General features: G+C 68.1%; 53 protein-coding genes and 2 pseudogenes (2 of these 55 running past the window's edge). 33 read left to right on the top strand and 22 right to left on the bottom strand.

Features of this window, described 5'->3' with window-relative positions; all coding sequences use genetic code 11:
• Together ADE01S_RS05065 and ADE01S_RS05070 are read right to left on the bottom strand one after the other, a co-directional pair.
• Window positions 1-153, bottom strand: partial view of an MFS transporter gene (locus tag ADE01S_RS05065; protein WP_062680382.1) — the 5' end (the start) only. The gene continues 1,119 nt to the left of window position 1, outside the view; the window shows 153 of its 1,272 coding nt (coding positions 1-153); its start codon is at window positions 151-153; its stop codon lies beyond the left edge, outside the window.
• Between the two features lie 8 nt (window positions 154-161).
• Window positions 162-1,586 carry an amidase gene (locus ADE01S_RS05070; protein ID WP_062680383.1) on the bottom strand — a complete coding sequence of 475 codons (1,425 nt, stop codon included), beginning with the start codon at window positions 1,584-1,586 and terminating at the stop codon, window positions 162-164.
• A gap of 124 nt (window positions 1,587-1,710) precedes the next feature.
• Between ADE01S_RS05070 and ADE01S_RS05075 the strand changes: the two genes are divergently transcribed.
• Window positions 1,711-2,607: a LysR substrate-binding domain-containing protein gene (locus ADE01S_RS05075; RefSeq protein ID WP_062680510.1), complete on the top strand. Its 897-nt coding sequence runs from the start codon at window positions 1,711-1,713 to the stop codon at window positions 2,605-2,607.
• A 4-nt stretch (window positions 2,608-2,611) separates the two neighbouring features.
• Here the strand turns inward: ADE01S_RS05075 and ADE01S_RS05080 are convergent, their stop codons facing one another.
• Complete coding sequence (locus ADE01S_RS05080; RefSeq protein WP_062680384.1) at window positions 2,612-3,055, bottom strand: NUDIX hydrolase; 444 nt, start codon at window positions 3,053-3,055, stop codon at window positions 2,612-2,614.
• A 145-nt stretch (window positions 3,056-3,200) separates the two neighbouring features.
• Between ADE01S_RS05080 and ADE01S_RS05085 the strand changes: the two genes are divergently transcribed.
• The 4 genes from ADE01S_RS05085 to ADE01S_RS05100 all read left to right on the top strand — a co-directional run bounded on the left by ADE01S_RS05085 (window position 3,201) and on the right by ADE01S_RS05100 (window position 6,979).
• A complete protein-coding gene (locus tag ADE01S_RS05085) occupies window positions 3,201-4,076 on the top strand; it encodes a LysR family transcriptional regulator (protein WP_062680385.1) in 876 nt (291 codons plus the stop codon).
• 144 nt (window positions 4,077-4,220) lie between these two features.
• Entirely contained in the window at window positions 4,221-5,006 is a 786-nt protein-coding gene (locus ADE01S_RS05090) for an aldolase (RefSeq protein ID WP_062680386.1), read from the top strand.
• Between the two features lie 45 nt (window positions 5,007-5,051).
• Window positions 5,052-6,389, top strand: coding sequence for an MFS transporter (locus ADE01S_RS05095; RefSeq protein WP_082775715.1), 1,338 nt, complete (start codon window positions 5,052-5,054; stop codon window positions 6,387-6,389).
• Complete coding sequence (locus tag ADE01S_RS05100) at window positions 6,386-6,979, top strand: 2-hydroxychromene-2-carboxylate isomerase (protein WP_062680388.1); 594 nt, start codon at window positions 6,386-6,388, stop codon at window positions 6,977-6,979. The genes ADE01S_RS05095 and ADE01S_RS05100 overlap by 4 nt, the downstream gene beginning before the upstream one ends.
• A 41-nt stretch (window positions 6,980-7,020) precedes the next feature.
• Here the strand turns inward: ADE01S_RS05100 and ADE01S_RS05105 are convergent, their stop codons facing one another.
• From ADE01S_RS05105 to ADE01S_RS05120, 4 genes are all read right to left on the bottom strand, one after another.
• A complete protein-coding gene (locus ADE01S_RS05105; protein WP_242663456.1) occupies window positions 7,021-8,241 on the bottom strand; it encodes an ABC transporter substrate-binding protein in 1,221 nt (406 codons plus the stop codon).
• A gap of 128 nt (window positions 8,242-8,369) precedes the next feature.
• Window positions 8,370-9,113, bottom strand: a complete 744-nt coding sequence (locus tag ADE01S_RS05110) for a GntR family transcriptional regulator (RefSeq protein WP_062680390.1) — start codon at window positions 9,111-9,113, stop codon at window positions 8,370-8,372.
• Window positions 9,114-9,115: 2 nt separating this feature from the next.
• Window positions 9,116-10,726 carry an AMP-binding protein gene (locus tag ADE01S_RS05115; protein WP_062680391.1) on the bottom strand — a complete coding sequence of 537 codons (1,611 nt, stop codon included), beginning with the start codon at window positions 10,724-10,726 and terminating at the stop codon, window positions 9,116-9,118.
• Between the two features lie 3 nt (window positions 10,727-10,729).
• The gene (locus ADE01S_RS05120; protein ID WP_062680392.1) at window positions 10,730-11,767 is read right to left on the bottom strand and encodes a cyclase family protein; all 1,038 of its coding nucleotides are present in this window, start codon (window positions 11,765-11,767) and stop codon (window positions 10,730-10,732) included.
• A gap of 123 nt (window positions 11,768-11,890) precedes the next feature.
• Here ADE01S_RS05120 and ADE01S_RS05125 point away from each other — a divergent pair, with 123 nt between their 5' ends.
• The gene (locus ADE01S_RS05125; RefSeq protein WP_062680393.1) at window positions 11,891-12,886 is read left to right on the top strand and encodes a Bug family tripartite tricarboxylate transporter substrate binding protein; all 996 of its coding nucleotides are present in this window, start codon (window positions 11,891-11,893) and stop codon (window positions 12,884-12,886) included.
• On the top strand, window positions 12,883-13,605 hold the full coding sequence (locus tag ADE01S_RS05130; RefSeq protein ID WP_062680394.1) for an SDR family oxidoreductase: 723 nt from the start codon (window positions 12,883-12,885) through the stop codon (window positions 13,603-13,605). Before ADE01S_RS05125 ends, ADE01S_RS05130 begins: the two co-directional genes overlap by 4 nt.
• 16 nt (window positions 13,606-13,621) lie before the next feature.
• On the opposite strand, the gene ADE01S_RS05135 is transcribed toward ADE01S_RS05130, so the two are convergent.
• Window positions 13,622-14,512, bottom strand: a complete 891-nt coding sequence (locus tag ADE01S_RS05135; RefSeq protein WP_062680511.1) for a GlxA family transcriptional regulator — start codon at window positions 14,510-14,512, stop codon at window positions 13,622-13,624.
• A 90-nt stretch (window positions 14,513-14,602) separates the two neighbouring features.
• On the opposite strand from ADE01S_RS05135, the gene ADE01S_RS05140 reads away from it, so the two are divergent.
• The gene (locus tag ADE01S_RS05140; protein WP_062680395.1) at window positions 14,603-15,280 is read left to right on the top strand and encodes a DJ-1/PfpI family protein; all 678 of its coding nucleotides are present in this window, start codon (window positions 14,603-14,605) and stop codon (window positions 15,278-15,280) included.
• Between the two features lie 6 nt (window positions 15,281-15,286).
• Here the strand turns inward: ADE01S_RS05140 and ADE01S_RS05145 are convergent, their stop codons facing one another.
• The gene (locus ADE01S_RS05145) at window positions 15,287-15,769 is read right to left on the bottom strand and encodes an Lrp/AsnC family transcriptional regulator (RefSeq protein WP_062680396.1); all 483 of its coding nucleotides are present in this window, start codon (window positions 15,767-15,769) and stop codon (window positions 15,287-15,289) included.
• 144 nt (window positions 15,770-15,913) lie between these two features.
• Between ADE01S_RS05145 and ADE01S_RS05150 the strand changes: the two genes are divergently transcribed.
• Window positions 15,914-16,537, top strand: coding sequence for a LysE family translocator (locus ADE01S_RS05150; RefSeq protein ID WP_232482014.1), 624 nt, complete (start codon window positions 15,914-15,916; stop codon window positions 16,535-16,537).
• 30 nt (window positions 16,538-16,567) lie between these two features.
• Here the strand turns inward: ADE01S_RS05150 and ADE01S_RS05155 are convergent, their stop codons facing one another.
• The 4 genes from ADE01S_RS05155 to ADE01S_RS05170 all read right to left on the bottom strand — a co-directional run bounded on the left by ADE01S_RS05155 (window position 16,568) and on the right by ADE01S_RS05170 (window position 22,498).
• On the bottom strand, window positions 16,568-18,454 hold the full coding sequence (locus tag ADE01S_RS05155; protein ID WP_062680398.1) for an ABC transporter ATP-binding protein: 1,887 nt from the start codon (window positions 18,452-18,454) through the stop codon (window positions 16,568-16,570).
• Window positions 18,455-18,803: 349 nt separating this feature from the next.
• Window positions 18,804-19,520, bottom strand: a complete 717-nt coding sequence (locus ADE01S_RS05160; RefSeq protein WP_062680399.1) for a GntR family transcriptional regulator — start codon at window positions 19,518-19,520, stop codon at window positions 18,804-18,806.
• Window positions 19,521-19,595: 75 nt separating this feature from the next.
• Window positions 19,596-21,476: a TRAP transporter large permease gene (locus ADE01S_RS05165; protein ID WP_373281393.1), complete on the bottom strand. Its 1,881-nt coding sequence runs from the start codon at window positions 21,474-21,476 to the stop codon at window positions 19,596-19,598.
• 8 nt (window positions 21,477-21,484) lie between these two features.
• Complete coding sequence (locus ADE01S_RS05170) at window positions 21,485-22,498, bottom strand: TRAP transporter substrate-binding protein (protein ID WP_062680401.1); 1,014 nt, start codon at window positions 22,496-22,498, stop codon at window positions 21,485-21,487.
• A gap of 238 nt (window positions 22,499-22,736) precedes the next feature.
• Between ADE01S_RS05170 and ADE01S_RS05175 the strand changes: the two genes are divergently transcribed.
• The 18 genes and pseudogenes from ADE01S_RS05175 to cyoE all read left to right on the top strand — a co-directional run bounded on the left by ADE01S_RS05175 (window position 22,737) and on the right by cyoE (window position 38,499).
• A complete protein-coding gene (locus tag ADE01S_RS05175; protein WP_228468220.1) occupies window positions 22,737-23,564 on the top strand; it encodes an IclR family transcriptional regulator in 828 nt (275 codons plus the stop codon).
• Window positions 23,565-23,607: 43 nt separating this feature from the next.
• Complete coding sequence (locus ADE01S_RS05180; RefSeq protein ID WP_062680403.1) at window positions 23,608-24,780, top strand: acetyl-CoA acetyltransferase; 1,173 nt, start codon at window positions 23,608-23,610, stop codon at window positions 24,778-24,780.
• A complete protein-coding gene (locus tag ADE01S_RS05185; protein WP_062680404.1) occupies window positions 24,777-26,450 on the top strand; it encodes an acyl-CoA synthetase in 1,674 nt (557 codons plus the stop codon). Before ADE01S_RS05180 ends, ADE01S_RS05185 begins: the two co-directional genes overlap by 4 nt.
• A 31-nt stretch (window positions 26,451-26,481) precedes the next feature.
• Window positions 26,482-27,246, top strand: coding sequence for an SDR family NAD(P)-dependent oxidoreductase (locus ADE01S_RS05190; protein WP_062680405.1), 765 nt, complete (start codon window positions 26,482-26,484; stop codon window positions 27,244-27,246).
• Between the two features lie 76 nt (window positions 27,247-27,322).
• Window positions 27,323-27,904: a PPC domain-containing DNA-binding protein gene (locus ADE01S_RS05195; protein ID WP_062680406.1), complete on the top strand. Its 582-nt coding sequence runs from the start codon at window positions 27,323-27,325 to the stop codon at window positions 27,902-27,904.
• Window positions 27,891-28,286, top strand: coding sequence for a PPC domain-containing DNA-binding protein (locus ADE01S_RS05200; RefSeq protein ID WP_198317961.1), 396 nt, complete (start codon window positions 27,891-27,893; stop codon window positions 28,284-28,286). Before ADE01S_RS05195 ends, ADE01S_RS05200 begins: the two co-directional genes overlap by 14 nt.
• 184 nt (window positions 28,287-28,470) lie before the next feature.
• Window positions 28,471-29,334, top strand: coding sequence for a VOC family protein (locus tag ADE01S_RS05205; protein ID WP_062680407.1), 864 nt, complete (start codon window positions 28,471-28,473; stop codon window positions 29,332-29,334).
• A complete protein-coding gene (locus ADE01S_RS05210) occupies window positions 29,331-30,053 on the top strand; it encodes a class II aldolase/adducin family protein (protein WP_062680408.1) in 723 nt (240 codons plus the stop codon). The genes ADE01S_RS05205 and ADE01S_RS05210 overlap by 4 nt, the downstream gene beginning before the upstream one ends.
• On the top strand, window positions 30,050-31,504 hold the full coding sequence (locus ADE01S_RS05215) for a 2-hydroxymuconic semialdehyde dehydrogenase (RefSeq protein ID WP_062680409.1): 1,455 nt from the start codon (window positions 30,050-30,052) through the stop codon (window positions 31,502-31,504). The genes ADE01S_RS05210 and ADE01S_RS05215 overlap by 4 nt, the downstream gene beginning before the upstream one ends.
• A 62-nt stretch (window positions 31,505-31,566) precedes the next feature.
• Entirely contained in the window at window positions 31,567-32,742 is a 1,176-nt protein-coding gene (locus tag ADE01S_RS05220) for an ABC transporter substrate-binding protein (RefSeq protein WP_062680410.1), read from the top strand.
• 15 nt (window positions 32,743-32,757) lie between these two features.
• Complete coding sequence (locus tag ADE01S_RS05225) at window positions 32,758-33,678, top strand: branched-chain amino acid ABC transporter permease (RefSeq protein ID WP_062680411.1); 921 nt, start codon at window positions 32,758-32,760, stop codon at window positions 33,676-33,678.
• Window positions 33,679-33,722: 44 nt separating this feature from the next.
• Window positions 33,723-34,745, top strand: a complete 1,023-nt coding sequence (locus tag ADE01S_RS05230) for a branched-chain amino acid ABC transporter permease (protein WP_062680412.1) — start codon at window positions 33,723-33,725, stop codon at window positions 34,743-34,745.
• 59 nt (window positions 34,746-34,804) lie between these two features.
• Window positions 34,805-35,236, top strand: a pseudogene (locus ADE01S_RS32325) (ATP-binding cassette domain-containing protein); the annotation flags it as partial.
• A gap of 147 nt (window positions 35,237-35,383) precedes the next feature.
• Window positions 35,384-35,521, top strand: a complete 138-nt coding sequence (locus tag ADE01S_RS32330) for an ABC transporter ATP-binding protein C-terminal domain-containing protein (RefSeq protein WP_420867779.1) — start codon at window positions 35,384-35,386, stop codon at window positions 35,519-35,521.
• A gap of 8 nt (window positions 35,522-35,529) precedes the next feature.
• Window positions 35,530-36,228 carry an ABC transporter ATP-binding protein gene (locus ADE01S_RS05240; protein ID WP_062680414.1) on the top strand — a complete coding sequence of 233 codons (699 nt, stop codon included), beginning with the start codon at window positions 35,530-35,532 and terminating at the stop codon, window positions 36,226-36,228.
• A gap of 1 nt (window position 36,229) precedes the next feature.
• Complete coding sequence (locus ADE01S_RS05245; protein ID WP_062680415.1) at window positions 36,230-37,000, top strand: SDR family NAD(P)-dependent oxidoreductase; 771 nt, start codon at window positions 36,230-36,232, stop codon at window positions 36,998-37,000.
• A 115-nt stretch (window positions 37,001-37,115) separates the two neighbouring features.
• Window positions 37,116-37,358: a hypothetical protein gene (locus ADE01S_RS05250; protein ID WP_062680416.1), complete on the top strand. Its 243-nt coding sequence runs from the start codon at window positions 37,116-37,118 to the stop codon at window positions 37,356-37,358.
• A gap of 289 nt (window positions 37,359-37,647) precedes the next feature.
• Window positions 37,648-38,499: a heme o synthase gene (gene cyoE, locus ADE01S_RS05255; RefSeq protein WP_062680417.1), complete on the top strand. Its 852-nt coding sequence runs from the start codon at window positions 37,648-37,650 to the stop codon at window positions 38,497-38,499.
• 5 nt (window positions 38,500-38,504) lie between these two features.
• Here cyoE and ADE01S_RS05260 read toward each other — a convergent pair whose 3' ends face one another.
• Genes ADE01S_RS05260 through ADE01S_RS05275 form a run of 4 tightly spaced genes read right to left on the bottom strand, consistent with a single transcriptional unit; the run spans window position 38,505 to window position 45,397 of the window.
• Window positions 38,505-39,452 (bottom strand): LysR family transcriptional regulator, encoded by a 948-nt coding sequence (locus tag ADE01S_RS05260; protein ID WP_082775705.1) that lies wholly within the window; start codon window positions 39,450-39,452, stop codon window positions 38,505-38,507.
• A 57-nt stretch (window positions 39,453-39,509) separates the two neighbouring features.
• Entirely contained in the window at window positions 39,510-40,943 is a 1,434-nt protein-coding gene (locus ADE01S_RS05265) for an efflux transporter outer membrane subunit (RefSeq protein ID WP_062680418.1), read from the bottom strand.
• The gene (locus ADE01S_RS05270) at window positions 40,943-44,122 is read right to left on the bottom strand and encodes an efflux RND transporter permease subunit (protein ID WP_062680419.1); all 3,180 of its coding nucleotides are present in this window, start codon (window positions 44,120-44,122) and stop codon (window positions 40,943-40,945) included. The genes ADE01S_RS05265 and ADE01S_RS05270 overlap by 1 nt, the downstream gene beginning before the upstream one ends.
• Window positions 44,123-44,158: 36 nt before the next feature.
• Window positions 44,159-45,397 carry an efflux RND transporter periplasmic adaptor subunit gene (locus ADE01S_RS05275; protein ID WP_062680420.1) on the bottom strand — a complete coding sequence of 413 codons (1,239 nt, stop codon included), beginning with the start codon at window positions 45,395-45,397 and terminating at the stop codon, window positions 44,159-44,161.
• Window positions 45,398-45,952: 555 nt separating this feature from the next.
• Here ADE01S_RS05275 and ADE01S_RS05280 point away from each other — a divergent pair.
• Window positions 45,953-46,951: a GlxA family transcriptional regulator gene (locus ADE01S_RS05280; RefSeq protein WP_062680421.1), complete on the top strand. Its 999-nt coding sequence runs from the start codon at window positions 45,953-45,955 to the stop codon at window positions 46,949-46,951.
• A 29-nt stretch (window positions 46,952-46,980) separates the two neighbouring features.
• On the opposite strand, the gene ADE01S_RS05285 is transcribed toward ADE01S_RS05280, so the two are convergent.
• Window positions 46,981-47,739: an SDR family NAD(P)-dependent oxidoreductase gene (locus ADE01S_RS05285; RefSeq protein WP_062680422.1), complete on the bottom strand. Its 759-nt coding sequence runs from the start codon at window positions 47,737-47,739 to the stop codon at window positions 46,981-46,983.
• Between the two features lie 205 nt (window positions 47,740-47,944).
• Here ADE01S_RS05285 and ADE01S_RS32030 point away from each other — a divergent pair.
• Window positions 47,945-48,019 (top strand): annotated as a pseudogene (locus tag ADE01S_RS32030) (cytochrome c); the annotation flags it as partial.
• Between the two features lie 7 nt (window positions 48,020-48,026).
• Here ADE01S_RS32030 and ADE01S_RS05290 read toward each other — a convergent pair.
• From ADE01S_RS05290 to ADE01S_RS05305, 4 genes are all read right to left on the bottom strand, one after another.
• Complete coding sequence (locus ADE01S_RS05290) at window positions 48,027-48,953, bottom strand: DMT family transporter (RefSeq protein WP_062680423.1); 927 nt, start codon at window positions 48,951-48,953, stop codon at window positions 48,027-48,029.
• Between the two features lie 248 nt (window positions 48,954-49,201).
• Window positions 49,202-50,257: an RNA methyltransferase gene (locus ADE01S_RS05295; RefSeq protein WP_062680424.1), complete on the bottom strand. Its 1,056-nt coding sequence runs from the start codon at window positions 50,255-50,257 to the stop codon at window positions 49,202-49,204.
• Between the two features lie 47 nt (window positions 50,258-50,304).
• Window positions 50,305-50,595, bottom strand: coding sequence for a hypothetical protein (locus tag ADE01S_RS05300; protein WP_062680425.1), 291 nt, complete (start codon window positions 50,593-50,595; stop codon window positions 50,305-50,307).
• 168 nt (window positions 50,596-50,763) lie between these two features.
• Window positions 50,764-51,990, bottom strand: coding sequence for a calcium:cation antiporter (locus tag ADE01S_RS05305; protein ID WP_082775706.1), 1,227 nt, complete (start codon window positions 51,988-51,990; stop codon window positions 50,764-50,766).
• 268 nt (window positions 51,991-52,258) lie between these two features.
• Between ADE01S_RS05305 and ADE01S_RS05310 the strand changes: the two genes are divergently transcribed.
• The 4 genes from ADE01S_RS05310 to ADE01S_RS05325 all read left to right on the top strand — a co-directional run.
• Window positions 52,259-53,467: a GGDEF domain-containing protein gene (locus ADE01S_RS05310; RefSeq protein ID WP_172853126.1), complete on the top strand. Its 1,209-nt coding sequence runs from the start codon at window positions 52,259-52,261 to the stop codon at window positions 53,465-53,467.
• Window positions 53,468-53,544: 77 nt separating this feature from the next.
• Window positions 53,545-54,282: an SDR family oxidoreductase gene (locus tag ADE01S_RS05315; RefSeq protein WP_062680426.1), complete on the top strand. Its 738-nt coding sequence runs from the start codon at window positions 53,545-53,547 to the stop codon at window positions 54,280-54,282.
• 100 nt (window positions 54,283-54,382) lie between these two features.
• The gene (locus ADE01S_RS05320) at window positions 54,383-54,700 is read left to right on the top strand and encodes a DMT family transporter (protein WP_062680516.1); all 318 of its coding nucleotides are present in this window, start codon (window positions 54,383-54,385) and stop codon (window positions 54,698-54,700) included.
• On the top strand, window positions 54,697-54,876 hold the start of the coding sequence (locus tag ADE01S_RS05325) for a TetR/AcrR family transcriptional regulator (RefSeq protein ID WP_062680427.1). 450 nt of this gene lie beyond the right edge of the window; 180 of the gene's 630 nt are visible here — the first part of the coding sequence; it begins with the start codon at window positions 54,697-54,699; its stop codon lies off the right edge, out of view. The genes ADE01S_RS05320 and ADE01S_RS05325 overlap by 4 nt, the downstream gene beginning before the upstream one ends.

Raw genomic sequence — 54,876 nt, forward strand, 5'->3', positions numbered from 1 at the left:
GTCGCGCTGCAGGGCGTCGACGAATGCGCTGAATGAATAGGCGCTGCCAAATCCCAGCAAGGTGACGGCGAAGGCAGCGGCTACCACCCGCCAGCCGTGGAAGATCCGGCTGGCGGTGGGCTGGGCGGCGCCGGTTGGTGCATGCATCTTCATCGTCGACCTCACAACGCCGGCCGGCGCAGGTGCCAGCTTGTCGCCGCCTGGAAGGCGGCGCCCAGCCTGAACAGCACAGGCTCGCCCAACTGGGCCGCCGCCAGTTGCAGGCCCATCGGCATGCCGGCTTCGCACTGGCCGGCGGGCAGCGTCAGGCAGGGATGACCCGTCATGTCGAACACGCAGGTATAGCGTTGCAAGGCTTCGACCAGCCCCGGCTGCGCGCCCAGCACGCTGATGGCGTCCAGGGTGAGTGGCGGCATGGGCTGTACCGGCATCAGCAGCGCGTCGACGTGGGCGAATACGGCGTCGATCCGGCCGCGCATGGCCAGGCGGCGCAACAGGATGTCTTGGTAGGCCTGGCCCGGCAGCGCGCGACCTTTTTCGATCACGCTGGCCAGCACCGGTCCGTATTCCTGCTTGCGGGAGGGATAGGTGGATGCGTGCGCAACCGCGGCTTCCACCGCGCAGAGCGGTGCCCAGTCACGCACTGCCTGCGCCGCTTCCTCGGACGGGAAGCGCAGCGGCACCAGGGTCGCGCCCAGCTGTTCGAAGACCCGCATCGCGGCCTCCATCATGCGCCGAGTTTGCGGATCCACGTCCCTGGCGTTCCAGTCCGGATCCACGCCGACCCGCAGGCCGCCAACCGGGGCTTCGGTCTGCGCGGTGTAGCGCGGAACCGGCGCCTGCAGCGCGGTCGGATCCTTCGCGTCGGCTCCGGCGATCGTTTCGAGCAGCGCCGCAGCGTCGGCCGCGCTGCGCGCCATCACGCCGACATGATCCAGCGAGGCCGCCAGTTCGAATACGCCGTGGCGGCTGACGCGGCCCCAGGTTGGCTTGATGCCGGTCAGCCCGGTGGCGGCGCAGGGCCAGCGGATGGAGCCGCCGGTGTCCGAGGCGGTCGCGCCGAAGCACAGGCCGGCGGCCGTCGCCACCGCCGCTCCGCTGGATGAGATGCCGGTCCAGTAATCCGCGTTCCAGGGGTTAAGCGGCGGCGCGACGTCGGGGTGATGATCGGAGTATGCGCCCTCGGTCATCTGCAGTTGCCCGAGCAGCACGGCGCCCGCATCGCGCAGGCGGCCGACTACCGTGGCGTCGTGGTCGGCGGGCGTGCCGCGGTGGATCGCGGTGCCGGCGGCCATCGGCACGCCCTTGCGCCGGAACAGGTCCTTCAGCGCGATGGGGACGCCATGCACGGGGCCCCGGTAGCAACCCTGGCGTATCTCCCTTTCCGCGGTCTGCGCTTCCTGCAGCGCGGAGGCCGCGGTCACATGAGCATAGCTGCGTAGGTCTCCGTCCAGGGTCGCGATGCGCCGCAGTTGCGCGCGCGTGATCTCCACCGGCGAGACCTGGCCCGACCGGATCAGGGCGGCGAGCGCAAGCAGGTCGAGTTGGAGGAGGCCGGCGGCCTTGATATCTTCCGTATAGTTCATCTATTCTTTATTCATCATGATTTCGTCACAGACCCATTCAAATTAATATCTATGCGGCGTGCGGACAAACCATGATTTCTATTTAATTTGAATTAGAAAAACTAAATCATCAAGCGCTATGGACATGACCAGCCCGCGACTGCCGCCGCTCAACGCGCTGCGTGCCTTCGAGGCCGCGGCCCGCCATTTGTCCGTGAAAGATGCAGCGCGGGAACTGTGCGTGACACCCGGCGCGGTCAGCCAGATGATCAAGTCGCTGGAGCAGCACCTGGGCGTGGCGCTGTTCCTGCGCGTGAACCGCGGCATCCAGCTGACGGACGCCGGGCGCGATTTCCTGCCGCCGGTGCGCAGCGCCTTCCGCCAGATCCTGGCCGCATCCGCCCGCATCGCCCTGCCGCCTGAGAGCCGCGTGCTCACGGTCAGCACCACCGCGTTCTTCGCGTCGGCCTGGCTGATCCCCAGGCTGTATGACTTCCATGCCCGCCATCCGGAGATCGACCTGCAGGTCGTCACCGGCAACGCGCTGGCGGCCTTCGGCCCGGGCGGCGCGGACGTCGCGATCCGCCACGGATTGGGCCGCTACGCCGGACTGCAAAGCGAACACCTGCTAACCGTGGAAGTCGTGCCGGTGGCATCGGCCGCTCTCGCGGCGAAGCTGGGCATGCCGGCCGGCGCGCGGGACTTGTTGCGCTGGCCGCGCGTGCATGACGAAGCGCGCAACGGCTGGCAACTGTGGTTCGCGGCGCAGGGCGTGGATGACGCGGGCATGCCGCGAGGGCCCGCCTTTGATGACGGCAGCCTGCTGCTACAGGCCGTGGCCGCGGGTCAGGGCGCCGGCCTGCTGCCCGTGGCGATGGTGCAGGACGAAGTGGCGGCCGGACGCCTGGTCCGGCTGGCCGGCGACGCCAGGCTGGAGGAGTTCGCCTATTACCTGGTATGGCCGGGCAGGGGCGCCTTGCCGGAGAAGGCGCGGGTGTTCCGGGATTGGCTGCTGGAAAGCAGCTTGGGGGCGCCTGCCTGAAGCGCTAGGGCGCGGCGATCGATAGCGAGGCCGCCTTGCGAGCCAGCTCCGCCACGCCGAAGCTCGTGGCCAGCGCATGTCCCTCCAGCTCGGCCAGCGGCACCCAGCGGGCGTCGCTGGCGTCGTCGCCCGCGACCGGCTCGCCGGATTGCCAGCGGCACAGCACCGCGATCAGGATGAAATGGCGGCGCAGGGCGCCGGCCGCGTCGCGGTCGAAGACGTCCACCGCGTCGAATACCCGCAGCGGCTCGGCGCGCACGCCCGTTTCTTCGAGCAGTTCGCGCGCGACGGCGGCTTCGAGACGCTCGCCCGCCTCGATCTTGCCGCCGGGAAACGCCCAGCAGCCCGCGTCCGGCGGGTTGGCGCGGCGCACCAGCAGCACACGGCCGTCGCGCACCACGGCGGCGATCGTGGCGGGGAGGGGGCGCTGCGGCGGGGAATCGGTCATGCGGGGCTCTTTGGGATGGGGACAGGCCCTAGCGTACGCCAGCCGCGCCTTAGCGCAAATCCCCGTAGTGCCGCGTCCCGTCCCTGGTGCACACTGTCGCCTCGCGCCGACACGAGCGCATGGGATTGAAATCAGGGGTTGCAGCATGGACACACCGGACCGGCAGTTGCGCTATTTCTTGCGGATCGCCGAATTGAAATCGCTGTCGCGGGCCGCCGAGGACCTGGACCAGACGCAGTCCGGATTGAGCCGGCAGCTGGCCGCGCTGGAAGCGCACGTGGGCAAGCCGCTGTTCACCCGCACCGGCCGCGGGGTCGAGCTGACCGAGGCCGGCGCGCGGCTGCTGGACGGTATCCTGCCGGCCTACCGCAGCATCGACCGCGCGCTGGAGGCCGTGCGCCAGCGCGAGGGCGTGACCCAGGGCACCGTCAGGCTGGCGACCGTGCATACGCTGAGCTATTACTTCATGGCGGAGGTGGTGGCCAGCTTCGTCAGCAGCCATGAACACGTGAACCTCTCCGTCATGGGCCGCAGCTCGCCGGAAGTGGTGGCGCTGGTGGAGGCGGGCAAGGCGGACGTGGGCTTCGTCTACGATTCGGCGGTGGCCTCCGACAACCTGGCCTCGACCACGCTGTTCGACGACGATATGTGCCTCATCGTGCTGGCCGACCAGCCCCTGATGGACAACGTCGACCTGGCCGCCATGAACTTGCGGCTGGTGGGGTTCCCGCCGCACTACGCGCTGCGCAAGATGATCCACAGCGCGGGGCTGGAGCCCGAATTCGTGGCCGAAGCCGAGACCATCGACGCCATGCTGAAGCTGGTGTCCTCGGGCGTGGGCGCCTGTATCCTGCCGTCGCGTATCCCCGACAAGCTGCTCAACGAGTACGGCCTGCGCAAGATCCGCGTCCACAGCCCGATCCTGCGGCGGCGCGTGGTCGCGATCACCCTGGCGAACCGCCAGCCGCTGCCGCTGGTGAGCGAATTGCTGGCCAGCGCGCACCGCATCGCTCGGCATTAACCCTTAGTCCCCCCAGGGCGGGGCCCGCTGAATAGCAGCTATGAGCCTGGCTGCATGGCTCTTGGGCGCCGCGGTTTCCATACTGTGCGGACTTCGCGCGGCGCCCGTCGGCGCCGAACGCGCAAGCACAACCAAGGGGAAGCCATGAGCACCGCATTACGAGAGAAATCCTATTTCGACAGCCGCGCCACGCAGGAAATGGCGCGGCACCTGCAGGCCGTGCCGCGCAGCATCCAGGAGACCATGGCCTATGCCTGTCGCATCCTGGCGATGACCGAGCAGGAGGCCGGGCTGGCCGGGCAGATCAGCATGCGTTCGGCGCGTCCGGGCGCGTACTGGACGCTGCGCTTCGGCCTGGGCTTCGACGAGGCCACCCCGGCGGACTTCATCGAGGTGGACCGCGACCTGAACACGCTCACGGGCGAGGGCATGGCCAACCCGGCCACGCGCTTTCACCTGTGGGTCTACGAGGCGCGCCCCGACGTGCAATCCATCATCCACACGCACTCGCCCTGGGCCTCGGCGCTGGCCGCCGCGCGCCAGCCGCTGGTGATCTCGCAGATGGACATGACGCCGCTGCACGACGACTGCGCCTTCCTGGGCGAATGGCCGGGCGTGCCCATCGCCGACCAGGAGGGCGTCATCATCTCCGGCGCCCTGGGCAGCAAGCGGGCCATCATCCTGGCCCACCACGGCTACCTGACGGCCGGCAAGTCCTGCGAAGAGGCGACCTACCTGTCGGTCTACCTGGAACGCGCGGCCCGCATGCAGATCCGCGCGCAGGCGTTCGGGCCGCTCACGCCCGTGGACGACGAGCTGGCGCGCGAGGCGCACGACTATCTGCTCAAGCCCTCGATCGTCAACGCGACGTTCAACTACTGGGCGCGGCAGACGCACGGCGTCGCGCCCCTGCCGCTACCCGCCGCCTGACGCCGCGCAGCGGCCTTCCTCCAGACACTTTTTCGGGGAGTCATGATGATGACGACCAAGCCTGCGGCTGCGCGCTCGCGCCGCGAATACGTGACGGCCGGACTGGCCAGCATGATGGGCACCACCATCGAGTGGTACGACTTTTTCCTCTACGGCACCGCCGCCGCGCTGATCTTCAACAAGATCTTCTTTCCGTCCTTCGATCCGCTGACGGGCACGCTGGCCGCGTTCGCCACCTATTCGGTGGGCTTTTTCGCGCGTCCGCTGGGCGGCGTGATCTTCGGCCATTACGGCGACAAGATCGGGCGCAAATCCATGCTGCTGATCACGCTGCTGCTGATGGGCGTGCCCACTATCCTGATCGGATTGATCCCGTCGTATGAGCAGATCGGCTACTGGGCCGCCGTGCTCCTCGTGCTGATGCGCTTCCTGCAAGGCATCGCGGTGGGCGGCGAATGGGGCGGCGCGGTGCTGATGGCGGTGGAGCACGCGCCGGACGGCAAGAAGGGCTTTTTCGGCAGCCTGCCGCAGGCCGGCGTGGCGCCGGGCCTGATCCTGTCGTCTCTGGCGATGGGGGCGGTCGCCAGCTTGCCCGAAGCCGACATGCTGGCCTGGGGCTGGCGCCTGCCGTTCCTGGCCAGCGTGGTGCTGCTGCTGGTGGGCTGGTTCATCCGCGTCAAGGTGGCCGAGTCGCCCGACTTCGAGCAGATGAAGGAGAAGGGCGCCAAGGTCGAGGTGCCGGTGGCCGAGGTGCTGAAGCATCATCGCCGCGCCCTGCTGGTGGTGGTGGGCGCCAGGCTGGCGGAGGTGACCTGGTTCTACACCGTCGTGACCTTCTCGCTGGCCTACGCCACGGGCACCCTGGGCATCGCGCGCTCGGTGATGCTGGACGCCACGATCTGGGGCGCGGCCGTCGCCTTGTTCACCATGCCGGTATTCGGCATGCTGGGCGACAAGATCGGCCATAAATGGGTGTTCATGGCGGGCACGGTGGGCATCCTGGCCTGCGCGCCGATGTTCTTCCATCTGCTGGGCACGCGCGACACCGGCTGGATCATCCTGGCGGTCTGCCTCGCGGTCGGCCTGGTCTACGCTTGCCTGTACGGGCCGGAAGGCACGCTGTTCTCCAGCCAGTTCCCGGCCGAAGTGCGCTACACGGGCATCTCGCTGGCGGTGCAGGTATCCGGCGCCATCGGCGGCGGCCTCGCGCCCATCGTGGCGACCTGGCTGCTGGCGAAGGGCGGCGGCGATCCCCGGTACGTGGTGTGGTACCTGAGCATCCTGGGAGTGATCGCCTTGTTCAGCGCGTGGCTGATGCGCAGCGAGGCCCCCGCGGCCGTCGCCCTGCGCGTGCCCGCGAGCGCCAAACTGAGGACGCCATGAAAACGATCGACTATTACTTCTGGATGAATTCCGACTGGGCCTACCTGGGCGCCGACCGCCTGGAGGCGCTGGCACGGCGCCAGGGCGCGGCGATCCGCTACCTGCCGGTGGACCTGCCCGAGGTCTACGCCCGCACCGGCGGAATCCTGCTGGGCCAGCGTTCGCCCGAGCGTCAGGCCTACCGGGTGGCGGAACTGGCGCGCTGGTGCCGCAAGCTGGGGATCCACGTCAATCCGCAGCCGGCCCATATGTGTCCCGACGCGGGCCTGGCCTCGCGCATCGTCATCGCCGCGGGCCAGGCCGGCCTGCCGGTGGCGGCGCTGTACAAGGCCATCCTGAAGGCCGAGTGGTGCGACGAGCGGGACATCTCCGACGAGGCCACGCTGCGCGCCATCCTGCGTGAGCAGGGGCTGGACGACGTCGCGCTGCTGGCGGCGGCGGCCCGGCCGGACGCCGAGGCCGCCTATCGAGGCAACACCGACGCGGCGGTGGCGGCCGGCGTGTTCGGCTCGCCCGCGTATGTCTACCGGGGCGAGCTCTTCTGGGGCCAGGACCGGCTGGACATGCTGGAGGAGGCGGTGGCGGCGTAGGCCGCGCGCCGGGCGGGCCCGGCGCCCGCCCGGGCCCCGTCCTACTTCTTCACCAGCGGGCAGGTGGACTTGGACAGCGGCATGAAGGCCTGGTCTCCCGGCAGGGTGGCCACCAGCTTGTAGTAGTCCCAGGGTCCCTTGGATTGCGCGGGCTGCTTCACTTCGAAGAGGTACATGTCGTGCACCATGCGGCCGTCCTCGCGGATGCGGCCGTTGGCCGCGAAGAAATCGTTGATCGGCATGGCCTTCATCTGCTTCATGACCGCGGCGGGCTCGTCGGTGCCGGCGGCCTGCACGGCCTTCAGATAGTGCATCACCGAGGAATAGGTGCCGGCCTGGCTCATGTTCGGCATCTTCTTGAGCTTGTCGTAATAGCGCTGCGACCAGGCGCGGGTCTGGTCGTTCATGTCCCAGTAGAAGGCCTCGGTCAGCGTCAGGCCGGCCGCGGCCTCCAGCCCGATGGCGTGGATGTCGTTGATGTACAGCAGCAGCCCCGCCATCTTCTGGCCGCCCTTGGTCAGCCCGAATTCGCTGGCGGCCTTGATGGCGTTGACCGTGTCGCCGCCGGCGTTGGCCAGGCCCACGATCTGCGCGCGGCTGGCCTGGGCCTGCAGCAGGTAGGAGGCGAAGTCGCTGGAGCCCAGCGGATGGCGCGACGCGCCCAGCACCGTGCCGCCGTTGGCTTTCACGACTTCGGTGGCGGACGCCTGCAGCGTGTGGCCGAACGCGTAGTCGGCCGTCAGGAAGTACCAGCTCTTGCCGCCTTGTTCGACGGTGGCGCGCGCCGTGGTGTTGGCCAGCGACCAGGTGTCGTAGGTGTAGTGCACGGAATAGGGCGAGCACAGGTCGTTGGTGATGCGCTCGGTGCCGGGCCCGCTGAAGACCACGATCTTCTTTTTTTCGCGGGCCACTTCCAGCACCGCCAGGGCGGGCGCGGAACCCGCCACGTCCATGATGGCATCCACCTTCTGGACGTCGTACCACTCGCGCGCCTTGGCCGCGGCGATGTCGGCCTTGTTCTGGTGGTCCACCACCATCAGGTCGATCTTCTTGCCCAGCACCGTGCCGCCGAAGTCGGCGACGGCCATTTCCGCCGCGGTGGCGCTGCCCTTGCCGGTCACGTCGGCATAGATGCCGCTCATGTCCAGGATCAAGCCCAGGCGGACCACGTCGTCGGAGACCGCCGCGGGTTGCGCGTGTGCGGTGCTGGCGGCGAAGGCGGCGGAAAACAGGGCAAGCGTGCTGCGCAACTGCAGGGACATCCGGGGTGTTCCGGGGCATTTCATGGTTGGTCTCCTTGGTGCCGGATCTTTTCGGATACTGCGGGAGGCGCCTCGGAGTGTGCTGCGGCGCTCTGTTTTGGGGAAGGCGGTTGCGGGCGGGCCGGGCCTCAGCGGTCGGTCAGCAGGTCGAACTCCATCCGCACCTTGCGGAACGGGAACTCCAGCCGGGCGAAATACACGACCCGGCCGTCTATGCAGGCGTAGCGGCGCAGCTCGGCGACCGGCGAGGACACCGGAATCTGCAGGGATTCTGCGGATTCCTGGCCGGCTTCGATCACGTTGAGCACCTGGCGGGCTTCGCTGATGCGCGCGCCGTAGAATTGGTCCAGCACCGGCGCCACCGTGCTTTTCTGGATGCGGGCGCGATGCTTGCGGAACAGCCCGCTGTCCAGGAAGACTTCGCTGTAGCAGAAGGGGCCGGCGTCCGTGGTGTGCACCCGGCGCAGGTACTGGAAGCTGCCGCTGCGGTCGGCGCCGCAAGGCATGCCCAGGGTATCGGGCAGCGGCGAATCGGCGCTGGATTCCACCAGCGACACCGTGCCCAGCTGGTTGCTCAGTTCCACGGTCTCGGCCCAGGTCTTGGGGATGAGCAGCGTGGGCGTCTCGGGCAGTTCGGCGTTGACGAAGGTGCCCGACCCGCGCGAACGCCGGATCAGGCCGTCTTCTTCCAGCAGGCCGAAGGCCTGGCGGATGGTTGCCCGCGAGATGCCGTAGGTTTCCATCAGGGATTCCAGCGGCGGGATCTGCTGGCCGGGCCGCCAGGTGCGGTTCTGGATGTGGCTGCGAAACAGCGCCGCCGCCTGCAGATAGAGCGGCTGGGGGCTGTGCGAGAAAAGCTTGCGGGCGGGCATGGTCAGGGCAAGGGCGGAGTGGACGGTTGCGCGAGCAGGGCATCGGCCATCTCGCGCAGCCGGTGTTTCTGGATCTTCACCGAATTGGCGCTTTCCACCGAGGGGAAGGCGTCCAGCACGGTGAAGCCCGCCGGCGCCTTGAAGCCGGCCATCGCCGCCTTGCAGGCGGCGGTCCAGCCGGCGGGATCGGCCTGCGCGCCGTCCTGCAGCAGCACGAAGGCGTAGGGCACGGTCTTGCCCGCCTGGCTGGCGCCCACGACCTGGCAGGCGCGCACGCCGGGCAGCGTCTCCACCAGCTGCTCGATCTCCACCGGATTGACCAGGAAGCCCGAGAGGCGCAGCGAATCGCCCATGCGGGTCTGGAACACGAACTGGCGCGGGGTCAGCGTGTACCCCAGGTCGCCCGTTTTGAAGTAGCCATCGGCGGTGAGGGCCGAGCGGGTGGCGTCGGGATTGTCCAGGTAACCCTGCATCAGGCTGGGCGACAGGATCTCGATCTCTCCCGATTGGCCGTGGGGCAGGACCTGGCCAGTGGCCGGATCGCGCGCCCGCACGCGGGCCTCGGGATAGATCAGGGTGCCGCCGGGCTGGTGGCGGGCCGACACGTCGCCTTCGGCCGGATCGCGCGGCTGGCCGGCCACCAGCGCCACCAGTTCGCTGGAGCCGTACAGGCCGGTCAGCGGCACGCCGGCTTCGCGGGCCAGGTCGAGCATGCGGTCCAGCGCCGGCGTGAAGCTGGCGAAGCCGAACAGCCGGACCGAGGCGAAGTCGCCCGGCGAGGCGGCCTCCATCATGCCGACGAGGGCTTCGTTGTTGGCATAGGTGTGGGTTACCGCGTGGCGGCGCACGGCGGCGGCCGATTCGGCGGCATTGAACACCGGCGCGCAGACGACCGGCGCGCCTTGCGCCAGGCCGCCCACCAGGGTGGCGAAGCCGAAGGCGCCGCAGAACGGCGCGCTGGCCAGCACGCAGCTGCGCGCGTCATAGCCATAGGCCGCGGCCACCGCCTCGCCGTGGCGCAGCAGGGTGCGCTGGTCGTGCAGCACGAACTTCGGCTTGGAGGTGGTGCCTGAAGTGGTGAAGCACAGCACGCCGGCGTTGTCCCGCGCCGGGGGGACGGGATCGGACGACGCCAGCAGGTCGGCGTAGCGGTGCGCCGGCTTGCCGCCGGCCTTGGGCGATTCGCCGGCCTCGCCCAGCGCGATCAGGCCTTGCAGCCGCGCCAGGTGCTCGGGCGCGACGTCCTCCAGGATGCCCTGGAAGTCGATGCCCTTGAAACCCGGCCAGTACACCAGCCAGTCGGCATGCCCGCGGCCGAGGATGTCGGCCACTTCCAGCGCCCGGAAGCGCGTGTTGACCGCCAGCACCAGGGCGCCCAGGTGCGCGCAGGCCAGGAACGATTCCACCCACGCCGCGCAATTGGGCAGCCAGACCGCGACGCGTTGCCCCGGCCGCACGCCGAGGCGCGCAAGGCCGGCGGCCAGCGCGCGGCTTCGCGCGCGCAGCGCCTGGGCGCTGATCGGCTGGTCCTGGTCGATCAGGAGCGGGGCGTCGGGCTGGCGCGCGGCGAGCGCGTCCAGGTGCGCGGAGAACGTCGAGTACGGGAAGGACATGGCTTACACCGTGGCGATCGGCGTCACCGGGGAACCCACCGCGCCGGGCATGCGCAGGGGCGGGGCGGTCAGCAGGAAGCGGTTGCGGCCCTGTTCGTGCAGCCAGTCGGCCAGGTCCTTCAGGTACCAGAGTTCGGCCAGCGGCACGCCCAGCTTGAAGAGGCAATGGTGATGCAGCGGCAGGATGGAGTGGCCGGGGCCGGCGGTGCGCGCCGGATAGGCCTCGACGGCGTAGTTGTCGGCGCAGAGGGCGGCGATGCCGGACTGCGTGATCCAGTCCAGCAGCGCCGGATCGGAGCCGTCGAGCACGGCGCCCGTGCGCTCCAGTTCGTGCGGATCGGGCTGGCCGCCCATGGCCACGATGGCCTCGGCGAAGCCGGTGCGCAGCACCAGCATGTCGCCGCTTTCCACGGCGACGTCCTGCGCCCGCATGGCGGCCTGCAGTTCGGCGTGGCCCACGAGCGTGCGCCCCGGGCCGAACGCCCGCGCCAGGTCCACCAGCACGCCCCGGCCCTGCATGCCTTTCTCGGCATAGCGGTTGATGCCCAGCTTGCGCGCGTAGGAGCCGCCCGGCGGGCAGCAGGCGTCGTCGGCGGAGGCGTCGGCGCCGCCGAACACGTCCACGCCGGCCGCGTAGCCGTTGTAGTAGACGCGGCGCGGCTCGCCGTCGCCCTGGATGTCGAACATCGCGCCCACGTGGCACAGGCCGTCCCATTGCGTGGAGTACTGCATGGACAGCGTGACCTGGTCGTCCGACAGCACGTCGACCGCGTCGGGCTGCACCTGCGACATCTGGAAGTTGAGGTAAGGCGTGCCTTCGCGGAAGGTGGGCTTGAGCGTGGGCGCGTGGCGGCGCGGATTGAGCACGTTGCCGCCGGGCAGGTCCAGCGGCAGGGACAGGCAGAACACCTTGCCCGCGCGCACTTCGCGCACGCCCTGCAGCACTTTTTCCTCGGTGAGCAGGTTCAGGCGGCCGATCTCGTCGTCCGCGCCGAAGTCGCCCCAGGTGGATCCTTCCGGGCGTCGGGTCCAGCGTTTCATCTGCTTGTCTCCTGTCGGTTTTCTATGTTCTTATTAATATAGTACGTATTTACGTACTTTATAAAAATATCCGAAAAAACCCAGAGAAATCCGCATTCAGCGGGTTCGAGAGGAGACAAAGCCATGACGCAATTCCTGCATCCGCGCACCGGATGGCGCGGCGCCGCCTTCGCCGCCCTGGCCTTGCTGGCGCTGCCGGCGGCGCATGCCGCGGGCTACCCCGACCATCCCGTCACCGTGGTCGTGCCGTATCCGCCGGGCGGCGGCGCGGACCTCTTCGGCCGCGCCATCGCCCACGCGCTGGAGCCGGGCCTGAAGCAGACGGTGCTGGTGGAGAACAAGCCCGGCGCGGGCGGCAACATCGGCATGGCCTACGTGGCCCGCGCCAAGGCCGACGGCTATACGCTGGGCCTGGGCACGATCGGCACCCAGACCATCAACCAGTTCCTGTACAGCAACATGGCGTTCGATCCCGAGCGCGACCTGGTGCCCATTGCGCTGGTGTCCACCACGCCGAACGTCATCGCGGTGAGCGCCAAGTCGCCCTACAAGACGGTGGCCGACGTGATCAAGGCGGCCAAGCAGTCCAAGGACAAGAAGCTGACCTACGCCTCGCCCGGCGTCGGATCCTCGGTGCACCTGACCGGCGCCTACTTCGAAGCCATGGCGGGCGTGACCATGCTGCATGTGCCGTTCAAGGGCACCTCGGCGTCCTTGCCGGCAGTGGCGGGCGGCCAGGTCGACCTGTTGTTCGACAACCTGCCGGGCGCGCTCGCGCAGATCAAGGACGGCAACCTGGTGCGCGGCGTGGCCGTGACCTCGGCCGCGCGCGACGCCTCGGTGCCCGACCTACCCACCGTCGCGGAATCCGGCCTGCCGGGCTTCGACGTCACGGCGTGGTTCGCGCTGTATGCCCCGCGCAATACGCCGGAGCCCGTGGTCAAGCAGTTGATCGAAGCGGCCCGCAGCGGCTTGCAGAACCCCGCCATCGCCCGGAACTTCGCGGGCATGGGCGCCAAGCCCGGCACGCTCTTCGGCGCGGACCTGGCGGCCTTCGAAAGCGAGGAACGCAAGAAATGGGGCGGACTCATCAAGGACAAGGGGATCACCGCGCAATGAACACACCCATCGCACTGGTCACCGGCGGCAGCCGGGGCATCGGCCGCGCCATCGTCGCGCGGCTGATCGAGGACGGCTACCAGGTCGTCAATTTCAGCCGCGGCGCGCCCGAAGCGCTGCTGCCCGGCGAGACCTTCCGTTCGGTCGACCTGGGCGACGCGGCGGCGACCACCGCCGCCGCGCGGGAACTGGCGGCCGAGCGCCCCGTGCTGCACCTGGTCAACAACGCCGGGATGATCCAGGTCGCCGACATCGAGGACGTGACGCAGGAGCAGATGGCCCGCATGATGGCGCTCAACCTCACCGCGCCGCTCCTGTTGCTGCAGGCGCTGCTGCCCGGCATGCGGGCGGCGAAGTACGGGCGCGTCGTGAACATCGGCAGCCGTGCGGGCCTGGGCAAGGGAGGGCGCTCGGTCTACGGCGCTTCCAAGGCGGGCCTGGCGGGCATGACGCGGACCTGGGCGCTGGAGCTGGCGGCCGATGGCATCACGGTCAATACCGTGGCGCCGGGTCCGGTCGCCACCGAACTCTTCAACCAGTCGAACCCGCCGGGCGCGCCGAAGACCGTGGCGCTGGAAGCGTCGATCCCGGTGGGCCGGGTGGGCCGGCCGGACGAGGTGGCCCACGCGGTCGCCATGCTGCTGGATCCGCGCGCGGGCTTCACCACGGGACAGCTGCTGTATGTGTGCGGAGGGATGTCGGTGGGCCTGGCGGGTTAGGGCCTGTTAACAGGCCCTAGGCGGACCGCCGCGGCCCCGGCCGCAGCGCGAACTGCCGCGCCAGTTCCTTGCGCGACACCTTGCCGCTGGCGTCGAGCGCCGCCGCGCGCTCTTCGCGCAGGCGCCGGAGCACCTCGGTGGGCGCCACGCCGAAATGCGCGACGAACTTGCGCTGGAAAGTGCGGCGCGACATATGGCAGGCGTCGGCCATGTCGTCCACCGACCAGCGCGCCGACAGCTGCGCTTCCATTTTCTCGACCAGGTCGCGGAAAGGCGCCGCCACCCGGTCCTGAAGGCGCAGGGTCTGGCTGTACTGGCGCTGATCGCCGTTGCGCCGCATGAAGACCACCAGCCGGCGGGCCACCTGTTGCGACAGGTCCGGCCCGAAATCGCGCTCGATCAGCGCCAGCGCCAGATCGATGCCGGCGGTAACGCCGGCGGAGGTCCAGTATTTACCGCTCTCGATGAAGATGCGGTCGTCCTGCACGCGCAGGGCGGGATAGCGGGATTGCAGGCGGGTGGCCGAGCGCCAGTGGGTGGTGACGGCCCGGCCGTCGAGCAGGCCGGTGGCCGCCAGCACGAAGGCGCCGGTGCACACGCTGCTCGTGCGCCGGGTATCCGGGTCGCGGCGGCGCAGCCAGGCCTGCGTTTCGCGGTGGGCGCTGGCGAGGTCGGCGCCCGGCCCGCCGGGGACGAGCAGGGTGTCGATGGGCGCGTCCGCGTCGTCCGCGAAGGTGCCGTCCACCTGCATGCGCAGGCCTTGTTCCCAGGTGGCGACCACGGGCGTGGCGGCGATGGTGTGCAGGCGGTAGAGCGGGCGGCCGGCTTCTTCGTTGGCCGAGCTGAACGCCTGCCACGGCCCGGCCAGGTCCAGCGGCTGGAAACCGTCGTACAGCACGAACACGATGCGCAATGGCGCATCCGGGGCCGCATTTGGCGCAGCCGGCCGGGCGCGTCCGCCTATGCTGGGGGCTGGCGTTTCTGAGGGAGCATCGTCATGCATGTGAATTTTCTCTTGTTCGAGGGACTGACCCAGCTGGATATGACCGGGCCTTACGAGGTGCTGGCGAACGCGCCGGGCTTTACCGTGGATTTTGTCGCAAAAACGCTCGATCCGGTACGGTGCGACCGCGGACTGCGGTTCGTGCCCACCCAGACACTGGCTTCCGCGCCGCCCTGCGATCTGCTGGTGGTGCCGGGCGGGCCGGGCACGGATGATGCCATCGTCGACCCCGATTGGGTGGATTTCACGCGCCGGCAGGGGAGCGAGGCACAGTATGTGTTCGGCATTTGCACCGGCTCGCTGCTGCTGGGCGCGGCGGGGCTGCTGCGTGGCAAGCGCGCTTCCAGCCATTGGCGCGCGCGGGAATTGCTTTCGCGGTTCGGCGCCCGGCCCAGCGACGAGCGGCTGTGCATCGACGGCACGCTGTTCACGGCGGGCGGGGTGACGTCCGGCATCGACATGGCGCTGAAAGTAGTGGCCGAGCTGTGCGGCGAAGATGCGGCCAAGCTGATCCAGCTGCAGATCGAGTACGACCCCAAGCCGCCGTTTCCCGGCGGCACGCCCAAGACCTCGGAGCCGGCCGTGGTGGAGCGCTACCTGGCGATGTCGCAGGCGCGCTTTGAACGGCGTGCGCTGGCGGTGGACCGCGCCGCGGCGGCGATGGCGCCCTGAGCGCGCCTAGCGGGCCAGGTGGTCCAGCGGCAGCGGGCTTTGCGGCTTGACGGTCTGGATGGCGAAGTTGCTGCGGATGTCTTTCACGCCGGGCAGTTTGAGCAGGGTATCGAGCAGGAAGCGCTCGTAGCCGCGCAGGTCCGGCACCACCACCTGCAGCAGGAAGTCGGATTCGCCCGACACCAGATGGGCCGCGATGACCTCGGGCAGCGCGCTGACTTCCTTGCGGAATTCGGCGGCGTCGCGCTCGTGGTGGCGTTCCACCTTGATGCCGACGAAGACGGTCAGGCCCAGGCCGACTTCGTCCGGCGCGAGCCTGGCCTCGTAGCCCTGGATGACGCCGGCCTCCTCCAGCAACCGCACGCGGCGCAGGCAGGGGGAGGGCGACAGGCCGATCTGCTCGGCCAGCTCGACGTTGGTCAGCCGGCCGTTGTGCTGCAGGGCCTCCAGGATGCGGCGATCATAGCCGTCGAGTTCGCGTTTTGGCATGAAATTATTATTCCGGCTAGCGAATTGGTTCAGTATGCCAATCATGATAGATCGGATGGCAGGAATAGCAAGCACATGCCAGCCCGTTTTTTCTAGAATGATCGCCTTCTCAATGGCGACGGGCGGGAGCGGGCGATGGCGGATATGGCGATGTTTCTGGGGGCGCTGCTGATCGTCTACGTGGTGCCGGGGCCCGACATGATCCTGCTGCTGGAAACCGGCCTGCTGCGCGGGCGCGGGCAGGCGCTGGCCGTGGCGGCGGGGTTGGCGATCGCCCGGGCCGCCCACGTGACCCTGGCCGCGCTGGGGTTGGCGGCGCTTTTCAAGACCCACCCCTGGGCCTTCGATGCCGCGCGCGCGGTGGGCGGTTGCTATCTGGTCTGGCTGGGCGTGCGCCTGCTGCGCGCGGGCCCGGTGTCGTACGAGGCCGCGAGCGGCGCGGCGCCGAGCCAGGCGGGCTGGGGGCCGGCGCTCCTGAGCGGGGTGCTGACCAACGTGCTCAACCCCAAGGCCCTGCTGTTCTGCTCGGTGCTGCTGCCGCAGTTCGTGTCGCCGGACCAGGGGCCGATCGGCCGCCAGTTCGCCGTGCTGGGCGTGATCCTGGTCGGCCTGGGCCTGGCGTTCGACGTCATGTGCGCCCTGGCGGGCGGGGCGGTGGGGCGCTGGATGTCGGCCAGCCCGCGCGCGCAGAAGATCCAGAGCCGGGTGTTCGGCGTGGCCCTGATCGCCTTCGGCCTGCGCCTGACGATCGCGCAGCGCCCGGCCTGAGGCCCGGCGCTCCCGCGGCGCGCCAGAACCTCATTTGGCGAAGGCGTACGAGGATTCGTCCGTTTCCTCGGTGCGCGTCGCCGGAGCAACGGCGCCGTCCTCCAGCAGTTCTTCCGGCCGCAGGCCCTTGGTCAGTTCCAGGGCCTGGCGTTCGAACAGGCGGCGGTACAGGCCGTTCTTCAGGCGGATCAGCGCCTCGTGGCTGCCTTCCTCGATGACGCGGCCGTGGTCCATCACCAGCAGGCGGTCCAGCGCGCGCACGGTGGACAGGCGGTGCGCCACCACCAGCGTCGTGCGGCCCTCCATCAGGCGGTCCATCGCCTGCTGGATCAGCACCTCGCTTTCGCTGTCCAGGCTGGACGTGGCTTCGTCCAGGATGAGGATGGGCGCGTCGGCCAGGAAGGCCCGCGCGATGGCCACGCGCTGGCGTTCGCCGCCAGACAGCTTCACCCCGCGCTCGCCCACCAGCGTGGCGTAGCCCTTGGGCAGCGCCATGATGAAGTCATGGGCGCTGGCCAGGCGCGCGGCCTGCTCGATCTCGGCCTGCGTGGCGCCGGGGCGCGCATAGGCGATGTTCTCCGCCAGGGTGCGGTGGAACAGCACCGGCTCCTGCTGGACGATCGCGATCTGGCCCCGCAGGGACGACTGCTTCGCCTGGGCGATGTCCTGCCCGTCGATGGTGATGCGGCCGCCGTTCACGTCATACAGGCGCTGGATCAGCTTGATGAAGGTCGTCTTGCCCGACCCGGAGTGCCCCACCAGCCCGATGCGTTCGCCCGGCGCGATGCGCACGGAGAAGTTCTCGTACAGCGCCGTGTCGTGCTGGCCGTAGCGGAAGGTCACGTCCTCGAAGCGGATCTCGCCGGCCATAACGCGGATCTCGCCCGCGCCGGGCCGGTCTTCCACGCCCAGCGGCTGCTTTTCCAGCGCGACCAGTTCTTCCATGTCGTTGACCGAACGCTGCAGGTTGCGGATGTGCATGCCCACGTCGCGCAGGTGGCCCTGCAGCATGAAGAACATCGTCAGGGCGAAGGTGATGTCGCCCACGCTGGCCTCGTTGCGCGACCACAGCAGCAGCGACACGCCCAGGATGCCGGCCTGCATGGCCACCAGCATGGCGCCCTGGAGGCCGCCGTTCAGCGTGCCGCGCACCCAGGTGCGGCGGGTGCGGTTGCGCCATTTGTCGACGACGCGAGCCAGCCGGGCCTCTTCGCGCGTTTCCGCGCCAAAGGCCTTGACCACGGCATTGCAGCTTACGGAGTCGGCCAGCGCGCCGCCCATGCGCGTGTCCCAGGCGTTGCCCAGGCGCGCGGCCGGAGCGACGTAGCCCAGCGACATGGCGACGGTGACGGCGATATACAGCACCGAGCCCGCGCCCACCACCAGCCCCATCATGGGCCAGTGCACGCCCAGCAGCGCGGTGGCGCCGACCAGCATGACGACCGAGGGCAGCAGCGCCACCAGCAGCGTGTCGTTCAGCAGGTCGACCGCCCACATGCCGCGCGTGACCTTGCGCACCGTCGAGCCGGCGAAGCTGTTGGCATGCCAGTCCGTGGAGAAGCGCTGCACCCGGTAGAAGGCGTTGGACACGATTTCATTCATCATCTTCAAGGTGAAGACGATGATGTTCTGGAACACGGCCTGGCGCAGCAGGGTGCTGCCGACGCCGAGCGCGATCAGCAGCCAGAACGAGGTGAGGGCGGCGCTCCAGACGATGTCATCGCTTGCGGCGCCCGAGGCCACGGCGTCGATCAGCCGGCCCGCGTACAGCGGGGTCAGCACGTCGGCCATCGCGGACGAGAGGGCGAGCGCGACGATCAGCGCCGTGCGCCACGGTTGTTCGCGCCAATAGCGGAAGGTAAAGCCCAGGACGTCCCTGAAGGTCTGTCCTCGTAGATCGAGTTTTTGTCTAGCCATTGCAATGGCCCGGCGGCGCGATGACGCCAGGATTCCTTGTGTGTAAGGAGGACGGAACGGCCCGCGCGGCAGCGCAGGCATTGCGTTTAAGGGTTTGGGGCGGGCGCGGGGGACCAGTCGCTAAATACGGATTTAGCGATGGGTCCGCGCGGGCGACGACTTAATGGCGTCGCGGGGACACGCGCGGGAAAGCGGTTTGCGGATACATCATCTCGCGCCTCCCAGTGGTGTGTGGAATGAAGAAAAGGAATGGGCAAAGGCCCGAATTGAAGATTCTATAGAAGTGGTGTAGCGGAATCAACGGTATCGCACGCGCTGTGGGGTTTTTTCAACTCGCGGCGCGCGGCCCTCAGGCCGATGGGGTGAACAGTTCCGCGGGCAACTTGGCGACGGCGTCGTAGGTGAGGCGGATGTGGCTGGCGAGCAGCGCGCAGGCGCGGTCGGCGTCGCGGGCGAGCGTGGCGTCGAGAATGCCCTGGTGCTCATCGTGCAGGTCGCGGGCGATGGGCCGGCGGGTGACGGTCAGGCGGCGGTAGCGCTCGGCCTGCTGGTACAGGATGCCCAGGAAATGGTGCATCCACCGCGACGGACAGGCGCGGATCAGTTCGCGGTGGAACTCGCGGTTGCGCTGCTCCCATTCTTCGAAGCGGGCGTCGGGATCGGCGGCCAGGCGCTGCTCGGCTTTGCTCAGGCGATGGAAGGCGGCGAGCACGGCGCTTTCCCAGTCGTCGTCGCCGACGGCGATGGACTGGCGCAAGGCCTCGGTTTCGAGCAGCACGCGGTTTTCGGTGATGTCGCGGAAATCTTCCAGCGAGATGGGCGTGACGTGGAAGCCGCGCTGGCCGTGGGCGACGACGAGCGCATCGGACACGAGCAGGGCGAGGGCTTCGCGCAGCGTGCCGGCGCCCACGCCGTAGTCGTCCTTCAGGTGTTCGACCCGCAGGCGCGAGCCGGGCGGAAGCCTGCCCTGGATGATGTCGTGGCGCAGCTTGACGTAGGCGGCGCCGACCAGCGTGTTGGCCGGACCGGCGTGCGAAAGGGAGGGTAGCGGGGTGCCGTCAGACATGCGAGTACTTTAGCACCGCGCGGCAGGAATCTCGATAAATTAGATCGGACCCGAGATTCCTGCCGCGAGAGCGGGCTATTTGAGAAAGCCCGTGGACAGCCAGGGCACGGCCGCGATAACGACGATGCCGACGGCAAGCGAACTCAGGTAGCCCATGATGGGCCGGATGCCCGCCTCGGGCGCGACACGGCCGATGGCGCAGGCGGCGTAATAGCCCACGCCGAACGGCGGCGCGAACAGGCCCAAGCCCATGGACAGGATGACCACCATGGCGTAGTGCACCTCGTGGATGCCCATCTGGTGAGCGATCGGGAACAGCAGCGGACCGAACAGCACGATGGCGGGTATGCCTTCCAGCACGCTGCCCAGGATGACGAAGGCGACGATGGACACGGCCATGAAGGTCGCGGCGCCGCCGGGCAGCCCCGCCATGGTCGTGGCGAGCTGGGTGGAGAAGCCAGATTGCGTCAGCGCCCAGGCCATGCCGGTGGCGGTGCCGATGATGAGCAGGATGGCGCCGGACAGGCAGGCCGTGTCCACCAGCATGGGCTTGAGCCGCTTGGGGTCGAAGCAGCGGTAGACCAGCAGCCCGACGAGCGTGGCGTAGACGATGCCGATGGTGGATACCTCGGTCGCCGTGGCCACGCCCTCGACCACGGCAGCCCGGATGACGAAGGGCAGGGCCAGCGCCGGCAGCGCCACCAGCAGCGCTCGGCCGATCTGGCGGCCGCTCGCCTTGCGCACCGTGCTCAGGTCTTCGCGGCGGTTGCGCCACCAGACGACCAGGCAGAGCATCACGCCCAGCACCAGCCCCGGCAACAGGCCGCCAGTGAAGAGCGCGGTGATCGACACGCCCGTGACGGAGCCTATGGTGATGAGCACGAGGCTGGGCGGCACCGTTTCGGTCTGCGCGCCCGTGGCGGACAGCAGCGCGACCAGGTCGCCTTCGTCGGCGCCCCGTTCGCGCATTTCCGGAAACAGCACCGGGGCCACCGCTGCCATGTCCGCCGCCTTGGCGCCGGAAATGCCCGACACGACGTACATGGCGCCGATCAGCACGTAGGACAGGCCGCCCCGCACGTGTCCAAGCAGGCTGGCCAGGAAGGCGACCATGCGCTTGGCCATGCCGGTCATTTCGATGAGAACGCCCAGGAACACGAACAACGGCACCGCGAGCAGGATCAGGTGGGACATGCCTTCGTCCATGCGCCCGACCACCACCATCATCGGCACGTCGGTGGTCAGCGACAGGTAGCCGAACGTGGCCAGTCCGAACGAAAACGCGATCGGCACGCCCGCGAGTACCGTCGCCGCCACGATGCCGACGAAGAAGATCAGCAGGTTCAGGTTGCCCAGGCTGGCGAACACGGGCTGCAGCGCCGCCATGGCCGCGACCACGCCGCCGACCAGCAGCAGCGCCAGCCCGGCAGTGCGCCATTGCGTGCGCTCGACCAGCCGCAGCAGGGCGATCAACGCCATCAAGGCGGTGCCGACGGGCAGGGCCGCCGCGCGCCAGACGTTGGGGATCTCCAGCGCGGCGGTCGTGACGTAGCGCTCTTCCGAGGCGTATTCGAACCCCGGCGCCTGCAGCATGAGGAGGAAGGCCAGCGCGGCCGCCACCGCCACCATGTCCAGCACGGCGCGGGCCGCGGGCGAGGCGCGGTTGACCAGCGCGCCCATGCGCATGTGCTCGCCGCGCCGGAAGGCGACGACCGCGCCCAGCATCGCCAGCCAGAGGAACAGGATCGAGGCCAGTTCGTCGGACCACACCAGCGGTTCGTGCAGCGCATAGCGCGCCACGATGCCCGAGAACAGGATGACGATCTCCGCGACCACCAGGATGGCCGCGGGGATCTCCACCAGGTGTCCCAGGGCGTTGTCCGCGGCGACGGCCCAGGGACGCCTGGCGCCCGGCGGCGCCTCCGCGCCGGCCAGCACGTCCGCGGGGTGGGTCATCGCCGCCCTCATGAGAGCCTCCCTACGGATTGTTCGAGCAGGCTCCAGGCCTTCTCGCCGTACTTCTCCTTCCAGCCTTCATAGAAGCCCGCCTTGCGCAGGGATTCGCGGATGGGAGCGGCGTCGGGCGTGTTGAAAGCCAGGCCCTCTTCGGCCAGCTTGGTCTGCAACTGGTTGTTCAGCGCCAGCACGTCCGCGCGTTCGGCCATGCCGGCCGCGTCGATGTGCTTGGCGACGACCTCGCGGATGTCGGCCGGCAGCTTTTCCCAGGCGCGGCGGTTGCCCAGGAACCAGAAGCCATCCCACATATGGTTGGTCATGGAGCAGTACTTTTGCACTTCGTAGAACTTGGCGGTCTGGATGATGGCCAGGGGGTTTTCCTGCGCGTCGACCACGCGGGTCTGCAGCGAGGAGTAGGTTTCGTTGAAATTGATGCTGGCGGGCGACGAGCCGAGCGCCTTGAACATCGACGTCCAGAGCGGGCTGACGGGCACGCGGATCTTCAGGTCGCGGAAATCGTCCGGGCCGGCGATGGCGCGCGAACTGGTGGTGACCTGGCGAAAGCCGTTGTCCCAGATGCGATCCATGACGAACAGCCCCTTGCCGTTGATTTCGCGGCGGATGTGCGCGCCGAGTTCGCCATCCATGGCCTTCCAGACTGCGTCGTAGTCGGGAAACGCGAAGCCGATGCCGCTGATGGACGCGGCGGGAACCAGGGTGGACAGGATCAGGCCCGACAGGGTGAAGAACTCGACGGCGCCGGCGCGCAACTGGCTGAGCGTGTCGGTGTCGGATCCCAGTTGGCTGCTGGGGAACACGGCAAGCTCGAAGCGGCCCCCGGTGTCGCGCAGGATATTTTGCGCCGCTTCGTTGGCGCGCAGATTCATGGGATGCGCCGGGGGCAGGTTGTTGGCGTACTTGTACCGGTATTGCGGCGCCGCCAGCGTCCGCTGGAACGGCGCCATGGCCAGAAGCGCGCCGCCTCCCGCGGCGCTCATGAGTTTGCGTCGAGTCGTGTTCATGCTGTCTCCTTGGTTATGAGATCCGGCCTTCTTCGAGGGAGACCGGATAAAGCGCCTTGCGAGGCTTCTTGCTTTATCTTTGCATGCGGTCCATTATATGGACCTACGTAATACCCTTAAATTTATTTAATCACATTGATTCTCTAGCGTAAATCACAAAAACTGGTGCAGAATGAAAAAACAGGATGAACATAGTGGTCCACAAAATGGACCACTGAAAAAATCAGGCGGAGACAACGTGACGGATACCTCATCCCAGGTCGGCGGCGCCCAGGCGATTTCCCGGGCCATGCTGGTGCTGCGCGGCGTATCGCGCATGCGCGGCGAGGGCGCGGGTCTGTTGGCGCTGACCCGCGACACGGGCATGAGCAAGCCGACCGTGCACCGCATCCTGGCGGCGCTGGCGGCCGAAGGCATGGTCGAGCAGGATCCCGCCACCCGCCGCTATTTCCTCGGCCCCGAATGCCATGTGCTGGGCAACATCGCCAGCGAGCGCTTCGGCATCAACCGGCTGGCCGCGCCCGTGGTGGCGCGGCTGGCGCACGAGTGCGGCGATTCCGCCTTCTTTTCGCTGCGGCGCGACGTGTTCGCGGTCTGCGTGCTGCGCGAGGACGGCGACTACCCGCTCAAGACGCACGTGCTGCTGCCGGGCGACCGCCACCCGCTGGGCATCGGCGCCGGCAGCCTGGCGATCCTGGCGGCGCTGCCCGACGATGAGGTCGAGGCCTGCCTGCAGGCCAATGCGGCCTTGATCGCGGCGCGTTATCCGCACTATTCGGTGCCGCTCATCCGAACCCTGGTGGACGAAGTCCGAGAACAGGGCTACGCCGTGAACCGCGGCCTGGTGGTGCCGGGCTCGTGGGGCATCGGCGTGCCGTTGCGCGACGAACAGGGGCAGGTGCTGGGCGCGCTGAGCATTGCCGCGGTCGAGTCGCGCATGGATGAGGAGAGACAGTTCCAGTTGGCCAAGCTGTTGTCCCGCGAGGCCAAACGCCTGCTCGCGCAGGCCAATCCCGGGGGCCGCGAGGCGCGGACACGTCCGCCGGCCCCCAAGCCCAAGCCCTGATCCGCCTTGCGGGCGGACCGGGGCGCCACTTGAGGAGACAGCAATGAGCAAGCGCGCCGTCATCGTGGGGTGGTCGCACATCCCATTCGGCAAACTGGAGGACCCCGACACCGAGAGCCTCATGGCTCGCGTATCCGGCGCAGCCCTGGACCATGCGGGCATCGCGCCCGAGGACGTGGACGGCATTTATGCCGGCGTCATGAACAGCGGCTTCCAGAAGCAGGACTTCCAGGGCGCGCTGGTGGCCCTGGCGCAGCCGGCGCTGGCGCAGGTGCCGGCCGCAAGGCTGGAGAACGCATGCGCGACGGGCTCGGCGGCGTTGTACGCGGCGATGGATTTCATCGAGGCGGGGCGGGGGCGCGTCGCGCTGGTCGTCGGCGCCGAGAAAATGACCTCGCGTCCCACGGCCGAGATCGGCGACATTCTGCTCAATGCGAGCTACCGCAAGGAAGAGGCGGATATCGCCGGCGGCTTCGCCGGCGTCTTCGGCCAAATCGCCGCCGCCTATTTCGAGCGCCACGGGGACCAGGGCGAGGCGTTGGCGCAGATTGCCGCGAAGAACCACAAGAACGGCGTGGACAATCCCTACGCGCAGATCCGCAAGGACCTGGGTTTCGATTTCTGCAACACCGTTTCGGAGAAGAACCCCTATGTCGCCGCGCCGCTGCGCCGCACCGACTGCTCGCTGATCTCGGACGGCGCGGCCGCGCTGGTGCTGGCCGACGAAGCGACGGCGGCGGGCCTGCGCCGCGCCATCGCTTTCCGGGCGCGGCGCCAGGCCAACGACATCCTGCCGCTCAGCCGGCGCGACCCCATCGCTTTCGAGGGCGCGGCGCGCGCATGGCGCGAGGCGCTGGCCGATGCCGGCGCCACGCTGGACGACCTGAGCCTGGTGGAGACGCACGATTGCTTCACCATCGCGGAACTGATCGAGTACGAGGCCATGGGCCTGACGCCGCGCGGGCAGGGCGCCAGGGCGCTGCGGGAAGGATGGGTCCAGAAGGGCGGACGCCTGCCGGTGAATCCGTCGGGCGGTCTCAAGGCCAAGGGGCATCCGGTGGGCGCCACGGGCGTGTCCATGCACGTCATGGCCTGCCTGCAACTGGCCGGAGAGGCGCAGGGCATGCAAGTGCCGGGCGCCGCATTGGCGGGCGTGTTCAACATGGGCGGCGCGGCCGTGGCCAACTACGTCAGCATCCTGGAGCGCGTCAAATGAGCGGCGGTCCCGAATTCGCGGCCGCGACGGACGCGGCAGCCGGCGCCGCGGCGCCCCGGGGAGGGGTGGCCCCCGCGTCGCGTCGCGCGATGAACCTGGCGCATTTCCTGGTCCAGGCGGCGCGCCGCCATCCCGCCCGCCTGGCGCTGCGGTGCGGCAGGCTCAGCCGTAGCTGGAGCGAGTTGGACGCGCGCACCGCCGCGCTGGCGCAGGCGCTGGGGGAGCGCGGAGTGGGCAAGGGCGACCGGGTGCTGGTGCATTCCCGCAACAGCTTCGAATTCGTCGAAACCCTGTTCGCCGTGCTGCGCCTGGGCGCGGTCTGGGTGCCGACCAACTTCCGCATTTCCGCGGACGAGGCCGTCTATCTGGCCCAGGCCGCGGGCGCCAAGGCCTTCCTCTGCGAAGGGCAGTCGCCGGAACATGCGGCGGCCGTGGCCCGCGCCATGCCCGGCCTGGCGCTGCTGGCGCGGCTGGGGCCGGGAAGCTTCGGCGAGGCCGACACCGCCACGCTGATCGAGGCGCGGCTGGAGACCGCGCCGCGGGCTTGCGCGGACGTGGATTACGACGATCCATGCTGGTTCTTCTTCACGTCCGGCACCACCGGGCATCCGAAGGCCGCGGTGCTGACGCATGGACAGATGGCTTTCGTGGTCACGAACCACCTGTGCGACCTGATGCCGGGCACGACCGAGGACGACGTCAGTCTGGCCGTCGCGCCTTTGTCGCACGGCGCGGGCATCCACTTCTTGACGCAGGTGGCGCGCGCGGCATGCACGGTGCTGCCGGAGGGCGCGCGCTTCGATGCCGGCGAACTGTGGGGCCTGGTCGAGCGCCATGGCGTAACCAACATGTTCGCCGTGCCCACCATCGTGAAGATGCTGGTAGAGCATCCCGCGGTGGACGAGCGCGACCATCGCAGTCTGCGCTATGTGGTCTACGCCGGCGCGCCCATGTACCGCGAAGACCAGAAGCGCGCCCTCGAAAAACTGGGCAGCGTGCTGGTGCAGTACTTCGGGCTGGGCGAGGTGACCGGCAACATCACGGTGCTGCCGCCTTCGCAGCACCGCGCCGCGGACGCGCCAGACGCGCGCGCGGGCACTTGCGGATACGAGCGCACCGGCATGCAGGTCAGCATCCAGGACGAAGCGGGCCGGCCGCTGCCCGCGGGGCAGACCGGCGAGATCTGCGTCTGCGGCCCGGCCGTGTTCGCGGGCTACTACGCCAATCCGCAGGCCAATGCCAAGGCGTTCCGCGACGGCTGGTTCCGCACGGGCGACCTGGGCTATCAGGACGAACAGGGCTACCTCTACATCACCGGCCGGCAGTCCGATATGTACATCTCGGGCGGGTCCAACATCTATCCGCGCGAGGTCGAGGAAAAAGTGCTGGCCCACCCCGCCGTGGCGGAAGCCGCGGTGCTGGGCGTGCCCGATCCGACCTGGGGCGAAGTGGGGGTGATGGTCTGCGTGCTGCGTCCCGGCCATGCGCTGGAGGCGGAGGCGCTGCTGGACTGGCTGGCGCCGCGCATCGCGCGCTACAAGCTGCCGCGCCAGGTGTTTTTCTGGGAGTCGCTGCCGCGCTCGGGCTACGGCAAGATCACCAAGAAACTGGTGCGTGACGCCCTGCACGAGCGCGGCTGCCTGGCGCTGGCTGCGCAAGCGGAAGGCTGAACGGCAGTATCCACAACGAGGAGACAGAATCATGGAGATGGCGCAAGAGGCAATCCTGGTTACGGGCGGCGCGTCGGGCATCGGCCTGGCCGTGGCGCGCGGCCTGCTGGACGCCGGACGCAAGGTGCTGGTGGCCGATGTTTCGCAGGAGAGGCTGGATGAAATCCGGGAAATGGCTCCGGCCGGCCGGCTGGGCTGCGTGCGGCTGGATGTGTCCGACGAGGCCGAGGTGATGGACGCGATGGCCCGGCTGGAGCGGGATTTCGGGCCGATATCCGGCCTGGTGAACTCGGCCGGAATCGGCCGCGACGTTCCGTTTCTGGATACCGACGCAGCCATGCTGCGGCGCATCCTGGAGGTGAACCTGGTGGGGTCTTTCGTGGTGGCGCGCGAAGCGGCGCGGCGCATGCGCGAACGGCGGCGCGGTTCCATCGTCAACATCGCCTCGGTGTCCGGCATCAGGGGCAACGCCGGCCGCGCGGCCTATGGCGCGTCCAAGGGCGGCGTCGTGACGCTGACCCGCGTCATGGCGGTGGAGCTGGCGGCTTATGGCATCAGGGTGAACGCCGTCGCCCCGGGGCCTATCGAGACGCCGCTGGTGGGGCAGATGCATACGGAGGCAGCCCGCGCCGCCTGGCGCCAAGTCGTGCCGCAGCACCGTTATGCCACGCCCGAAGAGCTGAACGGAACCATCGGCTGGCTGCTGGACGAAGCTCAATCCAGCTATGTGACGGGCCAGATCATTTGCGTGGACGGCGGGTTCACCGCTGCCGGCATGCTGCCCGCCGTACATTGACCCGGGCCTGTCGGCGCCGACAGGCCCGGGCCTTCCGATTCCACCCATCGCGCCACAAGCGCACGGAGTCCAGAACATGCGAACCATCACCGTGGATCGTGCGTCGCGGGGATCACAGGCATTGCCCCGCCCGAGAACACTGATACATCCGGGAGCCTTCAACCCGGTGCGGATCCATAGCCGCAGCGCGCGGCAAGGCCGCCACTTGCGCCTGTCCCTGAGGCCAGGCGCAAGCCTGTACGACGCCCTGGTCGGCGCGCTGGCCGGCGCTGGCGTCGCCAACGCGTCGATGACGCTGCTGGGCGGCGTCTTCAGCCACCTCGACTATTGCACCGCTCCGCCGGATCCGGAGCGCCATCGGGTCGTGGCCTATACCGAACCCATCTCGGCGGGGCCCGCATACTTGATCTTCGGCAACGCCACACTGGGCAAGGCCGATGGCGGCGGGGCGCTGGTGCATTGCCATGCCGCGTTCTGCGATGAACGCGGCGAACCGCTGGGCGGCCACATCATTGCGCAAACCACGATACTCGGCCCCTTGCCCGTCCCGGTGCTGGTGACGGCGCTGGACGGGATCGAGCTGCGCGCCACCTACGACGCCGAAACCAATCTGCGACTGCTGCAACCTCATGGAGCCCAAGACCATGATGCCGCCTGAAATCGAAACCGGAACCATGGGCCGGGTGGCCTACGCGCGGATCGGTCCGAACGAGGACCTGGTGCAGGGCGTCGAAAAACTGTGCCTTGCCGAGGGGTTCCGCAACGCCTTCGTCCGGGGAGCGCTAGGCAGTCTCGTCGACGCCTGCCTGTATGCCCGCGATGGCGGCTATCGCCATCTCACGGGGCCCGCCGTCGAAATCGTCAGCCTCGCGGGCGAGGTCAGGGCCCAGCCGGATGGATCGCTGACCGCCTCGCTGTCGGGCGTGGTCGCGGACCCGCAGGGCCGGATACATGGCGGCCCCTTCGTGCCCGGCGCCAATCCGATCTGCATGACGTTCGAGGTGACGCTGGAGGAATGGCTGCCCGCCGGCGGCGATTGATCCAGCGGCCGGGGCGGCTCGCCGCCCCGGCCGGCACGCGAGGGGGCGGCTCGGACCCATCTTGCTCCTGGATTCAAAAATCTCGATAAAAATTATTGACGCCGAGATTTTTGCTGCTTATCGTAGAAAAAAAGCGCCAGGATGACCGGCATGCAGCCGGCGGCAGGCGCGCGAGGAGACAGCAGTGATACGGCTACACGACATCCGGTACGTCCGGCTGGGCACCCGCGACCTGGAAGGGGCGATCCGCTACGCGACCACCGTGCTGGGCCTCGAACTGGCCCGCCGGGAACATGGCGCGGCCTATTTCAAATCCGATTCGCGCGACCATACCCTCTGCTACTTCGAAGGCGATCCGCGGGACCATACCGCGGCGTTCGAGGTGGACACTCCCGAGGAACTGGAGCGCGCCGGCGCGGTGCTGGAACGCAGCGGCTACGCCGTCGCCGCGGGCCGCCGCGAGGACGCGGAACAGCGCTACGTGCGCGACTTCCTCAGCTTCGTCGATCCGTCCGGCAACCGCATCGAACTCGTGCACGCGCCGCAGCACAGCGGCCGCCGCTACTTCCCCGGCCGCGACGCCGGCGTGACCGGCTTTTCGCACATCGGCCTGCGCACGCTGGATGCGCGGCGCGACGAAGCCTTCTGGACGGGCCTGCTCTCGGCGCGCGTCAGCGACCGCATCGGCGAAGCGCCCCTGCTGCGCATCGACGAAGTCCACCACAAGATCGCGCTGTTCCCGTCCGCCTATCCGGGCGTGCAGCACATCAACCACCAGGTCGAGAGCATCGACGACATCATGCGCGCCTGGTATCAGCTGCGCGAGTGGAACGTGCCGATCCGCTTCGGCCCGGGGCGGCATCCCACCTCGGGTGCGATGTTCCTGTACTTCGACGGACCGGACGGGATGATCTACGAATACTCCACCGGTGTGCGCCTGATCACCGCCGAAGAGGAAAAGACCTACCGGCCCCGCAGCTTCCCGGCGGTGCCGTCCTCGTTCTGCATGTGGGGCGCCAAGCCCGATATCCCGGAGTTCAAATCGTGAGCGCCGCGCAACCGCAAGCGGCCGGGCAGGAAGCGCTGGTCCGGGTGGCCGCGCGCGCCCTGGCCCGGGCCGGCCTGGTCCACGCCTACGGCCATTGCAGCGCGCGCCTCGATGCCGGCCATTTCCTGGTCTGCGCGGCCCGGCCCATGGGCCTGATCGAGCCTGGCGAGGCGGGCACGGTGGTGCCGGTGCACGGCGACCTGCCCGAAGGCGTGCTGGGCGAGGTCCGCATCCACCAGCACATCTACCGGCAGCGCCCGGACGTGGGCGGCGTGGTGCGGTCGATGCCGCCCACCGTCATGACGCTGTCGTCGGCGCGCGTCACGCCCCAGCCGCGCCACGGCATGGGTTCCTATTTTTCGCCGGCCGTGCCGCTCTGGGACGATCCGCAGCTGGTGCGCAGCGACGCGCAGGCCCGCGGCGTGGCCGAGGCGCTGGGCGCGGCGCGCGCGGTGGCCATGCGCGGCAACGGCGCGGTGGTCGCGGCCGAGTCCCTGATGCATGCCGTGGTGCTGACCTGGTACCTGGAGGATGCCGCCCGCATCGAATGGCAGCTGCGGTCGGCCGGGCTGGCCGACGGCGCGCCGACGCTGGCGCCCGAAGAGGCGGCCCAGCGCGCCGTGGGCACCGGGCGCATCTACGAGCGCATGTGGGAATACCTGACCGCCGGCGACGCTGAAGCGGCGCTGGCCGACCTGTCACAACCGAGGACGCAATGACCGATTTCCGCAATTTCATCAACGGCCAGTGGGTCGCCACCGGCAGCACCTTCGATAATCGGGACCCGGTCGACAATCGCCTGATCGGCCGCGTGCACGAGGCGGGCGACGCCGAGGTCGACGCGGCGGTGCGGGCGGCCAAGGCCGCGCTGAGCGGCCCCTGGGCCAGGCTGAAGACGCAGCAGCGCGTCGAGCTGCTGCACGCGGTGGCCGACGGCATTACGCGCCGCTTCGATGATTTCGTCGACGCCGAGATCGCCGACACCGGCAAGCCCTACGACCTGGCGAGCCACCTGGACATCCCGCGCGGCGCCGCGAACTTCAAGATCTTCGCGGACCTGGTGCGCAACGTTCCCAACGAGGCCTTCGACCTGGAAACGCCGGACGGCGGCCATGCCCTGAACTACGGGGTGCGCGTGCCGCGCGGCGTGATCGGCGTGATCTGCCCCTGGAACCTGCCGCTGTTGCTGATGACCTGGAAGGTGGGGCCGGCGCTGGCTTGCGGCAATACGGTGGTGGTCAAGCCGTCGGAGGATACGCCGGGCACGGCCACGCTGCTGGGCGAGGTCATGAACGAGGTCGGCGTGCCGGCGGGCGTCTATAACGTGGTGCATGGCCGGGGCCCGGGATCGGCGGGCGAAAAGCTCACCCGCCATCCGCTGGTCGACGGCATCACCTTCACCGGCGAGACCCGCACGGGCGAAGCCATCATGCAGGCCGCGGCGGTGGGCGTGCGCCCCGTGTCGTTCGAGCTGGGCGGCAAGAACGCGGGCATTGTGTTCGCCGACGCGGACTTCGACAAGGCGGTGGCGGGCATCGCGCGCGCCGCGTTCGACAACACGGGGCAGGTCTGCCTGGGCACCGAGCGCGTCTACGTGCAGCGGCCGATCTTCGAGCGCTTCGTGGCGGCGCTGGGCGAGCGCGCCCGGGGTTTCAAGCTGGGGCGGCCCAAGGATCCCGGCGTGAACCTGGGGCCGCTGATTTCGCAGCGCCACCGCGACAAAGTGCTGAGCTACTACACCCGCGCCCGCGAAGAGGGCGCCACGGTGGTGGCGGGCGGCGGCGTGCCGGACATGCCGGACGAGCTGGCCGCCGGCGCCTGGGTGCAGCCCACGGTCTGGACCGGCCTGCCGGAAAGCTCGGCCGTCATCCAGCAGGAGATCTTCGGGCCCTGCTGCCACATCGCGCCCTTCGACACGGAAGAAGAGGCCATCGCGCTGGCCAACGCCACGCGCTACGGGCTGGCGGCCACCGTGTGGACCGGCAACGTCGGCACCGCGCACCGGATGGGCCAGGCCCTGGAAGTGGGCATCTGCTGGATCAATTCCTGGTTCCTGCGCGATTTGCGCACGGCCTTCGGCGGCGCCAAGCAGTCGGGCATCGGACGCGAAGGCGGCGTGCATTCGCTGGAGTTCTACACGGAGCTGCGCAATGTCTGCGTGAAGCTCTGACGCGTCACGGCAGGCGCCGCGCAGAACGGCGCCGCCGCCCACATCCCCCAAGGAGACATAGCATGCAAGCATACGCGCGCGGTTTTTCCGCGCTGGCCGCCGCGGCGGCCCTGACGGCGGCCAGCGCCGCAATGGCGGACATCCGCATCGGCTTCACCGGCGTGCTGTCCGGGCCGCAGGCGGCGCTGGGCCAGGACCAGTACGACGGCCTGATGCTGGGCATCGAACAGCTGGGCGGCAGCCTGGGCGGCCAGAAGGCCGTGGTGATCCGCGACGACGACCAGCTCAAGCCCGACGTGGGCGCGCAGATCGTGCAGAAGTTCATCGAGAAGGACAAGGTGGACGTGATCGTCGGCCTGGGCTTCTCCAACGTGCTCATGGCCGAACTGCGGCGCATCAAGGAATCGGGCGTGGTGGCGCTGTCCACCAACGCGGGCCCCGCGCCCATCGCCGGCCGCATGTGCCTGCCCAATCTGTTCGTGCTGGGCTGGCAGAACGACAGCATGTCGGAGGCCATGGGCAAGTACGTCAAGGACCGGGGCTACAAGCGCGCCTACCTGATGTCGTCCAACTACCAGGCGGGCAAGGACAAGCTGGCGGGGTTCAAGCGCTTCTACGGCGCGGCGCCGGCCGACGAGATCTATACCCAGCTGGGCCAGCTGGATTATTCCGCCGAAATCTCGCGCATGCAGTCGGCCGGGCCCGACGCGCTGTTCGCGTTCTACACCGGCGGGGTGGGGGTGAATTTCGTGCGCCAGCTGCGCCAGGCCGGCCTGATGGAAAAGCTGCCGTTCTTCTCGGAAAGCCTGATCGATTCCAACACCCTGACCGCGCTGAAGGACCAGGCCGTGGGCGCCATCTACGGCACGCCCTGGGCCACCACGCTGGACAATCCGCAGAACCGCAAGTTCGTCGAGGCCTTCAAGGCGAAGTACGGGCGCTTGCCGTCCGAGTACGCGGTGGGCGGCTACGACGCGGCCTACCTGCTGGACGCCGCGGTCAAGCAGCAGGGCGGCAAGGTCGGCGACAGCCGCGCCCTGGCCGCGGCGGTGAAGGCGGCCGGGGCGACCTTTCCCTCGGTGCGGGGCGCGTTCCGCTTCAACACCAACAACATGCCGGTGCAGAACCTCTATGCCTACCAGGTCGTGAAGGAAGGCGAGGGCGTGAACGTGAAGCAGCTGGCCACGGTGTTCACCGACCACCAGGACGCCTACGTGGCGGACTGCCCGCTGAAGTGACCGGGGAGGGGCCCCATGAACGGATCCTTGCTGTTGTCGCAGCTGCTCAATGGCCTGCAGCTGGGCGCCTTGCTGTTCCTGCTGTCCTCGGGGCTGACCCTGATCTTCGGCATCATGAACTTCATCAACCTGGCGCACGGCTCGCTCTACATGATCGGCGCCTTCCTGGGCGCCACGGCCTATAACGCCAGCGGCTCGTTCGCCTTCGCCATCCTGGCGGCGGTGGCGGGCAGCGGCCTGGTGGGCGTGGCGCTGGAGCGCCTGATCGCGCGGCCGCTGTACCGCCACGACCACCTCTACCAGGTGCTGGCCACCTTCGGGCTGATGATGTTCTTCAACGAACTGGCTTCCGTCATCTGGGGCAGCCGGCCGTACTTCGCCGCCGTGCCCAAGGGGCTGGACGGGGCGGTCAGCCTGTTCGGCAGCGATTATCCGGTGTACCGGCTGATGATCATCGGGGTGGGGGCGCTGGTGGCCCTGGGGGCCTGGTTCCTGATCCAGCGCACCCGCTTCGGAATGCTGATCCGCGCCGGCGCCAGCAATGCTCCCATGGCGAGCGTGCTGGGCGCCAACGTGGACCTGCAGAAAACGCTGCTGTTCCTGCTGGGCGCGGTGCTGGCCGGCGTGGCGGGGGCGCTGGCGGGGCCGATCCTGTCGGTGCAGTCCGGCATGGGCGAGCCGGTGCTGATCCTGGCGCTGGTGGTGATCGTGGTGGGCGGCATCGGCTCGGTGCGCGGCACCCTGGTCGCGGCGCTGCTGATCGCCATGATAGACACGCTGGGCCGAGCCTTCCTGCCGGACATGCTGCGCGCGGTCTTCGACGCCTCGGTGGCCAATGCCGTCGGGCCGGCGCTCGCCTCCATGCTCATCTACGTGCTGATGGCGGTGGTGCTGGCGTTCCGGCCGCAAGGCCTGGTCTTCTCGGCGCGGCGCTGAAGCGCGTCCGCCCCTCTGTCCCGTGTGAACAGGTCCCAACCATCATGCAAGCAAACGACAAGCGGCGCTGGGCGCTGCCCCTGCTGTTCCTGGTCCTGGCCGCGGTGCCGTTCGTGGCGCACTGGCTGGGCGAACCCTTCTATGTGACCCTGGGCGCGCGCATCCTGATCTACGCCCTGGCCGCGCTGGCGCTGAACCTGGTGCTGGGCTTCGCGGGGCTGGTGAGCTTCGGCCACGCGATGTTCCTGGGCCTGGGCTGCTACGCGGTGGGCATCCTGAGCTATTACGGCATCGGCAACGGCTGGGTGCAGCTGGCCGTGTGCGTCGCGGTGTGCGCGCTGGTGGCCCTGGTGGTGGGCACGGTCTGCCTGCGCACCTCGGGCATCGGCTTCATCATGATCACGCTGGCGTTCGCCCAGATGTTCTATTTCCTGGCCGTGAGCCTGCGCGAATACGGCGGCGACGACGGCCTGAACATCTACGAAGCCAGTTCGTTCGGACTCTTCGACCTGGACGGCAGCCTGCCCGTGTACTGGGCGGCCTGGGGGCTGCTGCTGATTTCCAGCATCGCGATGCTGCGGCTGCGCCGCTCGCCCTTCGGCATGATCCTGCGCGCCACCCACGCCAATCCCCGGCGCGTGGACGCGCTGGGCTATTCCGTGTTCGGCGTGCGACTGACGGCGTATGTGGCCTCCGGCGTGCTGACCGGCGTGGCGGGGCTGCTGCTGGCCAACCTGACGGCCTTCGCCTCGCCCAGCTATATGTCCTGGCCGGTGTCCGGAGAACTCATCGTGATGGTGGTGATCGGCGGACTGGGCAGCGTGCTGGGCCCGATCGTCGGCGCGGTCGCCTACCTGCTGATGGAAGAAGGGTTCAAGAGCCTGACGCAGCACTGGATGCTGCTGATGGGCCCGGCGGTGGTGGCCATCGCCATGGTGGCCAAGGGCGGCTACGGCAGCTCGCTGGCCTGGCTGCGCCGCCCGCCGCCGGCCGTCCCGCCCGCGGCCGGGGCCGACACGGCGGACCGGCGTTCGCCGGACGCGCTGGCCAAGGAGGCCTCGGTATGAACGCGCCCACCGGCAACACCGCGGCCCCCGCCGGGCTGGCCACGCAGGACCTGGTGCGCCGCTTCGGCGGCCTGAGGGCCACCGACGGCGTTTCGCTGGCCGTGGCGCCCGGCGAACTGCATGCGCTGATCGGCCCCAACGGCGCCGGCAAGACCACGCTGATCAATCTGCTCTCGGGCGAATTGCGGCCCGACGGCGGTTCCGTGCGCCTGGGCGCGGCCGACGTATCCCGCGCGACGGTGCAGGAACGCGTGGCCCAGGGCATGCTGCGCTCCTACCAGGTGACCTCCGTCTTCGACAGCTACACGGTGCTGGACAACGCCTGCCTGGCCGCCTTGCGCAAGCGCCGCCGGCGCCTGTCTCCCTGGACGGCCCTGCGCGACTGCGCCGACGTGGTGGACGCCGCGAGGCAGGCCTTGCGCGCCTGCGGGCTGGACGAGGCGGCCGAGGCGCCGGTCGACAGCCTGGCCTACGGCCAGCGCCGGCAGCTGGAGATCGCCATGGCGCTGGCCGGCGAGCCCTCCGTGCTGCTGCTGGACGAGCCCATGGCCGGCATGAGCGCCGCCGAAAGCGCGGGGGTGATCTCCCTGCTGCAAAGCCTGAAGGGCCGCTACACCATCGTGCTGGTCGAGCACGACATGAACGCCGTCTTCGCGCTGGCCGACCGCATCAGCGTGCTGGTCTACGGCAAGATCATCGCCACCGGCAACGCCGACGAGATCCGCAACCATCCCGACGTGCGCCGCGCCTACCTGGGCGACGACGCCGACGCATAGGAGCCGCCATGTTGAACATACGCGGATTGACGGCGGCCTACGGCCATTGCCAGGCACTGTTCGGCGTCGACCTGGACGTGGGGCAGGGCGAGGTCGTGGGCCTCATCGGCCGCAACGGCATGGGCCGCAGCACCGTCATCAAGTGCCTGTTCGGCCTGCTGCCGGCCGGCCAGGGCAGCATCGAGTACGGCGGCCGCTCGCTGCGCGGCCTGGCGCCGTACCGGATCGGGCGGCTGGGCCTGTCGCTGGTGCCGGAGGGGCGGCAGATCTTCCCGACGCTGACGGTCGAGGAAAACCTGGTGGCCACGGCCTGCGCGCCCAAGGCCGCCGGCGGCTGGACGCTGGAGCGGGTGTACGGGCTGTTTCCGCGCCTGCGCGAGCGGCGCGCCAACCTCGGCACCCAGCTCTCGGGCGGCGAGCAGCAGATGCTTGCGCTGGGCCGCGCGCTGATGACCAACCCCAGTCTGCTGGTGCTGGACGAGGCGACCGAAGGGTTGGCGCCCGTGGTGCGCGCCGAGATCTGGCGCGTGCTCGCCCAGTTGAAGGCGGAAGGGCTGTCGATGATCGTGGTGGACAAGAACACCACGGCCTTGCTGCGCCTGTCCGACCGCAACTTCATCCTGGACAAGGGGGTGACGGTGTGGCGCGGAAGCTCGGCGGAATTGTCCGCGCGGCCGGAACTGGTGGCCGCCTACGTAGGAGTCTGAGATGAGATTGCAGGATAGGGTGGCGCTGGTGACCGGCGCGGCGGGCGGCATCGGGCTGGCGATTGCGCGCCGTTTCGTGGCCGAAGGGGCCTATGTGCTGATGGCGGACCGCAAGGCCGCCGAGCTGGAGGCCGCGGCGCGGGCGTTGGGCGAGCGGGCCGCGGCCGCGGTGGCCGACGTGACCGACCCGGCCGACGCGCAGGCGCTGGCCGACGAGTGCGCGCGGCGCTGGGGCGGCCTGGACGTCTGCGTCTGCAACGCCGGCGTGATCCGAGCGGCCGATTTCCTCGACCTGACGCTGGAAGACCTGGACGCCGTCCTGAACGTCAACGTGCGCGGCACCTTCCTGGTGGCCCAGGCCGCCGCGCGCGCCATGGTGGCGGGCGGGCGCGGCAACGGTGCCATCGTGACCCTGTCGTCGATGACGGCGGAACTGGCGATGCCCGACCAGCTGGCCTATGGCGCCAGCAAAGGCGCGGTGCGCCAGATGACGAAGTCCATGGCGCTGTCCCTGGCGCCGCACGGCATCCGCGTCAATGCCATCGGGCCGGGCAGCATCGACACCGAGATCCTCGCCACCATCACCGCCAACCCCGAAGCCCGCAGGACCGTGCTGTCGCGCATTCCCATGCAGCGGCTGGGCGGGACCGACGAAGTCGCCAAGGTGGCCGTGTTCCTCGCCAGCGACGATTCCAGCTACGTCACCGGCCAGACGGTGTACGCGGACGGCGGCCGGCTGGCGCTGAACTACACGGTGGCGGTGAAGGAATAGGGGAGCGGGGCGGCGCGGGAGGCTGACGGCGGGCTCCCATTGCGAGTAAGGTACGTAGTAGAGGCCCAGATCGCCCGGCATTTCGGCCCGTGCCGCCCGCAGGAACCCGAACATCATGCAGACCCTGAGATCAACGCTGCGGCTAGTCTTTATCGCGGCCGCCTGCGCATCGATCGCCGCTTGCGCGAGCAAGCCGCCCCAACAAACCGACCTGGAATATCGGAGCCGCCCGGTTTCCGGGACGCAGGGCGCCCCCGGTTCCTCGGACCAGCGCTTGACCATCCAGTCCGGCGAGGGGGAAAGGCTGAACCTTCCGTGGTTCATCCAGGACACGCAGGATTGGATCAACCGCAACTGATGCCGGGTTGCGCCGACGGGCCGGCGAGCTTGTCGGAATCCGCGGGATTTATGTCCGAACCCCCGCTACCGCGCCACCTCTCCCGCGCGGTACAAATCTGGGCTGGCCAAGGAAGATGCCGCAAGCCCGGGCGCTTCCAGGGCGGCGCGCGCCCGCAACGCGCCGGCCATCGGTAGATCCGAGCGGCGCGGCCACCACCCCCGGCAATGCCGCGATCGCGGCCATTCCCGCCAGCCGGCCCTTTTGGAAGTTCCTTTGCCCGGGGGCGATTCCGCCCCGGCGACAACCTATGTATAGCTCCTACTTCGCGTTGATGAAGCCCGGCATCGTGGCCGGCAACCTGATATCCCTGGCCGGCGGCTACCTGCTTGCGTCGCGCGGCGCCGTGGATCCGGGCCATGCGGCGCTGGTGGCATCGGGCGTCGCGCTCGTGATCGGATCGGGATGCGCCGTCAACAACGTGATCGACCGAGACATCGACCGGGTCATGCAGCGTACCCAGGCGCGCCCCATGGCGACCGGGCGCATTCCGGTCGCGTCGGCGCTGATCTTTGCCTGTGTCCTGGCGCTTGCCGGATTCGGGCTCTTGTATGGCGCGACGCGCCGGATCGAGCCGCTGGCGCTGATGCTTGTCGGATACGTGGTCTATGTCGGCCTGTACTCGCTTTTCCTGAAACGCCGCTCGGTCCACGGCACGCTGGTCGGCAGCATTTCGGGCGCGATCCCGCCCGTCGTGGGCTATTGCTCGGTGCGCGGCATCGACACGGCCGCGCTCACGCTATTCGTGATCTTCGGGATATGGCAGATGCCCCACTCGTACGCCATCGCCATGTTCAGGTGGAACGACTATGCGGCGGCGTCCATCCCCGTCCTGCCGCTGGTGAAGGGGCGGCATCGGGCGAAGCAGCGCATCGCCTTGCACATCGCCGCGTTCCTCGCGGCCGCGCTTTCGCTGGCGGCGCTGGGCTACGTGGGTAACCTCTACATCGCCCTGGTGCTATTGAGCGGAATCTACTGGCTGAAAACCGCCCTGGCCGGGTTTTCGGCCGGCGATGACGCGCGCTGGGCGCGGCGGGTGTTCGGGGTTTCCATCGCCGTGGTGGTCCTGATCAGCATTGCGATGGCGATAGACGCGGCTTGAGGATTTCAGCAATCCTGCAGGTAAGGATGGATGAAATCCAGGAACGCCCTGACTCGCGCCGGCACCTTCCGCGTCGGCAGCAGGGCGACGAGCGGCACCGGCGGCAATGACCACTGCCGCAGGACGTGGGCGATTTCGTCGTCGCCGCCGGCTTTCCCGGCCTCGAACTTCATCAGCGGCCCGATGCCGATGCCCGCGCGCACCAACGAACGGATCATGCCGGAATCATTGGCCGCCACTTTGCCCGATACCCGGATGCGCTCCACTCTCGCCTCGGAGCGCAACACCCATTCGAACTCGCCCCTCGGCGCGCCGGCCAGGCATTGATGCCCGGCCAGGTCGGCCGGCGACCGGGGCGCGCCGTGCCTGTCGAGATAGTCGGCGGATGCGTACAGGCGCGGCGTCATCGCGCTGATGACGTGGGCGATCAGGCTGGAGCTGGGTTGCTGGCCGAAGCGCAGCGCGACGTCGCAGGTGCTGCGGATCGGGTCGACGCGCTGATTGTCCAGTTCGAAATGGCAATGGATGTCCGGATACCGGCAGTGGAAGGCGTCGATCACCGTCGGCACGAATACCTGGGCCAGCGAGGCCGGCAGCGACACGCTCAGCTGACCGCCGGGGCAGGCGATGCTGGTCTGCAATTGCTCGTGCGCGACGCGCGCTTCGTCGATGAGATCCCGGCAACGCTCGAAGTAGAGCGCGCCGGCCTCGGTCAAGCCGATTTTCCGAGTGCTGCGCTTGAGCAGCTGCATCCCCAGATCGCGTTCCAGTCCGCTCACGCGCCGCGACAGCGTCGAGGGAGGAACGCCCAGCGCGGCGGCGGACAGGCTGAAGCTGCCCCGCCTCGCGACCTCGACGAACAAGGCTATATCGTTCAGCTGGATGTTCGCCCGGGGCGCGTCGGATGACGCGCGGGCTGCGCCGGGAACCGCCGCCGGGAGATCTGCCTTCATACCTTACGCCCTCCGTCCAGAAACCAATCGCCTCGAACCCATCCGGAAGACCGCGGGCTACCTGGCAACCACGCGGTCGGGATGGGCCGACTCCCAACCGCCGCCGAGCGCCTTGAACAGGTCCACCTGAGCATTCACGACTCCCGCTTCGCTCTCGGCAAGCTGCGCCTGCGCGTCGGCGTAGGTGCGCTCCGCGTCGAGCAGGGCCAGGCTGTCGGCGCGCCCCTCCCGCGCTTGCGCCCGGACGATGCGCGCCACGTTCTCCGCCTGGTCCCGGGCCGCGGCCAGGGCCACGCGCCGGTCCAGGCTTCGGGCGTAGTTCGAGAGCGCGGTTTCCGTTTCGCTCAGGGCCTGTATCACCGTCCCGTCGAACGCGGCCAGCGCGGCCTGGGCGTCGGCGGTGGCGCCGTCGATGCGGGCGCGGATCGCCTCCTGGTTGGGAAACGACCAGGAGAGCAGCGACCCGGCCAGCCAGCGCAGCGGGCCGCTGCCGAAGAAGTCGTCCAGGCGGAACCCGGTAGAGCCGACCGACGCGCCGATGGAGACGCGCGGATACAGGTCCGCCGTCGCCACGCCGATCCGGGCCGTTTCGGCTGCCAGCCGTCGCTCTGCGGCGCGCACGTCGGGGCGCCGGGCGAGGAGGGCCATTCCGTCGCCGACAGGGATGGGCTGCAGGATCGCGGGCGGCGCCGCGAGGGCGCCGGCTTCAGGCGGAAGGTCCTTGGGCGCTCGGCCGGTCAGCAGGGAGAGCCGGAACAGTTCGGCCTGGCGCTCGGCAACGAGCCTGGGAATGTCCGATCGCCGCTGGTCCCGGAGCGCAGCGATACGCGCGGTGTCGAGGGACGTCGTCAGGCCGGCGTCCTCCCTGCTGCTCGTCACGCCGACCGAACGGTCCAGCAGCTCGACGATCTGCCGCGCCACGGCCAGGCGGTGCGCGGCGCTGGCGGCGCCCAGATAGGCGCGGGTCGTCGCCGCCACGGTCGATACCCGCACGGCGTCCAGCTCGGCCCGCGCCGCCTGGTAGTCGCCCCGCGAGGCCTCGACGTTCCGCCGCACGCGGCCGAAAAGATCCACTTCGTACGCCACGGACAGGCCCGCGTCGACAACGGTATTCTCGCGATCGACGCCGGGCGAGGCCTGGATGGCGGATTGCCGCTGGCGGTTCACGCTCGCGCCGATCTCGGTGCTCGGCAGCCGATCGGCGGCCGCCTGGCGAAGCTCGGCGCGCGCGCGGGCGAGCCGGGCGATCGCCACGCGCACGTCGGTGTTCGAGGCGAGCGCCTCTTGCACCAGCCTGTCCAGCACCGGGTCCTGGTAGAGCTTCCACCAGTCCGCGGCAAGGGGCGCGGCGTCGGGCGCGGTCGCATCGCTTCGGGACAGGAACGGCCCCGCCGCGGAAGCGGGAACCGGCGGCGCCTTGTAGTCCGGGCCGACCGCGCATGCGCTCAGGAGCAGCGGCGCCGCCAACATCGATAGGGTGTGCAATCGCATCACTTGATACTTCCTGGTTGTTCGTGCCGCGGTTCCAGCGAGCGGGCGCCGCCCTGCCGGGACAGCCGATCTCCGAGCTCGCGGCAAACGACGTAGAACGTGGGGGTATAGAGCAGGCCGAAGACGGTGACGCCGACCATGCCGAAGAAAACGGAAGTGCCCAGCGCCTGCCTCAACTCGGCGCCCGCGCCCGAGGCCAGCAGCATCGGCACCGCGCCCAGAATGAAGGCGAAACTCGTCATCAGGATCGGGCGCAGGCGGGTCTGCGCGGCGCGCACCGCCGCGGCGGCCGGGCTCAGGCCGTCGTCCTCTTCCGCCTGTTTCGCGAACTCGACCACCAGGATCGCGTTCTTGGCGGCAAGGGCGATCAGCACCACGAGCCCGATCTGCGTCAGGACGTTGTTGTCCATCCCGCGGAGATTGACGCCGACCATGGCCGCGAAGAGGCACATGGGAACGATGAGGATGATGGCCAGGGGCAAGGTGAGGCTTTCGTATTGAGCCGCCAGCACCAGGAACACGAACACCACCGCCAGCGCGAAGACGAGGCCGGCCGTGTTGCCCGCGATCTTCTGCTGGAACGCGATGCCGGTCCATTCGTAGCCGTATCCCGAGGGCAACATCTGGTCGGCGAGCTTTTCCATCGTGGCCAGGGATCGGCCCGTGGAAGAGCCCGGCGCCGTGTCTCCATCCACCTCGACCGCGGGGAACAGGTTGTAGCGCACGACTCGGAACGGCCCGGTTTCGCTCTTGAACGTGGCGACCGAGCCGAGGGGCACCATGGCGCCGCTGTCCGAGCGCGTCTTCAGGTTGGCGATGTCGGATTCGCTGTTGCGCTGGCCCTGTTCGGCCTGCGCGATCACCCGGAACGTGCGCCCCAGCAGATTGAAGTCGTTCACGTAGGCCGAGCCCAGATAGACCTGCAGCGCTTCAAAGACGCGATCCGGCGGAACGCCCAGCACCTCGGCCTTGCGCCGGTCGATGTCGGCGAAGATGCGGGGGGTGGAGGTATTGAAGAAGGAATAGACCTGCGACAACCCTTCGGTGCCGTTCGCCTTGGCCATGAGCTGATCGGAAATCGCTCCCAGCGGCTTGTAGCCGTGGCCGCCGCGATCCTGCACCATCATCCGGTAGCCGCCCGCCGAGCCGATGCCGTTGATCAGCGGAGGGGGAATGATGAGCACCCGCGCCTGATCGATATCCGCGACGGCCTTGCGGGCTTCGGCGAGGATGTCGCTGGCAGGCCGGGACCGCTCTTCAAACGGCTTGAGGGGGATGAAGGCGGTGGCGGTGTTCGGCGAATTGGTGTTCGACGCGGCGTCGTACCCGGGCAGCATGATCGTGCCGCGTACCCCGTCGATCTGCAGCAGGCGCTTGGACACCTCTTGCACCACGGCGTCGGTGCGCGCCAGCGAGGCCCCCGGCGGAAGTTGAGTGATCGATATCAGATAGCTCTGGTCTTGCGCGGGAATGAAGCCGGTGGGCGTTACCCAGAAAATGGCGATGGTCGCCAGCACCAGCCCGCCGTAGCTGATCAGGACGCGCTTCGGACGCGCCACCAGCCACTGCGTCAATCGGCCGTAGCGGGCGCTGAACCGGTCGAATCGTTCGTTGAACGCGTCGCCGGCAAGCTGCAGGCGCCGGATGATCCGATGCCGGCTTTTCTCCTTCGTGTGCGCCCGCAGGAGCAGCGCGGCCAGGGCCGGCGACAGCGTCAGCGACAAGACCAGCGAGATCACGGTGGCGCCGGAAATGGTGAGCGCGAACTGCTTGTAGAACGCCCCGGAGAGGCCGGTCAGAAAAAACGTGGGAATGAACACCGCGCAAAGCACGAGCACGATGGCCACCAGGGCCGCCGAAACTTCGTCCATCGAGACGCGGGCCGCCTCCAGCGGGCTTAGGCCCAGCGCGAGGTTTCTTTCCACGTTTTCGACCACCACGATGGCGTCGTCCACCACGATGCCGATGGCGAGGACCAGCCCGAACAGCGACAGGCTGTTCAGGCTGTAGCCAAACATGGCCAGCAAGGCGAAGGTGCCCACCAGCGATACGGGAATCGCCACGACCGGGATGATGGCGGCGCGCCAGTTCTGCAGGAAGATGAAAATGACGAGCACCACGAGCGCGGCGGCCTCGAACAGCGTATCGCGGACCGCCTCGGTGGACTGCGCGATGAAGCGCGTCGAGTTCCACATGATCCGGTACTCAAGCCCGGGCGGAAACGCCTTGGCCGCGTCCTGCATCTCGCGTTCGAGATTGATGCCGGTTTCAAGCGCGTTGGTGCCGGGCCGCTGGAAAATGGCGATCATGATCGAGGGCTTGCCCGACAGGTAGGCATTGGTTCCGTAGTCGTCGGCGCCCAGCTCGACCCGGGCGACGTCGCGAACGCGAGTCTGGCGGCCGGCGGAATCCGTGCGGATGACGATGTCGGCGAACTGCTCCGGTTCGCTCAACCGCCCCTGCGTCCGGACGTTCAGCTGGAAGGCGTCGGCGCTGGGGGTGGGCGGCTGGCCCAGCGCCCCGGACGCAACCTGCACGTTCTGGGCGCGCATGGCGGCGACGATCTCCCCGGCCGTCAATGCAAGCGCGGCGGCGCGCCGGGGGTCGATCCAGACGCGCATGGCCACTTCGCGGCTGCCGAAAATCCGGGCCTCTCCGACGCCGTCGATACGGCTCAACTTGTCGCGCACCTGGGTGAGGGCGTAGTTCGACAGATAGGCCTGGTCCAGCAAGCCATCCGGCGAAACCAGGTTGATCGCCATCAGGGCGCTGGGCGATGTCTTGCGGGTGGTGACGCCCAGCCGCTGCACCTCCTGCGGCAGGCGAGGCACGGCCGCCGCCACCCGGTTCTGCACCAGCATCTGGGCCGCGTCGAGATCAGTCCCGACCTTGAACGTAATCGATATGGACAGCTTTCCGTCCGCCGTGGATTGGCTGGACTGGTAAAGCATGTTCTCCACGCCATTGATTTCCTGCTCGATCGGCGCGGCAACCGTTTCCGCGACGGTCTCCGCCGACGCGCCGGGGTAGGTCGCGGAGACGACGACGGTGGGAGGGATGATGTCCGGGTATTGGGCAACGGGAAGCGCGAAATAGGAGATCGCGCCCACAATCGTGATGACGATCGCCAGCACCGCGGCGAATATCGGGCGCGTAATGAAGAAGCGCGACAGGCGCATGAGATTTTTTCCTTTAGGGCAGCCGCCGGCGCATCGCTACGACGCGAACGCGGGCTTGCCGCCGGAAATGAGAGGGTCCGGGTTCCCCGTCCCGCTTAGGGAGGCCGCCGGTTCCGGCTTCGTTTGCACTTTCGCGCCCGGAATGGCGTGTTGTTGGCCGCCGACGATCACTCGGTCGTCGGCGGCCAGGCCGGCGCGCACGATCCGGAGCCCGTCGACGAGCGGGCCGGGTTCGATGGCCCTGACGAGCACGGTGCCTTCGGCGGAAACGGTGAGAACCGTCTTGCGCGTCTGGTCGATCTGGACCGCGGAATCGGGGATCAGCAAGGCAGGCGCGCCGGCTCCGCTTGCCAGCCGCATGTTTCCGAACAATCCCGGGGTCAGGAACAAGGTCGGGTTCTCGATCACGGCGCGCATCCGTATGGTCCCCGAGCGGGGGTCGATGCCGTTATCCGTGAAGTCGAGCTTGCCGCGCCAGGTGTAGTCGGGCTCGTCCTGAAGGCGTACCTCGACCTGGGTTTGCGCCGCGCCCGGATCCTGAGCGCGGATGGCTTTCAGGTACAAGGCTTCGGATGCGTCGAAGGTGAAATAGATCGGATCGAGCGCATTGATGGTGGTCAGGCGGGTGCCGTTGCCGGCCTCTCCGCTCATGACCAGGTTCCCGGGGTCGACGCGTCGGTCGGAGGCCCTGCCCGTGATGGGCGAGCGCACCTCAGTGAATTCCAGCTCAAGCGACTTCAGCGCGAGGCGGGCTTCGGCGCCCGCGACGTTTGCCGTTCCCGCCCGCACGCGCGCTTGCAGCTGATCGATGTCGCTCTTTGAAATGGCGCTGTCGCCCACCAGCCGTTGCGCTCGGGCGAGGTCGGCGCGCGCCAGCGCGAGTTCGCTGGTCGCGCTGGCGAGGCCAGCCTGCGCCTCCGCGCAGGCAGCCTTGTAGGGGCGCGGGTCGATGGAGAAAAGCAGCTGGCCCTGCTGGACCATTTCGCCGTCCTTGAAATGCACCCCCACGATTTGGCCCGGCACCCTGGGCCGGACTTCCACCCGGCGGCTGGCCTCGAAACGGCCGACATAGTCGTCCCACTCGATGACGGTGCGCTGCACCGGCAATGCGACGGATACCGTGGGAAGCGCCGCGGCGCTGACCGCCAGCGACTGCTTGCCGGGCAGGAGAAACACGGCGCATGCCGTTGCCGTGGCGAGCCCCGCGGCCAGCAGCGCCGCGCGCAGGAACACCGGCTTGGTTCCCATGCGGGAGGGAAGGCGTGGATGGGTCATGCGGCCGCACTCCGCGCAGGGTTGGACTCTCTTTGGTTCATGTTGGATATCGCCTTGTAAGAGGACTCGAATGCGCCCTGCGCGCTTGCGTCGGCCATCACGCGACGTCGCTGGCATAGGGCGTGTCGTTGGCCCGGGACTGTCCGCCCCGCGAGCGAGGAGGGGCCGCGCCGGGCAATGGGCGCCCGGGGTTTCCCGGGCCTTCAACGTGCGGAGATTCTCCGGCTTGCGAGCCGATGGCAAAAGGACGTAGTTCCCTCCTTTAAGGCCACGGCGTGCCGACAAAAAACCCCCGGCTGTTTCGCTGGGAGGGCGAGAGGCAGGAGGCGCTCAGGGCAGATAGAACGGGCGTAAATCCTGTCCTTTGGCCAGGAGGGGATGTTCGGCCTGCGCGCGCCTCGGCCAGGCGATGTGCTGGCGCATCGGTTGTCTGTTTTTGAGGTATATATGTCTTACCAGCCATGCCGCAGGCTGTGTAACATCGGCTCCAGGCCACGCGCCGGCCGCGGGCCGGGTTGCGGTGGGGCCTGCTTCCGAGCGTTGTGCAAGAGTGTCATGAACCCAATATCTTCAAGCGCGAGTCGCGCTCCGCGGGACGTCGCTTTCCTCGTATTCCGCGACTTCCAGATCCAGGATTTGACGGGCCCCCTGGCGGCGTTCGAGGTGGCCGGCAGGCTGTTGGGCGACGACTCCTACCGATGCCAGGTCATATCGCTGGCCGGAGGGTCCGTTCAAAGCTCGGCAGGCCTGGAAATCACCACGCAGAAGGCCGGGTTTTCCGCCTACGACACCGTCATCGTGGCCGGCGCCGGCCTGGGCGCCTATCCCGACGATGCATTGCCGGAAACCTGCGACTATCTGAATCACGTGGTCGCCAAAGGCGCCCGCCGCATCGCAAGCGTGTGCACGGGCGCCTTCATCCTGGCGGCAAGCGGCCTCCTGGACGGCCGGTGCGCGACGACGCATTGGAAGTACGCCGCCCGCCTGCAACGCGAGTATCCCCGGGTCAAGGTGGATGGCGACCGGATCTTCACCCGCGAGGGCGGCATCTGGACGTCGGCCGGCGTCACGACCGGCATCGACATGGCCTTGGCCATGATCGAGGAAGATCACGGCGCCGACTTGTCTCACGCGGTCGCGCAGATGCTGGTCGTCTATCATCGCCGGCCAGGCGGGCAATCCCAGTTCTCGGCCATCGCCGACATGGAGCCCGAGTCGGACAGAATTCGCAATGTGCTGACTTATATACGCGAACACCTGCACGAATCATTGTCGACCGAGCTTCTGGCATCGGTCGCCTGCTTGAGCCCCCGGCAGTTCGGACGCGCTTTTCTTGCCGAAACGGGGGAGACGCCGGCCAAGGCCGTGGAGCGGCTGCGGGTCGAGGTGGCAAGGCAGCGCGTGGAGCGCGGCGCGGAGCCCATCGAAATCATCGCCCACAAAATCGGCTTCACCGATCCCGAAAGAATGCGCCGGGCATTCATTCGCGTGCTTGGCCACCCGCCGCAGAGCATCCGGCGCATGGCATCCCGCGAAACGTCATTGCTTGCCTGACGCTGGGGCGGGCCGGGCCTCGGCCCGCGTTAAACGTGCTGGCCGCCGTTCACGTCGATTTCCGCGCCGTTGACATACGAGGCGCCGTTCGAGCAGAGGAAGAGCATGACCCTCGCGATTTCCGCGGGGTCGCCCAGCCGGCTCATCGGCACGCTGGCCTCGACCAGGGCGTCGGTGCCCGGCGACAGGATGGAGGTGTCGATCTCGCCCGGCGCGATCGCGTTGGCCCGAATCCCCATCGGGCCGAACTCGAAAGCCTGTTCTCGCGTGAGCGCCGCGAGGGCCGCCTTGGAGCAGGCATAGGCCGCTCCGGCGAAGGGATGAACGCGAGAGCCCGCGATCGACGTCACGTTCACGATCGCGCCTCCCGCCACGCGCAACTCCGGCAGCAGCAGGCGGACGATCGTCGCCGCGGAGAAAAGATTGACGTTGAAGAGCGAAAGCCACTCTTCGTATGCCGTCATGCTCACGCCCTTGCGCCCGCCATCCGCCAGCTTCGGCGAAATCGCGGCATTGTTGATGATGGCGGCCAGTTTCGCGCCGCCCAGGCGCCGGCGCACTTCGGCTGCGATCAACTCATACGAGCTCGGGTCCGCCAGGTCGGCGGTAATGTGGTCGTCCACGCCGCCCGCCCACGGGCACTCGCTTGAAAAGGCGGCCCGCGATACCGTCAAGACACGCCACCCGCTTTCGTAAAACAACTTCACGGTCGCGTGCCCGATACCGCGGCTGGCGCCGGTCAGCAAAAGGGTGGGCCGGGGGACTTGCCGAGAATGCCAGGATGCCATGTGCGCTTGATCCGGGAATAACGAATGGAAAGGGGAGGCGTTATGCGTTGATGCCGCCACCGACCGCCAGGCCGGCGCCCGTAACGTGGCGTCCGTCCGGCCCCTGTGCCGGGTTCATGTAGCCATTGTTGCCGCAAGAGGGGCTTGCGTAAAAGACGTTGATCCCTCGGATTTCGCCAGCGGGCGGCGTGGCGGCGCCCGGCGTGTCATCGTTTCGTCGGTCATCCTTCGTCCCAACGGAGACCTGATCCCGAGAACGTTGCGGGAGAACGGGGTGAGGCGGCGCGTTATCGGCGTTGCCTTACCTCGGCGCGACGCCGGCCGAGGTGCATTATCGCCATGCCCGAGATCGCGAGAGCGGCGCCGATGAACAGGTTCGCGGGGGTGGCTTCGCCCAGCCAGAGGCTGGAGAACAGCACGCCGAAGACGGGCACGAGCGTGATGTAGCCGGAGGCCGCGCCGGCGCCCAGCGACTTCACGCCTTCGAAATACCAGGCATAGGCGATCGCGGTCGCGCCGAACGCCAGGGCCAGCAGGCTGCCCCAGGCGCTGGCCGGCGCCTGTCCCAGCTTCTGCCAGGCGGGAACGCCTTCCACGATCAGGCTGGTCAGCAGCAGCATCAGCGCGCCGATCACGGTGGTCACCGTGGTGGTGGTCAGGGCGTCCACGCCCTTGAGCACCAGCCGGCCGATCAGGGTGTAAGCCACCCAGCAGGCCACGCAGCCGAGCAACAGCAGTTCACCGATGCCCACGCCGGCTCCGGCGCCGGCCAGCGAGCCGCCGCCGATGGCGATGTACGCGCCGATGGCCGATAGGACCATGCCGGCCAGGATGGCGGGGTTGAGGTGCTCGCGGAACAGGATCGCCGCCAGCAGCAGGGTCGCGCCGGGATTCAGCGTCACCACGATCGCGGCCTTGCCGGCCGGCACCAGTTGCAGGCTCAGCATGAAGAAGCTGGAGTAGCCGAAGACACCCGCCAGCGCGGCGGCGGCCAGGCCGAGCCATTGGTTGCGCGACAGCGACTTCAGCCCCCGCAGCGCCGAGGCGCGATGCATCCACAGGACCAGCACCACACTGGCGAACAGGAATCGCAGGCTGGCCGCGGCCAGCGGGGCCATCGACTGGGCGACGACCTTGCCCCAGGACCACGACGCGCCCCAGAGCGCGGCCATGCCGACCAGGCGCAGGTGCGTGGCCATCAACGTATTTTTCATGTGTGCTTCGAAGGTGAGCCGCGGTGGTCGCAGGACGCGACAGTGCAAACACAACGCGTCGAGGTTGCCGATCCGTGGCAGCCGTCAATGCGCATGCGGGATTTTAGCTGGCGCCGGCGGGCGGGCCGGCGCGGCCAGGAGGTGAGCAGCGAGGGCAACCTGCTGGCGTGCCACCCCGGTTTCCGCACCGGGTCGATACCGGAACCCTCGAAATGGTTGCCGACGGCTTGGTGGGGGATAGCCCCCGCCTAGGCGGCTTCCGCCCTTGCCGTGCGCTGGCGCCGCAGTTCGACCACCCGCGCCGCGCCGACGGCGCGAGCGCGCAACTGGCCGCAGCCGCCGTCCACATCCTGCCCCGCGCTATTTCTCACCTTGGTCAGCACGCCACGGCTTTGCAGAGAATGGACGATCTCGCGGATGCGCGCGGCATCGGGGCGCTGGTAGTCATCCCCTTCGAGACTATTGAAGGGAATGACGTTGAGCACACCATACTTGCCCTTCAACAGGCGCACGACGGCATCGAGTTCGTCGTAGCCATCGTTGATGCCCTTGAGCAGCGTCCATTGATACTGGATCGGATAGTCTGTGTCGCGAGCGTATCTCTCGCCAAGTGCGATCAGTTCTTCCGGCGAAATTCTCGGCGCGCGCGGCAGCAGGTGTTCGCGCAGTTCGGCTTTGGTCGTGTGCAGCGACAGCGCCAGCGCGGGCTTGACGCGTTGTTGCGGCAGGGCGTCGAACACGCGCAGGTCGCCCACGGTGGAGAACACGAGATTCTTGTGGCCGATATTGCCTTCGGTGCCGAGCAGGTCGATGGCTTCGAGCACGTTGTCGAGGTTGTGGGCCGGTTCACCCATGCCCATGAAGACGACTTTCTTCACCGCGCGCTGGCGTCGCGCCAGCACGACCTGGGCGAGGATTTCCATGCTCGTGACCTGGCGGATCAGGCCGCTCTTGCCGGTCATGCAGAAGCGGCAGCCGACCGCGCAGCCGACCTGGGTGGAGACGCAGAGTCCGTCGCGCGGCAACAGCACGCTTTCCACCATCTGGCCGTCGGCGAGTTCGACGAGCAAGCGCGAGCCGTCGTTGCCGGCATGTTCGGAGCGGACGCGGGCGAGGCCGTCCAGTTCCGCCGTCAAGGCGGGCACGGCGTCGCGCAGCGCGAGAGGCAGAAAGTTCTCGGAGCTCCGCCGTCGCGTGCCGATGTCGAGCGCTTGCCCCTGCAACCAGACACGCACGATCCGGCCCCGATGGACGGGCAGGGCGCCGAGAGCGGCGAGGCGTTGGTCGAAGTCGGAGTAGCGCATGGGGGGCGGATTGTACTCGGCCCCCTGGAAGGGGCTGGGGACGGAATTCAGGCCGTCAGGAAGCGTATGACTTCGGCCCAATCGTTGGTCGACAGGGCGACGTCCTCGTAGTCGCCTTCTTCCTCGTCGTAGCGCGAAACGCAAAAGCGCTGGCTCCTGCCGGATTCGCGGTCGGCATAGTTGGCGTAGTCGACATACACTTTCAAGCCGCGCTCCTCGTTCTCGAACGAAGGCGCCGCATCGATGTAGCTCGACGCGTCGAAGTAACCTTCGGGCAGGGGCGGCAGGGTTGTTATGTCGTAGTCGGGAAATTCGCGGCGCAGTCGTTCAAGGTTCATAAAGGAAGCATTTGGGGGGCTGGAGGCCTGACATTTTACGTTGTTCAGTGTCGGCCGCCACAATGCCCCCCGAGACAGGGTTTGGGTAAGGGGTTCGAAGCTCGTTACGGGTGGGTGACGCGAACGATCCGCGCATAGAGCGCGGCGCCATGCAAAGAGACCGCGGGATCAGGCGTTGAACAACAGGAAGCCATAGGTGGCGAATAGCGCGAGATGCATGGCGCCCTGCATGACCGAGGTGCGCTGACCGTTGAAGGACAGCATGGAGAGCAGGAGCGTCAGCGCGGCAAGCACGATCTCCATGGGAGAAATGCCCATGATGACCTGCTTGCCCGTCAACAGTCCGATCACCAGGACGGCCGGCACGGTCAGGCCCACGGTCGAGACGAAAGCGCCCAGGCAGAGGTTGATGGCGCGCTGCATTTCATTGTTCAAGGCGGCTTTCACCGCCGTGATGGATTCCGGCGTGAAGACGATGATCGCGATCAGCACGCCGCCCACGGCGACCGGGGCGTTGGCGGCGGCCACGCCGTAATCGATGACGATGGCGAGGTGGTGGGCCAGCAAGACGATGGGGACGATCATGCCGAGCAGCAGCGCGCTGCTCAGCCAGAGCGAGGCGCCGCCTGCTTCAGCGGGGTTCGCGTCGGCGTCGGGTCGAGGCGCGCGAGCCGGCGCCACCGTCATGGCCCCGGGCGGAGGCTGGATGTAGAGCCTGCGTTCGCCGCGCATCTGGAGCAGCAGGAATACCGCGTACAGCACGCCGGTGAGGGTCGCGATGGTGGCCGCCTGGGGGCCGGTGAATTCTCCTGCGCCGGAGAGATAATTGGGCAGCACCAGCGCCGTGCCGGCCAGCAGAGCGATCATAGAAAGATAGGCGCGCGCGCCCTGGGCGTTGAATTCCTGTTCGCCATGCTTGAGGCCGCCCGCGACCAGGCACAGGCCCATCACCAGATTCGCGATGATCATCATGACGGCGAAGATCGAGTCGCGGCCGATGGTGGGGAATTCGCCCGGGCCGAGCAGCACCGAGGCGATGAGGATGACCTCGATCGAGACGATGGACAGCGTGAGGATCAGCGTTCCGTAGGGTTCGCCGAGCTTGTGCGCCAAGTGATCGGCTTCATGCACCACGCCGAACGAGGCCGCGATGATGGTGAAGAACAGCGCCCCGAAAGCGGCCAGCGCCGCCGTCGGCGCGAGCGGCTCGGCGAGCCAGTCGCCGCCATATAGAGAAAAGGCAATGACGACCAGCCAGGCCCAGCCCAGCTTCAGCCAGGTGGAGATTGGAACCCGCTGGGGGCGCAGGGATGGGGCAGGGGGCTGGGCGGAACCCCGGGACGCGTCTCGGGACGATGACGGCGTGGCCGTTGCGGGGGGCGACGAATGGCGCATGGACGATCCTTTCATGCAGCGGGGTCGTCCCCGTGGAATACACACCGGCAAGGTCGTCCAGGCCAGGGCGGGCGCACTGCCCGGGCGAAATTCTAGCCGATTAAGAAGAGCGGGGCAGGCGCGACGCATGCCGCTTCAGGCTTGATTTAGACCTCAAGCAATTCGCAAGGGGCACTTGACCTGGCTCGCGATTCCTCGGTTAATGTCGCTGCCTACGGCCTGGCAGCTTCAGCGTAGGAGTTTTTGTCCCTTTCTTCACGTCAAGATTATGGTCGCATCCACGCTCGTCGCCATGTTGTGCGCACATTTACTGTGCTTTTCGGCCATGTTCTTGCTGATCAGCCGTCGCTTGCCCGGCAACAGGATGGGAATGGATTTTTTTGCCGCGGGCAATCTCCTGCTGGCGTTGGCCTATATCCTGCAACTGGTTGAAGGGGGGCCGGCCTGGAGCGTGATGAGCGTCGTCAACCATATCCTCACGCTGGCTGCCCCGATCGCCTACTGGCTCGGCGCCATGCGCTTTTTTGGGCGTCAGGTTCGATTATGGCGTTCGCTGATCATATTTTCCGTGGTTTATGGCATTGCGCAGTGGGTAGTGCAATGGACCGCGGGGCCGACGGCGCGTTACGCCATGCTCGCGGCGACGGCGAGCGCGCTTTTCTTTGCAATGACGATTACCGTGATCTACGGCGTGCGCACTTTTGCAAAAGACCTGTACGGGGAAATGTTCTTTTTTGCGTTTCTGATTAGCGGAATCTGTATTCTGAACGCGCTGAAGTTCTGGAAAATCGTGGATGACGGCTTGGATGCGCTGCACATGGACAGCCGGTTCCAGATGATTTTCTACATCTACATGTCCACCCTCGCTACCATCGTGCCGCCTTCCATAGTCTGGCTCGTGCTGCGACGGCTGACGGACAGTCTGCGCAATATGGCGGCGCGCGATCCCATGACAGACCTGCTCAATCGCCGGGGGCTGCTGGATGCGCTGACCCGGTATTTCAATTCCCGGAACGCCATGTCGGCTCGGCTGCTGCTGTTGGACGTCGACCATTTCAAGCGTATCAATGACACCCACGGCCACCAGGCCGGCGATGAAGTCATATGCCAGGTTGCGGATGTGCTTCGCTCCACGGTTCGTCGTGGCGATTTGACGGGCCGTATCGGCGGAGAAGAGTTTGTGGCGGTTTTCCTGGAAGCCGACGGCGGCCGTGTCGTCGATCTGGCAGAGCGCCTGCGGGCCAGCGTTGAAAGCCATGCAATCAACGTGACGGGTTCCGACGATGTGCTGCGTTGCACGGTCACCATCGGGATTTCTCCGCCGTTCCATGGCGCGGATGGCCTGGAGGATGCGCTTCGACACGCCGACGAGGCGCTATATAGAGGGAAGGCGGCGGGACGCAATCGGATCGAATCCGCCGACACGACTGCCAGCATTTCGGCTGAGCCCCCTGAGCCAGCGATGGTGAATGTGTAGAAATGACCCCACTCCTTGACGCGTCTTCCCCGTTTGCCTAATCTTTTATACCGATCGGTATAAAAGGAGCTATCGACATGGAATTCCAAGGCAAGGTCGCCCTCGTCACCGGGGGCACGCGGGGGATAGGCGCAGCCATCGTCCGGCTGTTCGCGGAAAGAGGAGCCGACGTCGCGTTCACCTACGCCCGGTCGGATGAGGCGGCCCAGGACCTTGTCGGCGAGCTTGGCGCAAGCGGCGTCAAGGTCCTGGCCATCAAGGCGGACAGCCGGGATCTGGCCGCGGTGCGGGCGGCGGTGGCGCAGACCGCCCGGGAACTGGGCAGGGTGGACATTCTGGTCAATAGCGCCGGGGTATTCCCGGCGGGGCCGGTAGAGGACGCCACCCTCGACGAGATCAGCGACACCTTGGCGATCCACGCGGGGGCGGTGTTCGCGGCCTCGCAAGCGGCGCTGGCGCACATGGGTTCCGGCGGGCGCATCATCTCGATCGGCTCCTGCTTTGCCCAGCGGGTGCCTTACGGGGGCGTGACGCTTTATGCGATGAGCAAATCCGCGCTGATCGGGTTCACCAAGGGGCTGGCGCGCGAGGTGGGCGAGCGCGGCATCACGGTCAATATCGTCGATCCCGGATCGACCGACACGGATATGAATCCCGCGAATGGCCCGATGGTGGCGGCCGAGCTGGAACTCATGGCGATCAAGCGCTATGCGCAGCCCAGGGAGATCGCGGCCGCGGTGGGATATCTGGCGTCGCCCGGGAGCCAGTTCATCACCGGGGCGTCGCTCGCCATCGATGGCGGTTTTACGGCTTAGGGATGCGTCGTGGATAGGGAGGCCGCCGGCCGCGCCGGAGGTATAGGCAGCAGAGGCAACAGAGGCGACCCGAGGCAATCGGAGACCAGCGAGGATGCGGATGGCGTGGGGATTATTGGTGCTGGCCGGCGCGCTTGAGATCGTCTGGGCATTGGCGCTCAAGCAGGCGGACGGGCTGACGAGGTTCTGGCCCAGCGTGATCGGTGTTAGTGTTGCGATGCTGAGCCTGGTCCTGCTCGGCCTGGCCTTGAAGCATCTGCCGGTGGGCACGGCTTATGCGATTTGGGTGGGGATCGGCGCCTTCGGCGTGGCGGTTTTCGGGGCCTTGGCGTACGGCGAGCAGATGTCGCCGGCCAAGCTGTTGTTCTTGGCGCTGATAGGAGTGGGAGTGGCGGGTCTGCGGATGGTTGAATCATGAGCGCCGGCGGCAAATCGAAGTCGGCTCTCGCGCCGAAGATCGGGCGCCCGAGAGCGTTCGATAGGGACACGGCGTTGCTTGCCGCCATGCGAACCTTCTGGACGCAAGGCTATGAGGGCACGTCGGTCCAGGATCTTGCGACGGCCATGGGCGTCAATAAGCCCAGCCTCTACGCG

It is taken from the genome of Achromobacter denitrificans NBRC 15125 (genome assembly GCF_001571365.1).
Classification (GTDB): domain Bacteria; phylum Pseudomonadota; class Gammaproteobacteria; order Burkholderiales; family Burkholderiaceae_B; genus Achromobacter; species Achromobacter denitrificans.

Bases quoted from the DNA above. Each gene is read 5' to 3' on its own strand.
- ADE01S_RS05230 (WP_062680412.1), top strand. From the start codon at position 33,723: ATGCAAGCAAACGACAAGCGGCGCTGGGCGCTGCCCCTGCTGTTCCTG.
- ADE01S_RS05155 (WP_062680398.1), bottom strand. From the start codon at position 18,454: ATGGCTAGACAAAAACTCGATCTACGAGGACAGACCTTCAGGGACGTC.
- ADE01S_RS05160 (WP_062680399.1), bottom strand. From the start codon at position 19,520: ATGTCTGACGGCACCCCGCTACCCTCCCTTTCGCACGCCGGTCCGGCC.
- ADE01S_RS05260 (WP_082775705.1), bottom strand. From the start codon at position 39,452: ATGAAGGCAGATCTCCCGGCGGCGGTTCCCGGCGCAGCCCGCGCGTCA.
- ADE01S_RS05125 (WP_062680393.1), top strand. From the start codon at position 11,891: ATGACGCAATTCCTGCATCCGCGCACCGGATGGCGCGGCGCCGCCTTC.
- ADE01S_RS05195 (WP_062680406.1), top strand. From the start codon at position 27,323: ATGCGAACCATCACCGTGGATCGTGCGTCGCGGGGATCACAGGCATTG.
- ADE01S_RS05240 (WP_062680414.1), top strand. From the start codon at position 35,530: ATGTTGAACATACGCGGATTGACGGCGGCCTACGGCCATTGCCAGGCA.
- ADE01S_RS05290 (WP_062680423.1), bottom strand. From the start codon at position 48,953: ATGAAAAATACGTTGATGGCCACGCACCTGCGCCTGGTCGGCATGGCC.
- ADE01S_RS05105 (WP_242663456.1), bottom strand. From the start codon at position 8,241: ATGTCCCTGCAGTTGCGCAGCACGCTTGCCCTGTTTTCCGCCGCCTTC.
- ADE01S_RS05100 (WP_062680388.1), top strand. From the start codon at position 6,386: ATGAAAACGATCGACTATTACTTCTGGATGAATTCCGACTGGGCCTAC.
- ADE01S_RS05080 (WP_062680384.1), bottom strand. From the start codon at position 3,055: ATGACCGATTCCCCGCCGCAGCGCCCCCTCCCCGCCACGATCGCCGCC.
- ADE01S_RS05130 (WP_062680394.1), top strand. From the start codon at position 12,883: ATGAACACACCCATCGCACTGGTCACCGGCGGCAGCCGGGGCATCGGC.
- ADE01S_RS05140 (WP_062680395.1), top strand. From the start codon at position 14,603: ATGCATGTGAATTTTCTCTTGTTCGAGGGACTGACCCAGCTGGATATG.
- ADE01S_RS05295 (WP_062680424.1), bottom strand. From the start codon at position 50,257: ATGCGCTACTCCGACTTCGACCAACGCCTCGCCGCTCTCGGCGCCCTG.
- ADE01S_RS05275 (WP_062680420.1), bottom strand. From the start codon at position 45,397: ATGACCCATCCACGCCTTCCCTCCCGCATGGGAACCAAGCCGGTGTTC.
- ADE01S_RS05300 (WP_062680425.1), bottom strand. From the start codon at position 50,595: ATGAACCTTGAACGACTGCGCCGCGAATTTCCCGACTACGACATAACA.
- ADE01S_RS05315 (WP_062680426.1), top strand. From the start codon at position 53,545: ATGGAATTCCAAGGCAAGGTCGCCCTCGTCACCGGGGGCACGCGGGGG.
- ADE01S_RS05190 (WP_062680405.1), top strand. From the start codon at position 26,482: ATGGAGATGGCGCAAGAGGCAATCCTGGTTACGGGCGGCGCGTCGGGC.
- ADE01S_RS05310 (WP_172853126.1), top strand. From the start codon at position 52,259: ATGGTCGCATCCACGCTCGTCGCCATGTTGTGCGCACATTTACTGTGC.
- ADE01S_RS05200 (WP_198317961.1), top strand. From the start codon at position 27,891: ATGATGCCGCCTGAAATCGAAACCGGAACCATGGGCCGGGTGGCCTAC.
- ADE01S_RS05215 (WP_062680409.1), top strand. From the start codon at position 30,050: ATGACCGATTTCCGCAATTTCATCAACGGCCAGTGGGTCGCCACCGGC.
- ADE01S_RS05145 (WP_062680396.1), bottom strand. From the start codon at position 15,769: ATGCCAAAACGCGAACTCGACGGCTATGATCGCCGCATCCTGGAGGCC.
- ADE01S_RS05120 (WP_062680392.1), bottom strand. From the start codon at position 11,767: ATGAAACGCTGGACCCGACGCCCGGAAGGATCCACCTGGGGCGACTTC.
- ADE01S_RS05280 (WP_062680421.1), top strand. From the start codon at position 45,953: ATGAACCCAATATCTTCAAGCGCGAGTCGCGCTCCGCGGGACGTCGCT.
- ADE01S_RS05095 (WP_082775715.1), top strand. From the start codon at position 5,052: ATGATGACGACCAAGCCTGCGGCTGCGCGCTCGCGCCGCGAATACGTG.
- ADE01S_RS05320 (WP_062680516.1), top strand. From the start codon at position 54,383: ATGGCGTGGGGATTATTGGTGCTGGCCGGCGCGCTTGAGATCGTCTGG.
- ADE01S_RS05245 (WP_062680415.1), top strand. From the start codon at position 36,230: ATGAGATTGCAGGATAGGGTGGCGCTGGTGACCGGCGCGGCGGGCGGC.
- ADE01S_RS05285 (WP_062680422.1), bottom strand. From the start codon at position 47,739: ATGGCATCCTGGCATTCTCGGCAAGTCCCCCGGCCCACCCTTTTGCTG.
- ADE01S_RS05270 (WP_062680419.1), bottom strand. From the start codon at position 44,122: ATGCGCCTGTCGCGCTTCTTCATTACGCGCCCGATATTCGCCGCGGTG.
- ADE01S_RS05110 (WP_062680390.1), bottom strand. From the start codon at position 9,113: ATGCCCGCCCGCAAGCTTTTCTCGCACAGCCCCCAGCCGCTCTATCTG.
- ADE01S_RS05170 (WP_062680401.1), bottom strand. From the start codon at position 22,498: ATGAACACGACTCGACGCAAACTCATGAGCGCCGCGGGAGGCGGCGCG.
- ADE01S_RS05220 (WP_062680410.1), top strand. From the start codon at position 31,567: ATGCAAGCATACGCGCGCGGTTTTTCCGCGCTGGCCGCCGCGGCGGCC.
- ADE01S_RS05075 (WP_062680510.1), top strand. From the start codon at position 1,711: ATGACCAGCCCGCGACTGCCGCCGCTCAACGCGCTGCGTGCCTTCGAG.
- ADE01S_RS05265 (WP_062680418.1), bottom strand. From the start codon at position 40,943: ATGCGATTGCACACCCTATCGATGTTGGCGGCGCCGCTGCTCCTGAGC.
- ADE01S_RS05250 (WP_062680416.1), top strand. From the start codon at position 37,116: ATGCAGACCCTGAGATCAACGCTGCGGCTAGTCTTTATCGCGGCCGCC.
- ADE01S_RS05225 (WP_062680411.1), top strand. From the start codon at position 32,758: ATGAACGGATCCTTGCTGTTGTCGCAGCTGCTCAATGGCCTGCAGCTG.
- ADE01S_RS05090 (WP_062680386.1), top strand. From the start codon at position 4,221: ATGAGCACCGCATTACGAGAGAAATCCTATTTCGACAGCCGCGCCACG.
- ADE01S_RS05180 (WP_062680403.1), top strand. From the start codon at position 23,608: ATGAGCAAGCGCGCCGTCATCGTGGGGTGGTCGCACATCCCATTCGGC.
- ADE01S_RS32330 (WP_420867779.1), top strand. From the start codon at position 35,384: ATGAACGCCGTCTTCGCGCTGGCCGACCGCATCAGCGTGCTGGTCTAC.
- ADE01S_RS05185 (WP_062680404.1), top strand. From the start codon at position 24,777: ATGAGCGGCGGTCCCGAATTCGCGGCCGCGACGGACGCGGCAGCCGGC.
- ADE01S_RS05165 (WP_373281393.1), bottom strand. From the start codon at position 21,476: ATGACCCACCCCGCGGACGTGCTGGCCGGCGCGGAGGCGCCGCCGGGC.
- ADE01S_RS05085 (WP_062680385.1), top strand. From the start codon at position 3,201: ATGGACACACCGGACCGGCAGTTGCGCTATTTCTTGCGGATCGCCGAA.
- ADE01S_RS05115 (WP_062680391.1), bottom strand. From the start codon at position 10,726: ATGTCCTTCCCGTACTCGACGTTCTCCGCGCACCTGGACGCGCTCGCC.
- ADE01S_RS05305 (WP_082775706.1), bottom strand. From the start codon at position 51,990: ATGCGCCATTCGTCGCCCCCCGCAACGGCCACGCCGTCATCGTCCCGA.
- cyoE (WP_062680417.1), top strand. From the start codon at position 37,648: ATGTATAGCTCCTACTTCGCGTTGATGAAGCCCGGCATCGTGGCCGGC.
- ADE01S_RS05150 (WP_232482014.1), top strand. From the start codon at position 15,914: ATGGCGATGTTTCTGGGGGCGCTGCTGATCGTCTACGTGGTGCCGGGG.
- ADE01S_RS05070 (WP_062680383.1), bottom strand. From the start codon at position 1,586: ATGAACTATACGGAAGATATCAAGGCCGCCGGCCTCCTCCAACTCGAC.